Annotated in this window: 71 protein-coding genes and 1 other annotated feature (1 of these 72 cut by a window edge); of the genes, 2 read left to right on the plus strand and 69 right to left on the minus strand. The window is 45.2% G+C overall.

Annotation, left to right across the window (positions count from 1 at the left end; genetic code table 11):
- Window positions 1-324 precede the first annotated feature (324 nt).
- Both NLX82_RS26765 and NLX82_RS26770 read right to left on the minus strand, forming a co-directional pair.
- A complete protein-coding gene (locus NLX82_RS26765; RefSeq protein WP_013312131.1) occupies window positions 325-555 on the minus strand; it encodes a hypothetical protein in 231 nt (76 codons plus the stop codon).
- A 192-nt stretch (window positions 556-747) separates the two neighbouring features.
- Entirely contained in the window at window positions 748-1362 is a 615-nt protein-coding gene (locus NLX82_RS26770; protein WP_053326181.1) for a stage II sporulation protein M, read from the minus strand.
- Between the two features lie 98 nt (window positions 1363-1460).
- Here NLX82_RS26770 and pdaB point away from each other — a divergent pair, with 98 nt between their 5' ends.
- Window positions 1461-2240, plus strand: a complete 780-nt coding sequence (gene pdaB / locus NLX82_RS26775; protein ID WP_023990485.1) for a polysaccharide deacetylase family sporulation protein PdaB — start codon at window positions 1461-1463, stop codon at window positions 2238-2240.
- A 106-nt stretch (window positions 2241-2346) separates the two neighbouring features.
- Complete coding sequence (gene gerD, locus NLX82_RS26780; protein ID WP_254349280.1) at window positions 2347-3078, plus strand: spore germination lipoprotein GerD; 732 nt, start codon at window positions 2347-2349, stop codon at window positions 3076-3078.
- Between the two features lie 34 nt (window positions 3079-3112).
- Here the strand turns inward: gerD and NLX82_RS26785 are convergent, their stop codons facing one another.
- The 67 genes from NLX82_RS26785 to clpC form a co-directional block, all read right to left on the minus strand.
- Window positions 3113-4219 (minus strand): Mrp/NBP35 family ATP-binding protein, encoded by a 1107-nt coding sequence (locus NLX82_RS26785; protein WP_023990487.1) that lies wholly within the window; start codon window positions 4217-4219, stop codon window positions 3113-3115.
- A gap of 59 nt (window positions 4220-4278) precedes the next feature.
- Window positions 4279-5055, minus strand: a complete 777-nt coding sequence (cwlD, locus tag NLX82_RS26790; RefSeq protein WP_254349281.1) for an N-acetylmuramoyl-L-alanine amidase CwlD — start codon at window positions 5053-5055, stop codon at window positions 4279-4281.
- A 68-nt stretch (window positions 5056-5123) separates the two neighbouring features.
- A complete protein-coding gene (gene sat / locus NLX82_RS26795) occupies window positions 5124-6293 on the minus strand; it encodes a sulfate adenylyltransferase (protein ID WP_068939392.1) in 1170 nt (389 codons plus the stop codon).
- Between the two features lie 53 nt (window positions 6294-6346).
- On the minus strand, window positions 6347-7039 hold the full coding sequence (locus NLX82_RS26800) for a phosphoadenylyl-sulfate reductase (RefSeq protein ID WP_068939394.1): 693 nt from the start codon (window positions 7037-7039) through the stop codon (window positions 6347-6349).
- A 1706-nt stretch (window positions 7040-8745) separates the two neighbouring features.
- Window positions 8746-9138, minus strand: a complete 393-nt coding sequence (gene rpsI, locus NLX82_RS26805) for a 30S ribosomal protein S9 (RefSeq protein WP_013312140.1) — start codon at window positions 9136-9138, stop codon at window positions 8746-8748.
- Window positions 9139-9158: 20 nt separating this feature from the next.
- Entirely contained in the window at window positions 9159-9596 is a 438-nt protein-coding gene (gene rplM, locus NLX82_RS26810) for a 50S ribosomal protein L13 (protein WP_013312141.1), read from the minus strand.
- Between the two features lie 183 nt (window positions 9597-9779).
- Window positions 9780-10565 (minus strand): tRNA pseudouridine(38-40) synthase TruA, encoded by a 786-nt coding sequence (truA, locus tag NLX82_RS26815; protein WP_023990555.1) that lies wholly within the window; start codon window positions 10563-10565, stop codon window positions 9780-9782.
- Between the two features lie 151 nt (window positions 10566-10716).
- On the minus strand, window positions 10717-11082 hold the full coding sequence (rplQ, locus tag NLX82_RS26820) for a 50S ribosomal protein L17 (RefSeq protein WP_013312143.1): 366 nt from the start codon (window positions 11080-11082) through the stop codon (window positions 10717-10719).
- A 34-nt stretch (window positions 11083-11116) separates the two neighbouring features.
- Window positions 11117-12061, minus strand: coding sequence for a DNA-directed RNA polymerase subunit alpha (locus NLX82_RS26825; protein WP_007432558.1), 945 nt, complete (start codon window positions 12059-12061; stop codon window positions 11117-11119).
- A 135-nt stretch (window positions 12062-12196) separates the two neighbouring features.
- A complete protein-coding gene (gene rpsK / locus NLX82_RS26830; RefSeq protein ID WP_013312144.1) occupies window positions 12197-12592 on the minus strand; it encodes a 30S ribosomal protein S11 in 396 nt (131 codons plus the stop codon).
- A 19-nt stretch (window positions 12593-12611) separates the two neighbouring features.
- The gene (gene rpsM, locus NLX82_RS26835; protein ID WP_007432560.1) at window positions 12612-12980 is read right to left on the minus strand and encodes a 30S ribosomal protein S13; all 369 of its coding nucleotides are present in this window, start codon (window positions 12978-12980) and stop codon (window positions 12612-12614) included.
- Between the two features lie 21 nt (window positions 12981-13001).
- Window positions 13002-13115, minus strand: a complete 114-nt coding sequence (gene rpmJ, locus NLX82_RS26840; RefSeq protein WP_003333770.1) for a 50S ribosomal protein L36 — start codon at window positions 13113-13115, stop codon at window positions 13002-13004.
- 117 nt (window positions 13116-13232) lie between these two features.
- Window positions 13233-13448, minus strand: a complete 216-nt coding sequence (infA, locus tag NLX82_RS26845) for a translation initiation factor IF-1 (protein ID WP_006212898.1) — start codon at window positions 13446-13448, stop codon at window positions 13233-13235.
- 2 nt (window positions 13449-13450) lie between these two features.
- A complete protein-coding gene (locus NLX82_RS26850) occupies window positions 13451-13759 on the minus strand; it encodes a KOW domain-containing RNA-binding protein (RefSeq protein WP_254349282.1) in 309 nt (102 codons plus the stop codon).
- Window positions 13760-13768: 9 nt separating this feature from the next.
- The gene (locus tag NLX82_RS26855) at window positions 13769-14308 is read right to left on the minus strand and encodes a M24 family metallopeptidase (RefSeq protein WP_023990556.1); all 540 of its coding nucleotides are present in this window, start codon (window positions 14306-14308) and stop codon (window positions 13769-13771) included.
- 5 nt (window positions 14309-14313) lie between these two features.
- A complete protein-coding gene (locus tag NLX82_RS26860; RefSeq protein WP_013312147.1) occupies window positions 14314-14958 on the minus strand; it encodes an adenylate kinase in 645 nt (214 codons plus the stop codon).
- A gap of 90 nt (window positions 14959-15048) precedes the next feature.
- Window positions 15049-16347, minus strand: coding sequence for a preprotein translocase subunit SecY (gene secY / locus NLX82_RS26865; RefSeq protein ID WP_013312148.1), 1299 nt, complete (start codon window positions 16345-16347; stop codon window positions 15049-15051).
- Window positions 16347-16787 carry a 50S ribosomal protein L15 gene (gene rplO, locus NLX82_RS26870; RefSeq protein WP_013312149.1) on the minus strand — a complete coding sequence of 147 codons (441 nt, stop codon included), beginning with the start codon at window positions 16785-16787 and terminating at the stop codon, window positions 16347-16349. Before rplO ends, secY begins: the two co-directional genes overlap by 1 nt.
- Before the next feature lie 43 nt (window positions 16788-16830).
- Complete coding sequence (rpmD, locus tag NLX82_RS26875; protein ID WP_013312150.1) at window positions 16831-17016, minus strand: 50S ribosomal protein L30; 186 nt, start codon at window positions 17014-17016, stop codon at window positions 16831-16833.
- A gap of 12 nt (window positions 17017-17028) precedes the next feature.
- Window positions 17029-17526, minus strand: coding sequence for a 30S ribosomal protein S5 (rpsE, locus tag NLX82_RS26880; protein WP_013312151.1), 498 nt, complete (start codon window positions 17524-17526; stop codon window positions 17029-17031).
- Between the two features lie 27 nt (window positions 17527-17553).
- Window positions 17554-17922 carry a 50S ribosomal protein L18 gene (rplR, locus tag NLX82_RS26885; protein ID WP_007432568.1) on the minus strand — a complete coding sequence of 123 codons (369 nt, stop codon included), beginning with the start codon at window positions 17920-17922 and terminating at the stop codon, window positions 17554-17556.
- A 115-nt stretch (window positions 17923-18037) separates the two neighbouring features.
- Window positions 18038-18580, minus strand: coding sequence for a 50S ribosomal protein L6 (gene rplF / locus NLX82_RS26890; protein ID WP_013312152.1), 543 nt, complete (start codon window positions 18578-18580; stop codon window positions 18038-18040).
- 33 nt (window positions 18581-18613) lie between these two features.
- Window positions 18614-19012, minus strand: a complete 399-nt coding sequence (gene rpsH / locus NLX82_RS26895) for a 30S ribosomal protein S8 (RefSeq protein WP_007432570.1) — start codon at window positions 19010-19012, stop codon at window positions 18614-18616.
- A 32-nt stretch (window positions 19013-19044) separates the two neighbouring features.
- Window positions 19045-19230 carry a type Z 30S ribosomal protein S14 gene (locus tag NLX82_RS26900; RefSeq protein ID WP_013312154.1) on the minus strand — a complete coding sequence of 62 codons (186 nt, stop codon included), beginning with the start codon at window positions 19228-19230 and terminating at the stop codon, window positions 19045-19047.
- A 76-nt stretch (window positions 19231-19306) separates the two neighbouring features.
- Window positions 19307-19852 carry a 50S ribosomal protein L5 gene (rplE, locus tag NLX82_RS26905; protein WP_007432571.1) on the minus strand — a complete coding sequence of 182 codons (546 nt, stop codon included), beginning with the start codon at window positions 19850-19852 and terminating at the stop codon, window positions 19307-19309.
- Window positions 19853-19883: 31 nt separating this feature from the next.
- A complete protein-coding gene (rplX, locus tag NLX82_RS26910; RefSeq protein ID WP_013312155.1) occupies window positions 19884-20237 on the minus strand; it encodes a 50S ribosomal protein L24 in 354 nt (117 codons plus the stop codon).
- 36 nt (window positions 20238-20273) lie between these two features.
- Complete coding sequence (rplN, locus tag NLX82_RS26915) at window positions 20274-20642, minus strand: 50S ribosomal protein L14 (protein ID WP_007432573.1); 369 nt, start codon at window positions 20640-20642, stop codon at window positions 20274-20276.
- A 34-nt stretch (window positions 20643-20676) separates the two neighbouring features.
- The gene (rpsQ, locus tag NLX82_RS26920; RefSeq protein WP_007432574.1) at window positions 20677-20940 is read right to left on the minus strand and encodes a 30S ribosomal protein S17; all 264 of its coding nucleotides are present in this window, start codon (window positions 20938-20940) and stop codon (window positions 20677-20679) included.
- A 50-nt stretch (window positions 20941-20990) separates the two neighbouring features.
- Window positions 20991-21188, minus strand: a complete 198-nt coding sequence (gene rpmC, locus NLX82_RS26925) for a 50S ribosomal protein L29 (protein ID WP_007432575.1) — start codon at window positions 21186-21188, stop codon at window positions 20991-20993.
- Window positions 21178-21612: a 50S ribosomal protein L16 gene (rplP, locus tag NLX82_RS26930; protein WP_007432576.1), complete on the minus strand. Its 435-nt coding sequence runs from the start codon at window positions 21610-21612 to the stop codon at window positions 21178-21180. Before rplP ends, rpmC begins: the two co-directional genes overlap by 11 nt.
- Before the next feature lie 2 nt (window positions 21613-21614).
- On the minus strand, window positions 21615-22280 hold the full coding sequence (gene rpsC, locus NLX82_RS26935; RefSeq protein WP_013312156.1) for a 30S ribosomal protein S3: 666 nt from the start codon (window positions 22278-22280) through the stop codon (window positions 21615-21617).
- A gap of 13 nt (window positions 22281-22293) precedes the next feature.
- On the minus strand, window positions 22294-22626 hold the full coding sequence (gene rplV, locus NLX82_RS26940) for a 50S ribosomal protein L22 (RefSeq protein ID WP_013312157.1): 333 nt from the start codon (window positions 22624-22626) through the stop codon (window positions 22294-22296).
- 36 nt (window positions 22627-22662) lie between these two features.
- Window positions 22663-22941: a 30S ribosomal protein S19 gene (rpsS, locus tag NLX82_RS26945; protein ID WP_007432579.1), complete on the minus strand. Its 279-nt coding sequence runs from the start codon at window positions 22939-22941 to the stop codon at window positions 22663-22665.
- A 72-nt stretch (window positions 22942-23013) separates the two neighbouring features.
- On the minus strand, window positions 23014-23844 hold the full coding sequence (rplB, locus tag NLX82_RS26950; protein WP_023990557.1) for a 50S ribosomal protein L2: 831 nt from the start codon (window positions 23842-23844) through the stop codon (window positions 23014-23016).
- Window positions 23845-23874: 30 nt separating this feature from the next.
- Window positions 23875-24165: a 50S ribosomal protein L23 gene (gene rplW / locus NLX82_RS26955; RefSeq protein ID WP_013312159.1), complete on the minus strand. Its 291-nt coding sequence runs from the start codon at window positions 24163-24165 to the stop codon at window positions 23875-23877.
- The gene (gene rplD / locus NLX82_RS26960; protein ID WP_013312160.1) at window positions 24165-24788 is read right to left on the minus strand and encodes a 50S ribosomal protein L4; all 624 of its coding nucleotides are present in this window, start codon (window positions 24786-24788) and stop codon (window positions 24165-24167) included. The genes rplW and rplD overlap by 1 nt, the downstream gene beginning before the upstream one ends.
- 26 nt (window positions 24789-24814) lie before the next feature.
- On the minus strand, window positions 24815-25438 hold the full coding sequence (gene rplC, locus NLX82_RS26965; protein WP_013312161.1) for a 50S ribosomal protein L3: 624 nt from the start codon (window positions 25436-25438) through the stop codon (window positions 24815-24817).
- 32 nt (window positions 25439-25470) lie between these two features.
- A complete protein-coding gene (rpsJ, locus tag NLX82_RS26970; protein ID WP_005544556.1) occupies window positions 25471-25779 on the minus strand; it encodes a 30S ribosomal protein S10 in 309 nt (102 codons plus the stop codon).
- Window positions 25780-26117: 338 nt separating this feature from the next.
- Complete coding sequence (gene tuf / locus NLX82_RS26975) at window positions 26118-27308, minus strand: elongation factor Tu (RefSeq protein WP_023990558.1); 1191 nt, start codon at window positions 27306-27308, stop codon at window positions 26118-26120.
- A 94-nt stretch (window positions 27309-27402) separates the two neighbouring features.
- On the minus strand, window positions 27403-29481 hold the full coding sequence (gene fusA, locus NLX82_RS26980; protein WP_023990559.1) for an elongation factor G: 2079 nt from the start codon (window positions 29479-29481) through the stop codon (window positions 27403-27405).
- Between the two features lie 46 nt (window positions 29482-29527).
- Entirely contained in the window at window positions 29528-29998 is a 471-nt protein-coding gene (rpsG, locus tag NLX82_RS26985) for a 30S ribosomal protein S7 (protein WP_007432586.1), read from the minus strand.
- A 51-nt stretch (window positions 29999-30049) separates the two neighbouring features.
- Window positions 30050-30472: a 30S ribosomal protein S12 gene (gene rpsL / locus NLX82_RS26990; protein ID WP_007432587.1), complete on the minus strand. Its 423-nt coding sequence runs from the start codon at window positions 30470-30472 to the stop codon at window positions 30050-30052.
- Window positions 30473-30616: 144 nt separating this feature from the next.
- Window positions 30617-30868 carry a ribosomal L7Ae/L30e/S12e/Gadd45 family protein gene (locus tag NLX82_RS26995; RefSeq protein ID WP_007432588.1) on the minus strand — a complete coding sequence of 84 codons (252 nt, stop codon included), beginning with the start codon at window positions 30866-30868 and terminating at the stop codon, window positions 30617-30619.
- A gap of 216 nt (window positions 30869-31084) precedes the next feature.
- Window positions 31085-34699, minus strand: coding sequence for a DNA-directed RNA polymerase subunit beta' (gene rpoC, locus NLX82_RS27000; RefSeq protein ID WP_013312165.1), 3615 nt, complete (start codon window positions 34697-34699; stop codon window positions 31085-31087).
- Window positions 34700-34839: 140 nt separating this feature from the next.
- The gene (rpoB, locus tag NLX82_RS27005; protein ID WP_028542620.1) at window positions 34840-38385 is read right to left on the minus strand and encodes a DNA-directed RNA polymerase subunit beta; all 3546 of its coding nucleotides are present in this window, start codon (window positions 38383-38385) and stop codon (window positions 34840-34842) included.
- A gap of 355 nt (window positions 38386-38740) precedes the next feature.
- Complete coding sequence (locus tag NLX82_RS27010; RefSeq protein ID WP_076294719.1) at window positions 38741-39343, minus strand: class I SAM-dependent methyltransferase; 603 nt, start codon at window positions 39341-39343, stop codon at window positions 38741-38743.
- A gap of 148 nt (window positions 39344-39491) precedes the next feature.
- Complete coding sequence (gene rplL, locus NLX82_RS27015) at window positions 39492-39857, minus strand: 50S ribosomal protein L7/L12 (protein WP_010348819.1); 366 nt, start codon at window positions 39855-39857, stop codon at window positions 39492-39494.
- A gap of 68 nt (window positions 39858-39925) precedes the next feature.
- On the minus strand, window positions 39926-40429 hold the full coding sequence (gene rplJ, locus NLX82_RS27020; RefSeq protein WP_013312168.1) for a 50S ribosomal protein L10: 504 nt from the start codon (window positions 40427-40429) through the stop codon (window positions 39926-39928).
- 74 nt (window positions 40430-40503) lie between these two features.
- Window positions 40504-40655: a sequence feature (ribosomal protein L10 leader region), on the minus strand.
- A gap of 68 nt (window positions 40656-40723) precedes the next feature.
- Window positions 40724-41416: a 50S ribosomal protein L1 gene (rplA, locus tag NLX82_RS27025; protein WP_013312169.1), complete on the minus strand. Its 693-nt coding sequence runs from the start codon at window positions 41414-41416 to the stop codon at window positions 40724-40726.
- Window positions 41417-41503: 87 nt separating this feature from the next.
- Entirely contained in the window at window positions 41504-41929 is a 426-nt protein-coding gene (rplK, locus tag NLX82_RS27030; RefSeq protein ID WP_007432595.1) for a 50S ribosomal protein L11, read from the minus strand.
- A 73-nt stretch (window positions 41930-42002) separates the two neighbouring features.
- Window positions 42003-42536 (minus strand): transcription termination/antitermination protein NusG, encoded by a 534-nt coding sequence (gene nusG / locus NLX82_RS27035; protein ID WP_007432596.1) that lies wholly within the window; start codon window positions 42534-42536, stop codon window positions 42003-42005.
- A gap of 22 nt (window positions 42537-42558) precedes the next feature.
- Window positions 42559-42750, minus strand: a complete 192-nt coding sequence (secE, locus tag NLX82_RS27040; RefSeq protein ID WP_013312170.1) for a preprotein translocase subunit SecE — start codon at window positions 42748-42750, stop codon at window positions 42559-42561.
- 20 nt (window positions 42751-42770) lie between these two features.
- Window positions 42771-42920: a 50S ribosomal protein L33 gene (gene rpmG / locus NLX82_RS27045; RefSeq protein ID WP_023990562.1), complete on the minus strand. Its 150-nt coding sequence runs from the start codon at window positions 42918-42920 to the stop codon at window positions 42771-42773.
- Between the two features lie 334 nt (window positions 42921-43254).
- Window positions 43255-43899 carry an RNA polymerase sporulation sigma factor SigH gene (sigH, locus tag NLX82_RS27050; RefSeq protein WP_016324748.1) on the minus strand — a complete coding sequence of 215 codons (645 nt, stop codon included), beginning with the start codon at window positions 43897-43899 and terminating at the stop codon, window positions 43255-43257.
- A 162-nt stretch (window positions 43900-44061) separates the two neighbouring features.
- Entirely contained in the window at window positions 44062-44583 is a 522-nt protein-coding gene (locus NLX82_RS27055; protein ID WP_023990563.1) for an NYN domain-containing protein, read from the minus strand.
- Window positions 44584-44587: 4 nt separating this feature from the next.
- A complete protein-coding gene (rlmB, locus tag NLX82_RS27060) occupies window positions 44588-45334 on the minus strand; it encodes a 23S rRNA (guanosine(2251)-2'-O)-methyltransferase RlmB (RefSeq protein WP_254349283.1) in 747 nt (248 codons plus the stop codon).
- A gap of 55 nt (window positions 45335-45389) precedes the next feature.
- On the minus strand, window positions 45390-45848 hold the full coding sequence (locus NLX82_RS27065; protein WP_028542623.1) for a Mini-ribonuclease 3: 459 nt from the start codon (window positions 45846-45848) through the stop codon (window positions 45390-45392).
- Complete coding sequence (cysS, locus tag NLX82_RS27070) at window positions 45845-47248, minus strand: cysteine--tRNA ligase (RefSeq protein ID WP_025723808.1); 1404 nt, start codon at window positions 47246-47248, stop codon at window positions 45845-45847. The genes NLX82_RS27065 and cysS overlap by 4 nt, the downstream gene beginning before the upstream one ends.
- A 24-nt stretch (window positions 47249-47272) precedes the next feature.
- Complete coding sequence (gene cysE / locus NLX82_RS27075; RefSeq protein ID WP_254349284.1) at window positions 47273-47953, minus strand: serine O-acetyltransferase; 681 nt, start codon at window positions 47951-47953, stop codon at window positions 47273-47275.
- Between the two features lie 487 nt (window positions 47954-48440).
- Window positions 48441-49901 carry a glutamate--tRNA ligase gene (gene gltX / locus NLX82_RS27080; protein WP_013312178.1) on the minus strand — a complete coding sequence of 487 codons (1461 nt, stop codon included), beginning with the start codon at window positions 49899-49901 and terminating at the stop codon, window positions 48441-48443.
- Window positions 49902-49940: 39 nt separating this feature from the next.
- Window positions 49941-50417, minus strand: coding sequence for a 2-C-methyl-D-erythritol 2,4-cyclodiphosphate synthase (ispF, locus tag NLX82_RS27085; protein WP_023990567.1), 477 nt, complete (start codon window positions 50415-50417; stop codon window positions 49941-49943).
- A complete protein-coding gene (gene ispD, locus NLX82_RS27090; RefSeq protein ID WP_254349285.1) occupies window positions 50414-51112 on the minus strand; it encodes a 2-C-methyl-D-erythritol 4-phosphate cytidylyltransferase in 699 nt (232 codons plus the stop codon). The genes ispF and ispD overlap by 4 nt, the downstream gene beginning before the upstream one ends.
- Window positions 51113-51182: 70 nt before the next feature.
- The gene (locus NLX82_RS27095) at window positions 51183-52268 is read right to left on the minus strand and encodes a PIN/TRAM domain-containing protein (protein WP_023990569.1); all 1086 of its coding nucleotides are present in this window, start codon (window positions 52266-52268) and stop codon (window positions 51183-51185) included.
- 193 nt (window positions 52269-52461) lie between these two features.
- Window positions 52462-53208 (minus strand): CDP-diacylglycerol--serine O-phosphatidyltransferase, encoded by a 747-nt coding sequence (gene pssA / locus NLX82_RS27100; protein WP_023990570.1) that lies wholly within the window; start codon window positions 53206-53208, stop codon window positions 52462-52464.
- A 54-nt stretch (window positions 53209-53262) separates the two neighbouring features.
- Window positions 53263-54339, minus strand: coding sequence for a DNA integrity scanning diadenylate cyclase DisA (disA, locus tag NLX82_RS27105; RefSeq protein ID WP_013373290.1), 1077 nt, complete (start codon window positions 54337-54339; stop codon window positions 53263-53265).
- A gap of 12 nt (window positions 54340-54351) precedes the next feature.
- On the minus strand, window positions 54352-55725 hold the full coding sequence (gene radA, locus NLX82_RS27110) for a DNA repair protein RadA (RefSeq protein WP_254349286.1): 1374 nt from the start codon (window positions 55723-55725) through the stop codon (window positions 54352-54354).
- A 239-nt stretch (window positions 55726-55964) separates the two neighbouring features.
- Window positions 55965-56326 carry the end of an ATP-dependent protease ATP-binding subunit ClpC gene (gene clpC, locus NLX82_RS27115; protein ID WP_023990572.1) on the minus strand. It continues 2083 nt past the right edge of the window, so the window shows 362 of its 2445 coding nt (coding positions 2084-2445); its start codon lies beyond the right edge, outside the window — the gene reads right to left on this strand; the stop codon is at window positions 55965-55967.

Genomic DNA, 56326 nt, shown 5'->3' on the forward strand with positions numbered 1-56326 from the left:
GCATGTACCAAAATTTCAGCGTTGGATTTTGTAAACAAAATCCGTACTCACTCGTTGTTCAGTTTTCAAAGATCAAACTTGCATAATGTCTTACTTTGTTTCGTCACCGCGTCTCAGTGGCGACCTTTATAATATATCATCTCTTTTTAGAATTTGCAAGAGTTTTTTTAATTTCTTTTTTTCGAGCAAATCCTTCAAAAAGGAACGAAAATTAATTTACCATGAATATTGAATAGAGTCAATACTTTTTTTGATATCAGAAAGTATAATCTTTTTAAAATAGTTTACTTCCTGATATCTCTGATATAGTTTCATCTTATCTTTTCATTGTTTGGTTTGTGGGACTCGCCCTCTGCGAGCATATTTTGATAGTTCCTTGGCGGGTGCAAAACGGGCATACATGCGAAAGACTGTTTTATATCGTAGTGCGATTGCGTAGCGAATATCTTGATCCAATCGAGTATCGCTCATATCAAGCAGCATTTCATCTAGCTCCTTACGAAGAACGTAGTCAAGTTCCTTGCATTCTTTTTCGTTAAACAGCATTCCCAACATATGACCATACTCCCTTATCAGCAGATTATATAGTACTTATATTTGCTCAACTATTGTTCCAATCTTTACCTGTTTTTAAACTCAACTGCTAAGGTTTCAAACTTACCCCGATTAATCTTCAGCTTCTCTTTAGGCTCTCCCCTTTGTTATGTTCAATTTTCAGGAAATATATAAATAATTGGCCATAATATTTTATTGTGACAATAAACGATAAGTTATGCCACTCTCAATTGCAGCTGCTATAAGCAGTAAGATGACAGACCATATGGACACCCTCAACGTTTGTTTCATAAATACATCCCACACTGGGCCAGTTCCTTTGCGCTTTAGCCCTATGCTTGTACCTATAGTAGACATTATGTTGATTCCAAACTTCAATCCGAAGGCACAGGCGATAATCAAAACAGGCAATTCAATCACACCGTGAGGCAGTAACCCTTTGACAACAACTTCATACATACTTCTTCCCATATCTGTCTGCAAGTGTACTACAAACCCTAAAACCATACCGTTCACAATTAAAAATATAAACGGTACGATTCCAAATACAGCCCCCATAAATATAACCAGCACACATTTAATTGCATTATTGAAAAAGATGAATACAAAAAAACTCCATTGTGGATGCTCAGAATTCTGCAAGCGCTGCGCTACTTCTCCCAGCCCCTCCATTTGTTGCGCCAGCATGGATTGAATAGTGCCTGTACTTAACCATCCCACCATAATACTTGTGCAGAAAAGAAATGCAGAGATTAAAATTAACCGTCTTGTCGTGTGTAAATCGTGAAAAAATGCTTTTAGTCCCATTTGATAATTCCTCCTATTGGTTCAATGGAATAATTGACAACCCCCGGCATAGCTTTAAGTAAACAAGCACTTCTAGGATGAAAGGGGCGTTATTAACCATGAATTCTTTTTTCTATGTATTGAACGGTAAAAAAATCAAACGATTCTTAATCGTAATGGCTGCAGCCGTCTTTACTGTTGGAGTCATTTATGTAGAAACCGATAATGTTACGGTTTTTTCCGAGGAAGCACCAACCGCTATTTATAGTGTACCCACAGACAAAAAGCTGATCGCTCTCACCTTTGATATTAGTTGGGGTGATAAACGTACTGCCCCCATCTTAAAAGTCCTTGAGGATAAAAAAGTGACCAAGTCCACCTTTTTTCTTTCTGCCCCTTGGAGTAAAACACATCCAGAGCTTGTGAATCAGATTAAAGAAAGCGGATTTGAGATCGGCAGTCATGGCCATAAACACGAAAATTACAGTAGCTTAAGCGATGAAGATATTCGTAAGCAGATTTCCATTGCTCATACCACATTAACCGAACTGACGGGACAGTCCCCGAAGTTGATCCGTATGCCTAATGGCGACTTTGATAAAAGGGTCCTTCAGGTTGCCGGCACTTTAGGCTACAAAACCATTCAGTGGGATACAGATTCCCTGGACTGGAAAAACCCTGGTACTCAGGTCATAATCGACCGTGTTGTAAATAAAGCGCATCCTGGCGATATCGTCCTTCTGCATGCCAGTGATTCCTGTAAACAAACACATGAAGCCTTGCCCGTCATTATCGACAAGTTGCGCGCACAAGGCTATGAATTCGTGACTGTATCTGAACTGCTTCAACAGGGTACAGTAAAAGGCAAAGAGGTACGCGATCAGGCACTGGGTCTTTAAGGAGTTATTTTACATCGTTCTCAGCTAAAAACCAAAAGCAAATCGACATATTTCTCCGCATTCATCCGCATACTATCCACATTCATGATGAAGGAGGAATACGGCCATGAATTGGACTCGTTTGCGATTTGTTAGCACGGTATGCGTACTGGGCGTTGCACTGAGTGGCTGCGGCTCGGATCAGGGTTCTGCGCCCCCCCAGAACAGTTATAAAGAGATGAAAACGATGGTTGTCGATATCTTGAAAAGCGATGACGGAAAAAAAGCCGTAGAAGAGGCTTTAACCGGGGAAAGCACTTCAAAAGAAGGACAATCCGGTCAAAGCAGTGAAGAGGGGGGGGCTGGTGGTGGATCTGGTGGCAGCATGGGAATGAAAATGCTTATGCCCATGCAATCGGCTGAACAGATGAAGATCGCAGTCAAAGATACTTTGGTATCACCTGAATATAAAAAAGAAATCGAAAAAATTATGACTGATCCGCGTTTTGCCGGAGAATTTGCCAAAGCCATCAACAGCCAAAGCAAACAGCTTCATATGCAACTTATAAAAGACCCTTCTTATCAAAAATCAATTGAAGCGATGCTTAAGTCGCCAGAACTGACCAAGATGTATATGGACTTAACTAAAACTCCTGAATATCGCAAACAATCTATGACAGTCATGCATGATGCCATGCAGAATCCGATTTTTCGGCTTGAAGTCATGAATTTACTTAAAACTGTCGTACAAGAGGAACTCCAACCTAAGGTTGAGAAAAAAAGCGGTGAGCAAGGTGGCTCTGCTGATCAGAAGCAAGGTGGTGGTGGAGGCGAAGGAGAACAAGGTGGAGGCCAATAATAAAAAGGCTGGTTCAACAACCAGCCTTTTTTTCTTATTCAAATTCCGCGTGCAACGTCGTAATTTGAGCAGCAATATCATTGTAAATTGCCCCTGTCGCCGACTCGGATTTATATACGGATGGAGAAAAGTCGGCTTCTGAAGGGTGATTGTCTGGGATACCCAGCGGAATTTGCGCCAGCAGCTTCGTATGAAGGGTATCTGCCAGCATAGCCCCGCCACCGCGTCCAAAAACATAGTCCTTTTCTCCGGTAGAGGATACATAATAGGACATGTTCTCCACAACACCAATGACCTTATGATCTGTTTGGAGCGCCATAGCCCCTGCACGTGCAGCTACAAAAGCTGCAGTTGCATGTGGGGTAGTGACAATGATTTCTTCACTCTGCGGAATCATTTGATGTACGTCAAGCGCTACATCGCCAGTCCCTGGTGGTAAATCGAGTATCATATAATCCAGTTGTCCCCATTCAACATCACTAAAAAACTGTCTGAGCATTCTCCCCAGCATGGGACCTCTCCAAATCACCGGATTGTTCTCTCTGACAAAGAAGCCCATAGACATGATTTTGATACCGAATCGCTCCACCGGCTGAATGATACCATCTTCGACAGAAGGAACCTCCTCCACCCCGATCATATCCGGCACGCTAAATCCATAGATATCCGCATCAATTAAACCCACACGCTTCCCCTGTCTAGCTAAAGCAGCAGCCAAATTTACAGCTACTGTCGATTTTCCGACACCACCTTTTCCGCTTGCAATGGCAATAAACCGGACGCCAGATGCTGGGCTAAGCAGCTCATGTTCTTCCATACCGACAGCATGTCCTTTGGTCAAAACCGGGTCAGCGGCTTCCTCGGTATTCTCCACAGCTTGAATTGCGGACTTTTCATGCTCAGATGCCTCACGAATACGAATATGGACGTGGCTTAATCCCGCCTCTTCTAATGTCTGCCGGATTTCCCGCTCCAGTTCTGCACACGTCTCTTCCTGGCTATTCAAACTAATAGCGGTCAGGGATACCCGATCCTCTTTAACAACCACATCCCGAATAAAATGGAGATCGACTAGACGGCGTCCTGTTTGAGGCTCCCGCACTTGTTGAAGTAGCTCTATAACTTGCTCTCTTGATTGCATGAATTATCAGCACCTCTGCTTTAATGAATTACGGAGTGGTAAACACTTACAGTATACCACTATCTGGCCTCAGGTGCTGGTGAGATCCCCTTTTCCCCGGCACTGTAACGCAAAATCCCCTTATATATGGACGCCGCCACCTGCCTTTGATAGGTCACGTCACTTAGTCGTCTAGCTTCCTCTGGATGGGACAAAAATCCGACTTCTACAAGGGCTGATGGCATTTTGAGAGCTTTCAATAAATAAACTGTGTTCACGGTCTTAGCCACTCTGTCCGTATTTTCCAAGTTGCGTTTGATTTCTTCCTGAATTAAAGACGCCAAATTCTCGTTATCTGCATGGTTAGGAACGTAAAAGGTCTGGGCTCCACTCCAACGGCTCGACGGAATACTGTTCATATGAATACTTAGAAAGAGGTCCGCTTTCTGCTCCTCAATTATACGCACACGCTGCTTCAAATCCTCCGTTTTTCTTCTGGAATAACCTTTCGTTTCTTGCTGCGCCAGGTCGCGGTCATCCTCACGTGTCATGACAACAACAGCACCTGCTTGCTGCAAATAATCCCGCAAATAAAAAGCGATTGCCAGATTAATATCCTTTTCAATAATTCCTTCTTTGCTAACCGCCCCTCCATCAGGCCCTCCGTGTCCAGCATCTATAGCAATTACTTTACCAGTAAGGGGTAAACTCCAATGGGTCCAAGCTCTCGAAGCAGGTATCTCATACAATGCCAGTGTAATAAACAGAACGGCGAGACAACAGCCCAACAGCATTTTTTGCAACGTCCGATAGCGAATCCACAGTGTAACCTCGTTTTTACGATTATTTTTTTGCATAACAAAACGCCTCCGTCCTATACAGATACTAATAATCTATATGGGACGAGGCGTGTAGATAGTACAACTCAGGCATGAACAAATTCTTTCATACCTTCAATCAGCACTTGAGCAACTTCCGGTCGTGTAAATTCAGGTGGCGGGCAAACCCCAGAGCGCAACAATTCCCGTACCTTGGTGCCCGAGAGCGTCAAATGATGCTCCTTGGGATGTGGGCATGTTTTACTTGAGGCCATATTTCCACATCGAGTGCAATAAAAGCTGTGTTCAAAGAACAATGGAGTAATCCCCAGCTCTTCAGGTGTAAAGTGCCTGAAAATTTCCTGTGCTTCGTAGGTACCATAATAGTCTCCTACCCCGGCATGATCCCTTCCAACAATAAAATGGGTGCAGCCATAGTTTTTTCGCACAATAGCATGGAAAATGGCCTCTCTAGGACCCGCGTATCGCATGGCAGCAGGAAATACCCCCAGAAAAGTCCGATCAGCCGGATAATAATTGTCCAGCAGCACCAGATAGCTCTTCATACGCACATCTGCCGGAACGTCATCTGACTTGGTTTCACCAACGAGTGGGTTTAGAAACAAAGCATCCACAATCTCCATCGCGCTTTTTTGGATATACTCATGTGCCCGGTGTACCGGATTTCGTGTTTGAAAACCGACCACTGTTTTCCAGCCTTTTTCTACAAAATAGTCGCGTGTCTGTGATGGTGTATAGTAAAACTCACTAAATTGTGTGGGCTCCGGCCGATTCAGCACTTGCACAGATCCACCAACATACGTAGCAGGTCGATCTAACAGTTTGTTTACGCCAGGATGAGCCGGGTCATCGGTCTTGAATACTCGTCTGGCTTCCTCAGCCTGATCTACCTGATAAATACTTTCAATATCAAGTACAGCATAGATAGTACCGTCTGTTTCACCCACCAAAGCCACCTGCTGACCTAATTTCAGTTCACGGGCTACACTTTCTACAACTGCAAGAGTAATGGGAATACTCCAGACTGTACCATCGGCAAGACGCATATCTGTTACCACCGACCGATAATCAGATTCATTCATAAACCCCGTCAAAGGAGAGAAAGCTCCCACTCCAATCAAATCCAGATCAGAAATGGTCCATGAGTTTACACGGATAGGAAACAATTCTCCTGCAGCCTGCAAAAGTGCTTTTTGCTCCGGTCCTGTAATGATTTTATCAACAAGTGTTCCGCCATGCGGAAGAATTGCAGTCATAATGCACTTCCCTTCTCTTCATAAATACGACTCATAGTTACCTGAATACCATTTTATTGATGGAGCCCACACTCTGTTTTCTCATTGCCTGACCAGCGACCTGCACGAGGGTCTTCACCTGGTAGAACTTCACGGGTACATTGCTCACAACCGATACTGGGATAATTGCGGTCATGCAATGGATTATACAGTACTTCATGAGTACGGATATAGTTCCATACATCCTCGGATGTCCAGCTTGCCAAGGGATTAAATTTAACGAGTCCAAACTTTTCATCATACTCTACCTTTTTTGAATTCGCACGGGTAGGGGCCTGATCCCGGCGAATACCAGTAATCCATGCATCGTATTGTGACAAAATGCGTGTCAGGGGCTCAACTTTGCGTATACCACAACATGTGTTAGGATCTGTTTTCCACAGTTCCTCTCCATGCTCAGCCGCTTGCTCTTCAGGAGTAATTAAGGGAGAGACCCTGACAAAATCCAAATTATATCTGGCTTTCATCTGATCTCGCGTATCGTAAGTTTCTTGAAAATGAAAGTCGGTGTCCAAGTAAAAAATGTCGGTGGAAGGGCTAATTTTTTGAAGCATATCTACTAGTACTACATCTTCTGCTCCGAAGCTACAAGCAAAGGTAAGATTGGGAAATGTAAGAACAGCATACTGGATAACTTCCTCTGGCGTAGCCTCTTCCAGTTCAATTGCCTTGACTCTAATCAACGCTTCTTTCTCCAATAAATTCATTATCAATGCGCCTCCATATGAAGATTCATAAATAAGTGGCATTTCAATACCGACTAAACTAATAAGATTAAATACAGTATAAAACTTTCACAATCATTGTCAATCCAAGGCAAAATGTCCTGATGTAAGCATTTATCTACCCAAATTTGCAGGAATGTTGTTCTGTCAGCATTCTTTAATGCTTTCTTGCGTATCCAACCAAGTTCATTGGCTTTATATAAAATATTCTTATACCAAACACTTGAAAATGGTCCATAGGCTCTTTGGTTACTAAAAATAACTAGTGTAGCTGAAGGTATGCTTGAATGGAGGCTTTTTACGTCAACAAAGACGGCTTGTTCTCTACTCTGCCGAAGACAAAGGCGTACCACCAGTACGCTTTTAAACAAAGGGCTTTCTCATATAACAATATATGGGAATACTTTGGTCCTTGAAGGAATATGCCCTATGGTTTTGACTTTGGAAGAGCAAGCCGAACGTGCGGATAAGCATTTTTTTGACAACCTACCTTGCTACGCAAAATTACTTAGTTGAATGATTTCTATAGCCAAAATGTATTATTGTACTATACATATGCTTGTGGATCTTCTGAGTGAAATGCTTTAGAGGCATCTAGGAGCAGCGTATCCTAATCTTGGCCTAGTGCGCGGCAGCAATGCTGAACAGCTTTGGGTTGCTTGATCAAGCAAGAATCATCTGTAGAAGAAAGCAACATCGTTTCTGAGATTATCGAAGGGTGCTAGCCGAGGGAATTGAAAATAACTTTAGGTTTCAAAGCTCTTATTTTGCATTCCAAAGATGAAGTCCGTATGTGGACGAGTTCAGATGAAGGCAAACTAGCCTTTACTCGAATTTTTAGCCAGATGAAATCGACTACACTATTCTGGAGCTCTGGCGTCAGCGATGCTTTCATTGTGGAAATTATAAAAGAAATGACTGCGCGCTGAACTCTTATTATGCCTCTATCCAATCCTAAAGCGCTTATAGAGGCAATTCCCGAGGGATTGATCCCTGGACACAAGCAAGACTCTTATCGCTACTGGAAGCCTATTTAAAGCCTGACATCAAGATGGGTCAATTTTATGAGGGTAGACACAGTCGGACAATACATGGTGCTCCCAGTTATAGTTTGGAGCGATTGCTGTGTAGACTATTTCCATTACCAGTAACATGTACATCGCCATTGCCATAGCAGTAGCCTAGAAAGCGGACAGTGCCAGGCTAAAGAGCGTCCTTCTCTCAGTGCACACAAATAAAAAGAGGTATTCCTTGCCGTATCCCTAGCTGCGCCCAAAACAGCTGTACAAGAGGCATAGACAATACCAGCCAGAACATATCAAGGGACTTTACATAAACAAGTGAAAGCAAAGTATCTAGTGAAACAGCACTTAGCAGAGAATATTAAGATGAGGCTATATTGAATAGTCGAACATTATATTTTAGTCACAGGTTATAAACATTACAGAATAAACTCCGTGGAAATAGCAAACTGTATTTGTGTATAACAATATCGTCTTCAATTACATCGTGGATAACTTTTCGTGTTCCATGCATTTGCATGCGGTTATTTATGTATTCGCAGAAACATGCTGAAGCCTATGAATTTTAGAGTAGGTCTACTTATCCACATGTGGATAATAATCAGGAAATGACTAAATAAAAAAGAACCCTTTCCATAAGGAAAAGGTTCTTCTGTATTCGAAATATTAACGTTTCGAGAACTGTGGTGCACGACGAGCGGCTTTGAGACCGTACTTTTTACGTTCTTTCATACGTGGGTCACGAGTCAAGAAGCCTGCTTTTTTCAAAGCTGGACGGAATTCCGGATCTGCTTTCAACAGAGCACGGGAAATACCATGGCGAATTGCGCCGGCTTGACCAGAGATACCACCACCATGAGCGATAACGAGTACGTCATAGCTGCCAACTGTTTCTGTCAGGTTCAGTGGTTGTTTTACGATCAGTTTGAGAGTTTCCAAACCGAAATATTCATTAATATCACGCTTATTGATGACAATGCGTCCTTCACCCGGTACGAGACGAACACGAGCTACCGAATGTTTACGACGACCTGTCCCATAGTATTGTACTTGTGCCATGAAACTGTCCTCCCTTTTAATTATCCGCGAAGTTCGTAAACTTCAGGTTTTTGTGCTGCATGTGGATGCTCAGTGCCTCTGTAAGCTTTAAGTCTCAGCTTCATTTTCTCGCCTTGACGAGTTTTAGGAAGCATACCGTGAACAGCCAATTCCAACATACGCTCAGGCTTGTTCTTAACCATTTCTTGTGCAACCGTTACTTTCAGACCACCCGGATGCAGGGAGTGACGGTAGTATTTCTTGTTCTCCATTTTTTTACCGGTTAATACGATTTTTTCCGCATTGATTACAACAACAAAATCACCTGTGTCCACATGTGGTGTAAATTGTGGCTTGTGTTTGCCGCGAATCAACGCAGCCGCTTCGCTTGCCAGACGGCCGAGCGTTTTGCCTTCGGCATCAATGATGTGCCAGTTGCGCTCAACTTCATTTGGCTTCGCCATATACGTAGTACGCATGAAAAGTATCCTCCTTAAGTTCGTTAACAGAAATCATCATTTATCTTCGTTCGTTAAGTTGCTGCATTATTGATGGATTAGATGTTAATTTAAAGTGATTATCTTAATTGGGGCTGTGGGAAAGCCATTAAGAAAACACAACTTTTATATTACAGGATAACCATCAATTCCGCAAGGGTAAAATCAATGTTTTTTGATGTTTTCGTCGTACTCTACATTCCAGAGCGTTAAAGCGTGTCCAACGGCCGTAGGTCCGGCCTTTGAACGATTTTTCGCCTCTAAAATGGAAGGAATATCATCCGACGATTTTTTGCCTTCTCCCACTTCCAGCAAAGTACCCATAATAATCCGAACCATGTGCTGCAAAAATCCGCTACCTGTAATATAAGTATGGATAATTCCCTGATCATCCGAGTCCGGACGTGAAAAGGAATGGTCTACTGTCATATAGGCTTCGTAAATAGTGCGAACATGATTCGTCTTTTGGGAACGTCGAGATGCGAACGAAGTATAGTCAAAGGTGCCAACTAAATGAGCTAACCCTTCCTCCATCGCTCTTACATCCAGACTCGTTGGATGATGGGCCTGTGTACGACGGTGAAAGATGTCCGGAAACCGGTTCGCATTAATACTGTACCGATATGTCTTCCGCTTCGCCATGCGGCGTGCATGAAAGGACAGTGGCACCTCTCTCGCATCCGTAACGATGATATCACGAGGCAACCAGGCATTAAGTGCCAGACACCAGCGCTGCAACGGAATCGGCGATTCAGTGTGAAAATTGAATACCTGCCCGTATGCATGTACACCTGCATCTGTACGGCCTGAGCCTGTAATTTTAAGACGCTCGCCCGTCAATGAGTAAATAGCATGTTCAAGGCAGTCCTGAATGGTGTTACCGTTAGGCTGCGTCTGAAAGCCATCATAGTGGGTTCCGTCATAGTTCACCTTCATGCACAAGTTCCGCATGCTTCTCACACCTTTGTAGGGGTAGTCTCTGGCCTTGCAAGGAATAACCGAACATAACAAAGGAGAAGCCCCTCAAGGACTCCTCCAAGAGAAAAAAAGGGTTGTTCAGAATCAAGCCGATTCTGTCCACCCTTCCCTCATCTTCGCCTGTTTACGCGCGGTCAACCAATTCCAGATATACCATTGGAGCGGCGTCGCCACGACGAGGTCCCAATTTCAGGATACGAGTGTATCCACCTGGACGCTCAGTGTAACGTGTAGCCAATTCGCTAAACAGCTTTTGGATTGCATCCTGCTCACCATCCAAAGTTTCACGGCGAACGAACGCAGCCACTTGACGACGTGCGTGCAGATCTCCTTTTTTCGCTTTGGTGATCAGTTTTTCAGCAATAGAACGAACTTCTTTCGCTTTAGCCTCAGTAGTTTGGATACGCTCATACAAGAACAGATCGGTTACCAAATCACGAAACAAAGCTTTACGGGCACTGGAGTTACGGCCCAATTTTTGGTATGCCATGTAATTTCCCCTCCTTCACAAAAACGTTGCTGTACTATTCTTCCGTACGAAGTCCTAAACCAAGTTCCTCGAGCTTCTCTTGTACTTCTTCCAAAGATTTGCGACCCAAGTTACGGACCTTCATCATATCTTCTTCAGATTTAGTCGTGAGTTCTTGTACCGTATTGATACCAGCGCGCTTAAGGCAGTTATAGGAACGGACGGAGAGATCCAGCTCTTCGATCGTCATTTCAAGAACTTTTTCTTTCTTGTCTTCTTCTTTTTCAACCATAATTTCAGCATCTTTTGCCTCGTCCGTGAGACCCACGAACAACATCACATGCTCGGTCAAAATTTTGGCTCCAAGGCTCACTGCTTCCTCGGGACGAATACTTCCGTCAGTCCAAACCTCAAGTGTCAGCTTGTCATAATTCGTAACCTGGCCGACACGCGTATTTTCTACGCCGTAGTTCACGCGTGCAATCGGAGTGTAGATGGAGTCGACGGGAATGACGCCGATCGGCTGGTCATCACGTTTGTTCCGATCCTGCTTAACGTAACCGCGACCGCGATTGGCAAAAATACGCATGTGAAGTCTCGAACCCGGTCCGAGCGTAGCAATGTGAAGATCCGGATTAAGAATTTCCACATCACTATCCGCACGGATATCTCCTGCCGTTACAACTCCTTCGCCTTCCGCATCGATTTCGAGTACTTTCTCTTCATCCGAGTGGATTTTAAGCGATAAAGCTTTCAAGTTCAGAATGATCTCCGTTACGTCTTCCTTCACACCGGGAACCGTTGCAAACTCGTGCAGAACCCCATCGATCTGAACCGATGTGACTGCTGCCCCCGGTAACGAGGATAACAGAATACGGCGAAGCGAGTTTCCCAACGTCGTACCGTATCCGCGTTCCAGCGGTTCTACTACGAATTTTCCATAGGTGCCATCATCATTGACGTCAACCGTCTCAATTTTCGGCTTTTCGATTTCTATCACTGCAATATCCCTCCTTCAAAACGTCGCTCCTATATGAAACATTCACCTTATCCATAGTCTATCATGCAGTATACCTAAACATCCATTCTTGGCAGTTTGTGCCGGATCTATACTACACGCAGAGGAGAAATCTCATTAGACGCGACGACGTTTTGGAGGACGGCATCCGTTATGAGGTACCGGAGTTACGTCTTTGATCAGGTTAACTTCCAAACCAGCAGCTTGCAAAGAGCGGATTGCTGCTTCGCGACCTGCACCAGGTCCTTTAACCATGACTTCGACAGTTTTCATGCCGTGTTCCATAGCAGCTTTAGCAGCAGTTTCTGCGGCCATTTGCGCTGCGAATGGAGTAGATTTACGGGAACCACGGAATCCCATGCCGCCTGAGCTGGCCCAAGAGATTGCGTTACCGTGTGGATCTGTGATCGTAACGATCGTGTTGTTGAACGTGGAACGGATGTGTGCCACGCCAGTCTCAATATTTTTACGGTCACGGCGTTTTGTACGTACAACTTTTTTCGGTTTAGCCATTGAATGTTATCCTCCCTTCTTATTTCTTTTTGTTCGCTACAGTCCGACGAGGACCTTTACGGGTACGAGCATTAGTTTTAGTACGTTGTCCGCGAACAGGCAACCCACGACGGTGACGAACACCACGGTAGCAGCCAATCTCAGTCAGACGTTTAATATTCAAGGAAATTTCACGACGCAGATCGCCTTCTACTTTAACTTCTTTGTCGATCGTTTCACGTAATTTGCTCACTTCATCTTCAGTCAAATCACGAACACGCGTGTTTGCACTGATGCCTGTTTCCTTCAAGATTTTCTGAGAAGTCGTTTTACCGATTCCGAAAATGTAAGTCAAGGCGATCTCAACGCGTTTGTCACGTGGCAAATCCACACCAGCTATACGAGCCATTTTACGCTACACCCCCTTCTATTAACCTTGTTTTTGTTTGTGTTTCGGATTTTCGCAAATAACCATTACGTTCCCTTTGCGGCGAATGACTTTGCATTTTTCGCAAATAGGTTTTACAGAAGGTCTTACCTTCATGTTGATTACCTCCTCCAAGCTTTACCCTGGTAAAACTCGCTTCGTGAACATTCACATCGTTTTGCCGAGCAAAACAAGTTTTTTAAATGACATACGTTTAATAAAAACCTGCATGAATTACTTGCGGTACGTTATACGGCCTTTGGTTAAATCGTAAGGCGATAACTGTACAACCACCTTGTCGCCTGTCAAAATACGGATAAAGTGCATCCGCAGCTTTCCGGAAACATGAGCAAGAATTTGATGACCGTTCTCCAGCTCTACCTTGAACGTAGCGTTCGGCAGTGGCTCGATTACCGTACCTTCAACCTCAATGACATCTTCTTTGGCCAAAGTCAGTCTCCTTTCTCTTCAGCTTGGTATTCGGACGAGTCCAGGAAAGTTTTCACTGCATGGCGCAGCTTTCCATTCGTCACCCGACCGCTTTCGTTTAAACTGTTTACAATCTCGCTACTAATCTTTGGCTGAGGCACCAAATGAAGAACATTTTTCTTCTTCGCTTGATCAAACTTTCGTTTATCCCCATCCGCAATATATACAAACCTGCTATCTGCTACTGAAACGACAACCGCAATCTGTCCGGCACCTCTGCCTTTCAGAATCTTCACCAGCTGACCGATTTGCAGGTTTCCTTGCTGAACCATTACAATCACCTACGCACTCAGTTTCGTGAAAATGTCCATGCCGCCCGTTTCGCACGTCACCGCTTGCTCGTTATGAGCACATGAGGTTACGTTCATCGTAACGACCGTCCAGTTGTCTTCCAGCGTCCCTACATGGTGAGAACCTATCTGAATCATTGATTCAATAGCCAGCCCAATGCCGGTTTTCAGCCTCGGCCCCTGCTCAGGAATACCACGGTTTGGATTCTCAATATATTGCTGAATGGCATGCGACATTGTAAACTGGCGAGTTTTCGCGATGATATCGCCTTTGTTTAACTTGCGTTTGCCGGGAAATCCGTGCACCAGTTGTTCGTTGACTGAAGCGCAAATGCTAGCAGGAAAACCGTTATAACCTTTAAAAGACGGCACAGCTCCCTGACTGCGAATATACCGATCAGCTAAATGATCAAGTTCACCGGTCGTAATACCGGGCTCGATGTGTCCTGCCAAGAGATGATCCGTTTCCGTATCTATTCTCTTAGCTTTCCTCATAAAGCTTGATTCCGTCCCCGACTTGCAAATGATCATTACAGCTAACCCCGCAACAAGGACACGATATTTTGGGAAACCACATCAATATCCTGTTCTCCGTCAATATGACGCAGAAGATTCTGGTTCTCATAAAACGTGAGGAGTGGTGCTGTTTTATTACTATATTCGTCAAGTCGTGTTCTTACGCTATCTTCATTATCGTCAGGACGCTGATAGAGTTCCCCACCGTCTTTATCGCAAATGCCTTCAACCTTAGGAGGATTAAAGACAATATGATAGCTAGTTCCGCAGCTTTTACAAACCCGCCGTCCTGTGATTCGTGCCAACAAGTTGTCACTATCCACTTTCAGGTTGATGACGTCATCTAGCTTCGTATTCAAACGACCCAAAATTTGATCCAAGGCTTCAGCTTGAGCCAAAGTTCTTGGAAAACCGTCCAGCAAGAACCCTTTCTTGCAATCTGGCTGTTGTAGCCGTTCTTCAACGATACCGATTGTTACGTCATCCGGAACAAGTTCACCCTTGTCGATATATTCTTTAGCTTTAATGCCAATAGGTGTTCCCTGTTTCATCGCTAGGCGAAAAGCATCACCTGTCGAGATATGAGGAATGCCGAATTCCTTCACAATGACATCTGCTTGTGTACCTTTACCAGCCCCCGGAGGGCCCATGATCAAAATATTCACAATCTGTCACTCCTCAAGACGACCCCTACACAAGAAACAGCACAAAAGGTGCCGGTAAGCATGCGAACATCCTAAGCCGGTACCTATTGCCTATTTGTTGATGAAGCCTTTGTAATGGCGTTTGATCAGTTGGCTTTCGATTTGCTTCATTGTATCCAATGCTACACCAATGATGATGAGCAATGAAGTACCGCCAATTTGCACGGAACGAGGCAAGCCCGAAAGCGAACCGAAGAATACCGGCAAAACGGATATGACTGCCAGAAACAAGGCTCCTGTCATTGTCAAACGTGACATTACTCGTGTCAAGTATTTCTCCGTGGCTTTACCCGGGCGAATTCCCGGAATATAACCGCCGTTTTTCTTCATATTGTCGGCCATTTGCTGCGGATTCATCTGTACAAAGGTATAGAAGAATGTGAAACCGATAATCATTACGACATACAAAACCATGCCCAGCGGCTTGTCATAATACAAGTAAGTGGTAACCCACTTAGCCCAAACATGATCTGCCCAGAAACTCGCAATAATTGTCGGGAATTGCAGCAATGATACCGCAAAGATTACCGGAATAACGCCTGCCGCATTAATTTTCATCGGAATATGCGTATTCTGGCCACCGTACATTTTGTTGCCAACTACACGTTTCGCGTATTGTACCGGGATTTTCCGAATACCTTGCTGGATGTAGATAACACCAACAATAATCAGAACAATCACCAGGGCAATTATAATTGCCTTCAGAATATTCATAAACAGCTGATCTGCCTGAATAAACTGAGATTCTACAACCGTCCGAATATGTCTTGGAATACCCGCTGCAATCCCTGCGAAGATAACAATAGAGATACCATTGCCGATTCCCTTTTCGGTAATTTGCTCACCGAGCCACATAAGGAACGTAGTTCCTGCTGTAAGCACAATGGCAATGACCAGATAATCTGCAAAAGTGGCTCCTGGAATCATCGCTGCACCGTACAGTCGATTAAAGCCAATCGACGTTCCGAATGCTTGAATCAGGCCAAGTATTACCGTACCATAACGCGTAATTTGAGCCAACTTCTTTTTACCATGCTCTCCTTGTTTAGCCCATTCCGCAAGTTTCGGAATCACGTCCATTGACAGCAACTGTACAATGATGGACGCTGTAATATATGGCATAATCCCGAGGGCGAAGATCGAAAACTGATACAATGCGCCCCCTGAGAAGGTGTTAAGGAGTCCAAACAACTCGCTTCCTGCCTGATCCTGAGAAGTAAAGACTTGCTTGTTCACGCCGGGAACCGGCACAAAGGAGCCAATACGATATACAAAGAGTATAAACAGGGTGAACAGGATTCGGGTTCTAAGATCCTCAACCCGCCATATATTTTTCAGGGTCTTGAACATTAGATCACCTCGGTTTTACCGCCGGCAGCTTCAATTTTCTCTACCGCAGATTGAGAGAACTTGTTCGCTTTAACTGTCAATTTCACAGTGATTTCACCGTTACCCAGAATTTTGATTCCGGATTTAGCGTTTTTCACAATGCCATTGTTCAGCAAAAACTCAGGGCTTACTTCTGTACCCGCTGCAAAACTGTTCAAATCTTCGATATTCAAAACCGCATACTCTTTACGAGTAGGATTTACGAAACCGCGTTTAGGCAAGCGACGATACAGTGGGTTTTGACCACCCTCGAAGCCCGGACGTACACCACCGCCGGAACGAGCGTTTTGACCTTTATGACCACGACCAGAAGTTTTACCCGTACCGCTACTAGGACCACGACCCAAACGTTTACGTTCTTTGCGGGAGCCTGGAGCTGGGGAAAGCTCATGTAACTTCATCGTTCGTTGCACCTCCTTGATTATTGTTAAAATACTTTATTTCTTAAGCCTCAATTTCTTTAACAGAAACCAAATGGCTAACTTGATTAATCATCCCGCGAATAGCTGCATTGTCGGGTTGAACTACTTTATGGTTGATTTTACGCAAGCCGAGCGTTTTAACAGTCGTTCTCTGATTACCAGGACGGCCGATCAACGAACGAACGAGGGTAATTTCTAATTTCGCCATGATATTCCCTCCTTAGCCCAGCAGCTCTTCGATGGATTTGCCGCGCAATTTTGCAACTTCTTCAGCGCGTTTCAAGCGGGACAAACCTTCCAAAGTCGCATTGACCATATTCATGGAATTCGAAGAACCCAAAGATTTTGTCAAGATATCACCTACACCAGCAAGTTCCAGTACAGCACGAACCGGACCACCAGCGATAACTCCAGTACCTTCCGATGCCGGTTTCAACAGAACCCGGCCAGCACCGAACTTACCTGTAACAAGGTGAGGAATTGTTGTTCCTACGAGTGGAACGTGAACCAGGTTTTTCTTAGCATCTTCAATACCTTTGCGAATTGCATCAGGTACTTCGCCAGCTTTACCGATTCCAGCGCCTACCCAGCCGTTGCCGTCGCCCACTACTACAAGAGCGCTGAAGCTGAAACGGCGTCCGCCTTTGACAACTTTAGCTACACGATTAATATTTACTACTCTTTCAGTCAGTTCCAAAGTATTCGGATCTACACGCAAGTCGTTAACCTCCTTTTGAGAAATGTCTTAGAATTCAAGGCCTGCTTCGCGAGCTGCATCAGCCAAAGCTTGAATCCGTCCATGATACAAGTATCCACCACGGTCAAATACGATGTTAGCATGGCCTTTTTCTTTCGCACGTTTAGCAACGAGTTCGCCAACTTTACGAGCTGCTTCTACACTACCGCCGTTTTTGATTTCGCTGCTCAGTTCTTTATCCATAGTGGATGCAGATACCAATGTTACACCAGCTACATCATCAATCAGTTGTGCGTAGATATGCTTGGAAGAGCGGAATACGTTCAAACGAGGACGTACAGCCGTACCTTCGATTTTCTTACGTACACGCAGATGTCTTCTGACACGTGCTTTATTTTTATCTTGTTTTGTAATCATCTCAAGTTTTCACTCCCTTCAGTTTGCCTTTTAAAACTTCATACTAAGACGCACTGGGTAAAAAAGAAGTACGAAGTCTTTCCTGCAGAAAGACCGCACAAAGTCGGTAAGAAACTTATTTCTTCTTACCGGCTTTACCTTCTTTACGAATGATGCGCTCGCCTTCGTATTTAATCCCTTTACCTTTGTACGGTTCAGGTTCACGAACGGAACGAATTTTAGCAGCGTAGGCACCTACACGCTCTTTATCAATTCCGCGAACGATGATTTTAGTGTTCGAAGGAACTTCGAATTCGATGCCCGCTTCCGGTGTGATTTCAACCGGGTGAGAGTATCCAACGTTCAGAACGATTTTATCTCCGGATTTGCTTGCACGATATCCGACCCCAACCAGCTCCAGAGATTTTGAAAACCCTTCAGTTACACCACTTACCATGTTGTTGACAACGCTGCGGGTTGTTCCATGCAAAGAGCGGTGAAGTTTGTTGTCCGAAGGACGAACTACATTAATTTCATTGTTTTCCACAGTAACGGACATGTCTTTATGAAGCTCACGAGTCAATGTTCCTTTAGGACCTTTAACTGTGATCGCTGTGTTGTTCAAAGTCACGTCAACACCACTTGGTACTGTGATTGGTTTACGACCAATACGGGACATATCTGTTGCACCTCCTATCTTTTAAACGTTATCTTACCAAACGTAGCAAACAACTTCTCCGCCGGCTTTGGACTGACGTGCTTCTTTGTCGGTCATGATACCTTTGGATGTTGAAATGATTGCGATCCCGAGTCCACCCAATACGCGTGGAATCTCATTGCTCTTCGTGTAAACGCGAAGACCTGGTTTACTGATTCTTTTCAAACCTGTAATAACACGCTCGTTGTTCGCACCGTATTTCAAGAAAATACGGATAATCCCTTGTTTGCTATCTTCAACAAATTCCGCATCACGAATGAATCCTTCACGTTTCAGGATGTCGGCGATTTGTTTTTTCATTGTAGATGCAGGCATTTCTACTGTTTCGTGACGAACTGTGTTCGCGTTACGAATACGAGTAAGCATATCTGCAATTGGATCAGACATAGTCATTGTGTATAAACCTCCTTCCCAAACAGGACTTTTTACCAGCTTGCTTTTTTCACGCCAGGAATCTGGCCTTTATAAGCTAATTCACGGAAGCAAATTCTGCAGATCTTAAACTTTTGCAGTACCGAATGTGGACGACCACAACGCTCGCAACGAGTGTAAGCACGAACTTTAAACTTTGGTGTGCGTTGTTGTTTGACTTTCATTGAAGTTTTTGCCACTTAGCCTGACACCTCCTAAATAGTTTCGGAGAACAGGGTGTCTTTAAAATCAGACGCCCGAAACGTTATGCCAACATTATTTTGCGAAAGGCATGCCCAGCTGAGTCAGAAGCTCACGGGACTCTTCGTCAGTTTTGGCAGTCGTTACGATAACGATGTCCATACCACGAACTTTATCAACTTGATCATACTCGATTTCCGGGAAGATCAACTGTTCTTTCAGACCAAGCGTGTAGTTACCACGTCCGTCGAAAGCTTTTGTCGATACACCATGGAAGTCACGTACGCGAGGAAGAGTAATGTTGAACAATTTGTCCAAGAAATAATACATACGCTCGCCACGAAGTGTTACCTTTACACCGATCGGCATGTTTTCACGCAATTTAAAACCTGCAATAGATTTTTTTGCGCGAGTGATTACTGGTTTTTGACCAGCAATCAGCTGCATGTCGTTGAGAGCTGAATCAAGTACTTTGGAGTTTTGGACTGCGTCGCCAACACCCATGTTGATTACAACTTTCTCGATTTTAGGCACTTGCATCACTGTTGTATAGTTGAACTTCTGCATCAAAGCAGGAGTGATTTCTTTCAAGAAACGTTCTTTCATTCTTGTTGTAGCCATGAATCATATACCTCCTTTCTTCAAAAAATAATTAGTCGATCACTTCGCCAGAACGTTTTGCAATGCGCACTTTTTTTCCGTTGTCCAAAACTTTGTAACCAACACGGGTTACTTTTCCGCTCTTCGGATCAATGTGCATAACGTTGGAAACGTGAATCGGAGCTTCTTTCTCGATGATGCCGCCTTGTGGATTCAGCTGATTAGGCTTTTGGTGTTTTTTAATCATGTTAACACCTTCCACAAGCACACGGTTTTGACGAGGGTAAGCAGCGATAACGCGACCTTTTTTACCTTTATCTTTACCTGTAATCACCAGAACAGTGTCGTCTTTTTTGACGTGAAGCTTGTTGTTATGGGATTCCAGAACTTTTTTCACTTTTGGCATTTCGTACACCTCCTACGGGCACATTTTAAGGTGAGTTTAGATCACTTCCGGAGCCAAGGAAACGATTTTCATGAAGTCCTTGTCACGAAGTTCGCGTGCAACTGGTCCGAAAATACGAGTACCACGTGGGCTCTTGTCTTCTTTAACGACCACTGCTGCGTTCTCGTCAAATCCGATGTAGGAACCGTCTTTACGGCGGATAGAACGTTTAGTACGAACAACAACCGCTCTTACTACATCACCCTTTTTGACAACGCCGCCTGGTGTTGCTTGTTTTACGGAACAAACGATCAGGTCACCAATTTGAGCTGTACGACGTCCCGTACCACCGAGCACACGGATACACATCAGTTCCTTCGCGCCGGAATTGTCAGCTACAGTCAAACGTGTAAATGGTTGAATCATTTATTTATCCTCCTTTCGGAAAAACTACACTACATTAGATTATAACAGCTTTTTCAACGATTTCGACCAGTCTCCAGTTTTTGTCTTTGGACAAAGGGCGAGTTTCCATGATTTTAACAGTATCACCAATTTGTGCAGTGTTGTTTTCATCATGAGCTTTGAATTTCTTAGTTACTTTAATACGTTTATGGTAGAGATCATGTTTTTTGTAAGTTTCTACAGCAATCACAATCGTTTTATCCATTTTGTCGCTGACTACTTTACCGACTAATACTTTACGGGCATTACGTTCGCTCATTGTTGGCCTCCTTCCTAATTACAGGCGGATTTTCCACCCGGTCTGATATCTTAGCTAATCCCAAGTTCTCTTTCACGGATCACAGTTTTAGCACGAGCAATTTCCTTACGCACAGCGCCGATCCGAGTCGGGTTATCAAGCTGACCGGTAGCGAGTTGAAAACGAAGGTTGAAAAGTTCTTCTTTAAAACCGGAGATCTTTTGTTCGATTTCAGCAGTGGTTAGGTTGCGGAATTCACTAGCCTTCATTTGCTTCACCACCCAATTCTTCACGTTTCACAAACTTAGTTTTGATTGGCAGTTTGTGAGCGGCAAGACGCATTGCTTCACGAGCAATCTCTTCCGGAACACCAGCAAGTTCGAACATAATCTTGCCTGGTTTCACTACTGCAACCCATTTTTCTACGTTACCTTTACCACTACCCATACGAACCTCAAGAGGCTTCTGAGTAATTGGTTTGTCAGGGAAAATTTTAATCCAAACCTTACCACCACGTTTGATGTAACGAGTCATCGCAATACGAGCAGCTTCGATTTGACGGTTAGTAATCCATGCAGGTTCAGTAGCTTGCAAACCGTACTCACCAAAGTTCAGTGTAGTACCGCCTTTTGCACGACCCTTCATATGACCACGTTGTTGTTTACGATGTTTTACGCGCTTTGGTACCAACATGATTAGTTGCCTCCTTCCTGAGGAGCTTGTTTCTTAGCTGGAGGAAGAACCTCTCCACGATAGATCCATACTTTTACGCCAAGACGACCGTAAGTAGTATGAGCTTCCGCTGTACCATAGTCAATGTCGGCACGAAGCGTATGCAGTGGAACAGTTCCTTCGCTGTACCCTTCGGAACGAGCGATTTCGGCACCGCCAAGACGTCCGCCTACTTGAGTTTTAATTCCTTTTGCTCCGGAGCGCATAGTTCTTTGAATCGCTTGTTTCAAAGCACGACGGAAAGAAACACGACGTTCCAATTGTTGTGCAATGCTTTCAGCAACCAGAATTGCGTCCAGTTCAGGATTTTTAATTTCAGAAATATTGATGTGTACCTTTTTACCGCCTGCGATTTTAGTAATTTCATTACGCAGATTTTCAACTTCGGAACCACCCTTACCGATAACCATACCTGGTTTCGCAGTGTGAATCGTTACGTTGACACGGTTAGCTGCTCTCTCGATTTCAACACGGGATACAGCGGAGTCTTTCAATCTTTTTTTCAGATGTTCACGAATTCTAACGTCTTCCAGCAAAAGATCACCGAAATCTTTGCCTGCATACCATTTGGATTCCCAATCACGGATAATACCGATTCGGAGTCCGACGGGATTTACCTTTTGGCCCACACGTTTTCCCTCCTTATTTTTCAGATACCACCAGAGTAATATGACTGGTGCGCTTGTTGATGCGACTTGCACGACCCATTGCACGCGGGCGGAATCGTTTCATTGTAGGACCTTGGTTTACAAAAACCTGAGATACTACCAATTTATTTACGTCCAAAGAATAGTTGTGATCTGCATTTGCAATCGCAGAATTCAACAATTTCTCAACGACTGGAGAAGCGGACTTTGGAGTGTGACGAAGAATTGCGATCGCCTCACCAACCTGCTTACCGCGAATCAAATCGATAACAAGTTTCACTTTGCGAGCAGAAATCCGTACGGACTTAGCATGTGCTTTTGCTTCCATTGAGTTTACCTCCTCTCAAACACTACGCTGTGTTGATTATCTTCTTGTTTTCTTATCGTCATCCGTATGGCCTTTGTACGTACGTGTTGGAGCAAATTCGCCCAATTTGTGTCCGACCATATCTTCCGTTACGTATACTGGCACGTGTTTACGACCATCGTATACACCAAACGTATGTCCGATAAATTGCGGGAAAATCGTAGAGCGACGGGACCAAGTTTTGATTACCACTTTTTTGTCCGACTCGTTCAAAACCTCTACTTTTTTCAACAGGTAACCATCAATGAATGGTCCTTTTTTGAGACTGCGACCCATTTATGAATCCTCCCTTCGTTAAAACGTAGTCGTTCCTTAATATGTTAACGTGCGACTTAAGCGCACGTTTTATTACTTAGTACGACGACGAACGATGTACTTATCAGATGCTTTACCTTTTTTACGTGTCTTGTAACCAAGGGTTGGTTTACCCCATGGAGACATTGGAGATTTACGTCCGATTGGAGCGCGACCTTCACCACCACCGTGTGGGTGATCGTTAGGGTTCATTACAACACCGCGAACTTCAGGACGTTGTCCCAACCAGCGACTACGACCGGCTTTACCGATTTTCACCAGTTCGTGGTCTTCGTTACCTACAGAACCGATTGTAGCGCGGCAAACTTTCAGAATGCGGCGAACTTCACCAGAAGACAAACGAATTGTAACATACTTTTCTTCTTTACCAAGAAGTTGGGCTTCCGTACCAGCAGCGCGAACGAGTTGGCCACCTTTACCCGGTTTCAATTCGATGTTGTGGATAACCGTACCTACTGGAATGTTTTCCAATGGCAAGGAGTTACCGATTTTGATATCCGAACCTGCACCGGATACCACTTCGTCTCCTACTTTCAGACCTTTAGGAGCGATGATGTAACGTTTTTCACCATCCACATAGTGGATAAGTGCGATGTTGGACGTACGGTTTGGATCATATTCGATCGTAGCAACGCGGCCCGGTATTCCATCTTTGTTACGTTTGAAGTCAATAATACGGTATTTACGTTTGTGTCCGCCGCCTTGATGACGAACTGTAATTTTACCTTGGTTATTGCGTCCAGCTTGCTTGCTCAGAGGTGCCAGCAACGATTTCTCGGGCTGATTAGTTGTAATCTCCTCGAAAGTAGATACAGACATAGCACGTCTGGCCGGGGACGTTGGTTTATACTTTTTAATTGGCACTGAGTTTCCCTCCTTACTTTACAGTTTCAATTATACCGTTTCAAAAAACTCAAGCGGCTTACTGTCTTTGCTCAGCGTTACGAACGCTTTCTTCCACTCGCTCGTATAGCCGGAATGACGTCCGTAGCGTTTTGGTTTTGCAGGAACACGAAGCGTATTTACGTTACTTACTTTCACGTTAAAAATGGCTTCGATTGCTTTTTTAACTTCGACTTTGTTAGAACGAATGTCAACCTCGAAAACGTATTTCAAGTCATTCATCATACCAGCCGTACGTTCGGTGATAACCGGACGTTTGATAATATCACGAGGATCCTTCATTACGCGAGCACCTCCTCTACCTTCTGAACTGCTTCCTTCGTAATGATCAGTTTGTCGTGTCCAAGCACATCAAGAACATTAATGCCGTCTGCGGCTACAAACTTCACACCAGGAATATTACGAGCGGACAGTGCTACATTATCATCATAGCTAGGAGCTACGATCAATGCTTTACGATCAGCTTTAAGGTTATTCAAAATGGCTGCGAATTCTTTCGTTTTAGGTCCGTTCAGTGTAAGAGCGTCCAATACGATAATTTCATTCTCAATCACTTTAGATGACAACGCCGATTTGATCGCCAGACGACGAACCTTTTTAGGCAATTTGTAAGCATAGCTGCGTGGAGTGGGACCGAATACAGTACCGCCACCAACCCATTGCGGTGCACGGATCGAACCTTGACGAGCGCGGCCAGTACCTTTTTGTTTCCAAGGTTTACGTCCGCCACCACGTACTTCAGAACGTCCTTTTACTTTGTGAGTACCTTGACGCAGGGAAGCCAATTGCATAACAACAGCGTCATGAAGAACGTGCTTATTCGGCTCGATACCGAACACTGCGTCGTTCAATTCAATTTCACCAACTTGGCTGCCGCTAATATTAAATAGTGCTACTTTTGGCATTTCGTGTTCCTCCTTTCTTCAGTTGTTTATTTTTTCACCGTTTCTAATACTTTAACGAAGCTATTTTTAGGTCCTGGAATGGAACCTTTCACGAGCAATACATTACGTTCTGTATCGATCTTAACAACTTCAAGACGTTGGATCGTTACCGTTTCATGCCCCATGTGTCCTGGAAGGTGTTTACCTTTAGGAACGCGGTTAGCTTGAATGGAACCCATAGAACCTGGACCTCTGTGGTAACGCGAGCCGTGTGCCATTGGTCCGCGGCTTTGTCCCCAACGTTTGATAACGCCGGCAAAACCTTTACCTTTAGAAATACCTGTCACGTCAACGAACTCGCCTTCTGTGAAGACATCAGCCTTCAGTTCTTGGCCAACCTCGTACGCAGCAAGGTCGATGCCACGAAGTTCACGAACGTAGCGCTTAGGTGCAGTATTTGCCTTTTTCGCATGTCCTGCTTCAGGTTTGTTGGATCTTTTTTCTTTCTTATCAGAGAAACCGAGTTGGATAGCTTCGTATCCATCGTTTTCCAGATCTTTCTTTTGCAGAACAACACAAGGACCTGCTTCGATAACCGTAACAGCAAGTACGTTACCTTCAGGGGTAAACACTTGAGTCATTCCGAGTTTTTTTCCTAAGATACCTTTCATGTTGACACCTCATTTCTTTTCCTAATTACATATTACAATTTAATTTCGATATCTACACCGGACGGCAGGTCCAAGCGCATCAAGGCATCCACAGTTTGTGGAGTCGGGTTAACAATGTCGATCAAACGCTTGTGTGTGCGCATTTCGAACTGCTCCCGGGAATCCTTGTACTTGTGTACCGCACGGAGAATAGTAATGATTTGTTTTTCAGTTGGCAGCGGAATTGGCCCGGATACACCTGCGCCCGAACGTTTAGCTGTTTCAACAATTTTCTCAGCGGATTGATCAAGAATTCTATGATCGTAAGCTTTCAAACGAATACGAATTTTTTGCTTTGCCATTTTAGTCCCTCCTTCTATCGCCCAATTTGGTATCGGACATACTCCGTGAAAATTTTCCGACAGCCCTCCCATGGCAAAGGGGCCGGGTGTGTCAGTAACCTCTCACATCATCGCACAGTCACAAACAACATTAGTTATTATATCGAATAGTTCTGCCTATTGCAAGCAAAAACGAAAAAACAATGCATCTTATTTTCAAAAGATACAATTGTGTTCGCAGCTTGCGATTTTTCCAAGAGAAAAGCCCCCGCACCAGGGCAGGGGCTCGTTTAGCTTCGTTCCAATACAATGTTACTCGTTCCAGTACACTGTTGCTCTATTTAAAGGCTAAAGCCTTCTTATTTGGAGATTGTTGCTACGGCACCAGCGCCAACTGTACGTCCACCTTCACGAATAGAGAACTTAGTTCCTTCTTCGATAGCGATCGGGTTGATCAGTTGAACAGTAACCGTAATGTTATCACCAGGCATTACCATTTCGGAACCTTCTGGCAAAGTAATGATACCAGTTACGTCAGTTGTACGGAAGTAGAACTGTGGACGGTAACCAGTGAAGAAAGGTTTGTGACGTCCACCTTCTTCTTTAGTCAAAACGTAGATTTGAGCAGAAAATTCTGTATGTGGGTTAACAGAACCTGGTTTAGCCAATACTTGACCACGCTCGATTTGTGCACGATCTACACCGCGAAGCAGTGCGCCGATGTTGTCACCAGCTTGAGCGGAATCAAGCAATTTACGGAACATTTCTACGCCTGTTACTACGGATTTACGGGATTCTTCTTGAATACCGATGATTTCGATTTCGTCGCCCACTTTAACTGTACCACGCTCTACACGGCCTGTAGCAACTGTACCACGACCAGTGATGGAGAATACGTCCTCGACAGGCATAAGGAAAGGCTTGTCAGTGTCACGTTCTGGAGTTGGGATGTAAGTGTCGATTGTTTCGAACATTTCAACGATTTTCTTAGCCCAGTCGCCATCTGGGTTTTGCAGTGCTTCACGAGCGGAACCGCGAGTGATTGGAGTGTCGTCGCCTGGGAAGTCATACTCGCTCAGCAAGTCGCGAACTTCCATTTCAACCAATTCCAGCAACTCTTCGTCTTCAACCATGTCGCATTTGTTCAGGAATACAACGATGTAAGGAACACCAACTTGGCGGGACAACAGGATGTGCTCGCGAGTTTGCGGCATTGGGCCGTCAGCTGCGGATACAACCAGAATCGCTCCGTCCATTTGTGCAGCGCCAGTAATCATGTTTTTAACATAGTCGGCGTGACCTGGGCAGTCAACGTGTGCATAGTGACGGTTAGGTGTTTCATATTCCACGTGTGCAGTGGAGATTGTGATACCGCGTTCGCGCTCTTCTGGAGCTTTATCGATTTGATCGAATGCTACAGCAGCACCACCGTAAGTTTTGGACAATACAGTTGTGATTGCAGCAGTCAAAGTAGTTTTACCATGATCGACGTGACCAATAGTACCGATATTAACGTGCGGTTTGTTACGTTCAAACTTAGCCTTTGCCATTTGAACAATTCCTCCTCAATAACTTGTTTTATTTTAGGCTGCCGGATGCCCTTTTGGTAAAACCTTAAGTATACCGGTCAGCTGATACATTGTATTACTCGCCGCCTTTGGTTTTGGCAACGATCTCTTCAGCAATGCTCTTCGGCACTTCTTCATAATGAGAAAGTTCCATAGAGAACACGCCGCGTCCTTGTGTACCGGAGCGAAGTGTAGTCGAGTATCCGAACATTTCGGACAAAGGCACCTTCGCACGAATGATTTGAGCTCCACTACGGGAATCCATACCTTCAATCCGACCACGACGGGAGTTCAACATACCCATTACGTCACCCATGTATTCCTCAGGAACCGTTACTTCAACTTTCATAATCGGCTCAAGCAATACTGGTTTACATTTGTCTTTCGCTGCTTTCAGCGCCATTGATCCGGCAATTTTAAATGCCATTTCATTGGAATCGACATCATGGTATGATCCGTCCACGATTGTAGCTTTAACGTCCACAAGCGGGAAGCCTGCGATAACGCCGTTTTTCATTTGTTCCTCAATACCAGCAAGAGCAGGTGCGATGTACTCTCTAGGAACAGAGCCGCCGACTACCTTACTTTCGAATTGACTACCAGTACCTGGTTCGAGTGGTTCGAACTCAACCCATACGTGACCATATTGACCACGACCACCGGACTGACGAACGAATTTACCTTCGACACGTGCTGGAGCACGGAACGTTTCACGGTAAGCAACCTGTGGTTTACCCACATTCGTTTCTACCTTGAACTCACGACGCATACGGTCAATGATGATGTCCAAGTGAAGCTCACCCATACCTGCCAAGATGGTTTGACCTGTTTCTTCGTTAGTATGAGCGCGAAGAGTTGGATCCTCTTCAGTCAACTTACCGAGAGCTACAGACATTTTATCTTGGTCAGCTTTGGTTTTAGGCTCAACCGCGATTTCGATAACCGGATCAGGGAAATTCATGGACTCGAGAATAACAGGACTCTTCTCATCACACAGTGTATCACCTGTACCTGTATCTTTCAAACCTACGGCAGCCGCAATATCACCAGAGTAAACTACAGTGATTTCTTGACGACTGTTCGCATGCATTTGAAGAATACGTCCGATACGTTCGCGTTTACCTTTTGTTGCATTCAATACGTAAGAACCGGATTGAAGAACACCGGAGTATACGCGGAAGAATGTCAACTTACCAACGTAAGGATCCGTCATGATTTTGAAGGCCAATGCGGAGAATGGCTCTTCATCGGAAGAGTGACGTTCAACTTCCGTACCGTCTTCCAAATGCCCTTGAATACTTGGCACGTCAGTAGGAGCCGGCAAATAGTCGAGAACAGCATCCAACATCAGCTGAACACCTTTATTGCGGTAAGAAGATCCACAGATAACTGGGAAGATTTTAACTTCTACAACACCTTTACGGAGAGCGGCTTTAATTTCGGCAACCGAAATTTCTTCGCCTTCCAGGTATTTCATTGTCAATTCTTCGTCCAGTTCAGCAACCTTCTCGATCAATTCATTACGGAGTTCCTCAACCTGATCTTTGAATTCCGCAGGAATTTCTACTTCTTCGATATCTTGACCAAGATCATCTTTGTACATATGAGCTTTTTGTTCAACGATATCGATAATACCAGTAAAATCATTTTCTGCGCCGATTGGCAATTGAATCGCAACTGCGTTCGCTTGAAGGCGATCACGCATGTCGGAGACAACATTCAAGAAGTCGGCACCAATGATATCCATTTTGTTTACATATGCGATCCGTGGAACGCCGTAGCGATCAGCCTGTCTCCATACGGTTTCGGACTGAGGCTCAACGCCTTCTTTCGCACTGAAAACACCAACTGCTCCGTCCAATACACGAAGGGAACGTTCAACTTCAACAGTGAAGTCAACGTGCCCCGGGGTGTCGATGATATTGACGCGGTGACCTTTCCAGGCAGCGGTCGTCGCAGCGGAAGTAATCGTGATTCCGCGCTCTTGTTCTTGTTCCATCCAGTCCATTGTCGCAGCGCCTTCGTGAACTTCACCGATTTTGTGCGTACGGCCTGTGTAGAACAAGATCCGCTCTGTTGTTGTGGTTTTACCCGCGTCAATATGAGCCATGATCCCGATATTACGTGTATTTTTCAAGGAGAACTCTCTTGCCATGAAATGGGTCTCCCTTCAAAATTGAAGTTATTTTTTGAGCTGAATCCTACCAACGATAGTGAGCAAACGCTTTGTTTGCTTCAGCCATTTTGTGCGTGTCTTCACGTTTTTTCACGGAAGCGCCTGTGTTGTTGGAAGCATCGATAATTTCAGCCGCCAAACGCTCTTCCATGGTTTTCTCACCGCGGTTGCGGGAGTAGTTTACGAGCCAACGTAATCCCAGGGACGTACGTCTTTCTGGTTTTACCTCGATTGGTACTTGGTAGTTGGCACCGCCGACACGGCGTGCTTTAACTTCCAGGACTGGCATGATATTCTTGATAGCTGCTTCAAAAACTTCCATCGGGTCATTCCCCGTACGTTCTTGGATAAGCTTGAACGCATTGTACAGAATGCTTTGAGCAACGCCTCGTTTTCCGTCGAGCATGATGCGGTTGATCAAGCGGGTAACCAACTTGCTGTTGTATACCGGATCTGGCAACACGTCTCTTTTGGTAACTGGACCTTTGCGTGGCATGGATATCCCCCTTTCTTACATGTTAAACCGACATATGCGGTTTATATCTCATTAGGATTTTTTAGCTTTAGGGCGTTTTGCGCCGTATTTGGAACGAGCTTGCATGCGGTTGTTTACGCCTGCAGTATCCAAAGCACCGCGAACGATATGGTAACGCACACCCGGAAGGTCTTTTACACGACCGCCGCGAATCAGCACTACGCTGTGTTCTTGAAGGTTATGTCCAATACCTGGAATGTAAGCAGTCACCTCTACACGGTTCGTCAAGCGAACACGAGCATATTTACGAAGTGCGGAGTTTGGTTTTTTCGGAGTCATAGTACCTACACGAGTGCACACTCCGCGTTTTTGCGGGGCACTGATGTCGGTAGCTTCACGTTTCAAGGCATTAAAACCTTTTTGCAAAGCCGGTGATTTCGATTTCTCGATTTTGGCTTGACGTCCTTTACGAACCAGTTGGTTAATAGTTGGCATGTTGGTTGCCACCCCCTTCCTCAATTTTTGCTGTTACTTTACAAACCTTATCTAAGCCCACAGACCCAGGCGGTTCATAAAAGAACAAATGAAAAGTCTTTGCCGCCAAGAATAACAATTCCTTAGACAAAAACGTTCCTTACCCTATTGTTTTACGATAGCAGCCATTGCGGCTCCCACTTCAATCCCACATGCAGCTCCGAGATTTTTCATTGTGTCTACGAGAGTCACTTTGACTCCTTGCTTGTTGCACAAAGCAATGATGTTGGAAGTGAGACGCTGATCTGCGTCTTCTGCCACATATACTTCTGAGGCAAAGCCCAATTCTACCATACGAATGGTTTGTTTGGTACCGATTTTGACATGAGCATCTTGCAGTCCCTGTTCTTTAGACATATCTCATTCCTCCGAAAAGACCCAATAGCATATAGGCTGCTCACGCACCTTTGCTATATTAGCATTGACTATAAGTAATGTCAAGACAATTATAAACTATAATTCATTTAAACAGAATAGTACGATTCATTTTTGAAAAACACCGGAGCACCGTCTGCTAAAGCTTTTATGCAAAGCTTATGTCTACGGTGTTCCGGCAATCATACTATTTTTATATTACTCGGCCGAAATTGGTTCGAGCTCCTCAGATGGAGACTGCCCCTCTTCCGGTTGGGCAAATTTCACGCTACGGTAACGGTTCATACCTGTTCCCGCAGGAATCAATTTACCAATAATTACGTTCTCTTTCAGCCCAAGCAACTGATCGACCTTGCCTTTAATAGCTGCATCAGTCAAGACACGAGTAGTTTCCTGGAAGGATGCTGCTGACAAGAAGGAGTCAGTTTCCAGAGAGGCCTTGGTAATACCGAGCAGTACCGGCTTAGCTACCGCTGGTTCTTGGCCGCTGAGAATCGCTATCTTGTTTGCATTTTCATACTCATGGACATCAACAAAGGAACCTGGAAGTAAGATCGTGTCGCCCGCATCAATGATACGGATTTTACGCAACATTTGACGAATCATAACTTCTACGTGCTTGTCGTTGATTTCTACGCCCTGGTTCCGGTATACGCGTTGAACTTCCTGAAGGATATAGTTCTGCACCCCGCGAATACCTTTAATACGCAGCATTTCTTTAGGATCAATCGAACCATCCGTCAGTTCGTCCCCAGCTTCAACAGTCATACCTTCGCTTACGCGCAGGCGGGAACCATATGTTACTGAATATGTTTTCGTTTCAGCTTCACCCTGAATGTCGATCTCACGGCGGTCTTTACCTTCACGAACTTCTTTAACTGTACCGTCAATTTCACTAATAGTTGCCTGACCTTTAGGATTACGTGCTTCAAAAAGCTCCTGGATACGAGGCAAACCTTGTGTAATATCGTCACCCGCTACGCCGCCTGTGTGGAACGTACGCATAGTAAGCTGTGTTCCTGGCTCACCAATGGATTGTGCAGCGATAATACCAACTGCTTCACCAATCTCAACGTGTTTACCAGTAGCCAGATTGCGACCGTAGCATTTCTTGCAGACGCCATGTTTAGCACGGCAACTTAGTACAGAACGAATCTGAACTTTGTGTACACCGGCTTTAACAATCGCTTCAGCTTTGTCGGAGTCAATCAGTTCGTTACGTCTAGCCAAAATCTCGCCAGTCTCAGGATGACGTACCGTTTCAAAGCAATAGCGACCTTCCAGACGGTCATAGAGATCCTCAATCACTTCTTTACCGTCCTGAATACGACTTACTGTGAAGCCTTTATCCGTTCCGCAGTCTTCTTCGCGCACGATAACATCCTGTGCCACATCTACGAGACGACGAGTCAGGTAACCGGAGTCAGCCGTACGGAGGGCTGTATCCGCCAAACCTTTACGCGCTCCGTGAGTGGAGATGAAGTACTCGAGTACTGTCAGACCTTCACGGAAATTTGATTTGATTGGGAGTTCGATAATACGTCCGGATGGATTGGCCATCAGACCACGCATACCGCCGAGCTGAGTAATCTGTGACTTGTTACCCCGCGCTTTGGAGTCCACCATCATCATGATAGAGTTGTAGCGATCCATGGACTTCATCAATACTTCGGTAATATCATCTTTCGCTTTAGACCAAATGTCGATAATCCGGTCATAGCGTTCTTCATTCGTAATCAGACCACGACGATACTGATTCGTCACAACTTGCGCTTTATCTTCGGACCCCTTAAGAATCTCTTGTTTTTCCACCGGCACGATTACGTCCGATACTGCAACGGTTACCCCTGCACGAGTGGAATACGTAAAGCCAAGCTGCTTAATTTTATCCAGAATTACAGCTGTTTCTGTTGTATGGTAAGTCTCAAAACAACGGGCAATGATATTACCAAGGTAATCCTTGCCTACCCCGTTAGCTTGCGGAGCGTTTTGAATGGCTTCTGTAAGATTTACACCCTTCTCGTAAACAAAGAACTCCTCCGCAGTACCATAAAGCAGGTTCGCACGGGTAGCATCATTGATGTACGGGAAGCTTGCCGGGAAAATTTCATTAAAGATAATTTTACCAACCGTTGTGATCAACATCGCTTCCTGTTGTTTTTCCGTAAAGCTCGTTTTATTCAAAGCTTTAACCGGAATAGCTACACGAGCATGAAGACCAGCTGTACCACGTTGGTAAGCCGATATAGCTTCATTCATGTTGCGAAGGATCATATTGCTTCCTTCTTCTTCTTTGTTATCCATAGTCAGATAAAAAGAACCAAGAACCATATCCTGGGAAGGTGTAACAACTGGCTTGCCGTCTTTCGGATTCAAAATGTTGCCGGATGCTAGCATAAGCAAACGAGCTTCAGCTTGAGCTTCCGCAGACAACGGAACGTGAACAGCCATTTGGTCACCGTCAAAGTCGGCATTATATGCAGTACATACGAGCGGATGCAGACGAATCGCACGACCCTCAACCAAAATCGGTTCGAACGCCTGGATACCGAGTCTATGCAACGTAGGGGCACGGTTCAGAAGAACTGGATGCTCCTTGATTACTTCTTCCAGCACATCCCATACTTCTGCACTCACACGTTCTACTTTACGCTTGGCGCTCTTGATATTGTGCGCCAAACCTTTGTTCACTAGTTCTTTCATAACAAAAGGTTTGAACAGTTCAAGTGCCATTTCTTTCGGCAAACCGCATTGATACATTTTCAAGTACGGACCTACAACGATAACGGAACGACCAGAGTAGTCAACACGTTTTCCGAGCAAGTTCTGACGGAAACGTCCTTGTTTACCTTTCAGCATGTGGCTGAGGGATTTCAAAGGACGGTTACCTGGACCTGTAACAGGACGACCACGACGACCATTATCAATCAAGGCGTCAACAGCTTCCTGCAACATCCGTTTTTCATTTTGTACGATAATATCTGGCGCACCTAGATCTAACAGACGTTTCAGACGGTTATTACGGTTAATAACACGACGATACAAGTCGTTAAGGTCAGAAGTAGCGAAACGACCACCATCCAACTGTACCATTGGACGAAGTTCAGGAGGAATAACAGGAAGTACGTCCATGATCATCCAATCCGGTTGGTTGCCGGAGTTACGGAATGCCTCAATAACTTCAAGGCGTTTGATTGCACGGTTACGACGTTGTCCTTGAGCTGTACGCAGCTCTTCTTTCAAGAATTCCAACTCTTTGTCTATATCCAAATCTTGAAGAAGCTTTTTAACCGCTTCAGCACCCATACCTGCCTGGAATCCATAGCCATATTTCTCACGATAACTACGGTATTCTTTCTCGGACAGGAGTTGCTTTTTCTCCAAAGGCGTATCTCCTGGATCGGTTACAACATAAGATGCGAAGTAAATGATCTCTTCCAGAGATCTTGGAGACATATCAAGAGCAAGACCCATACGACTTGGAATGCCTTTAAAGTACCAAATGTGCGATACAGGAGCAGCCAACTCAATATGGCCCATACGCTCACGGCGAACCTTAGCGCGAGTAACTTCTACTCCACAACGGTCACAGACAACACCTTTATAGCGTACACGTTTGTACTTACCGCAATGACATTCCCAGTCTTTCGTAGGTCCGAAAATTTTCTCGCAAAATAGTCCTTCTTTTTCCGGTTTAAGCGTACGATAGTTAATCGTCTCCGGTTTTTTGACTTCTCCGCGGGACCAAGAACGAATCTTTTCGGGGGAAGCAAGCCCGATTTTCATATATTCGAAATTGTTAACGTCCAACAAGGAGCAACCCTCCTTAACCAAATCCTGAGTTTTTAGGTTTGATACCGCCCAGCAACACCGGGCGGTATCAAGAAACCTGATCCATTCTAGAATGGATCAAGGTATATAACAAAACTGATATGAGTTAGTCAGCAGTCAAACTACTCTACGCCAACCTCAGAGCCTTCCAGATTCAAACTCAGCTTATCGCCGGTTGTGTCATCCTCATCATCAAGCTCTCTCATTTCGATCTCTTGTTCGTCTTCAGACAGAATCTTCACGTCCATACCCAAGCTTTGCAGCTCTTTGATTAGGACCTTAAATGATTCTGGAACACCCGGTTCAGGTACATTTTCACCTTTGACAATGGATTCGTAAGTTTTAACACGTCCAACCACATCATCGGATTTCACAGTCAAAATTTCCTGAAGCGTGTACGCCGCGCCGTAGGCTTCCAATGCCCATACTTCCATCTCCCCGAAGCGCTGTCCACCGAATTGAGCTTTACCACCCAATGGTTGTTGCGTAACGAGAGAGTAAGGACCTGTAGAACGAGCATGGATTTTATCATCGACCATGTGCGCCAGTTTGATCATGTGCATGACACCGACAGTAACTTCACGTTCAAAACGATCACCCGTACGTCCGTCATACAACACAGTCTTACCATTACGCTGCATGCCTGCCTCTTCCATTGTATCGAATACGTCATACTCCTTGGCACCATCGAATACTGGAGTTGCCACATGAATACCAAGACGCATTGCAGCCATACCCAAATGGACTTCAAGCACCTGTCCGATGTTCATCCGTGAAGGTACGCCCAGCGGGTTCAGAACGACCTGTACTGGTGTGCCATCCGGCAGGAACGGCATATCTTCTTCAGGCAAAATACGGGCAACGACACCCTTGTTACCGTGACGTCCAGCCATTTTATCGCCTTCGGAGATTTTACGTTTTTGAGCAATATATACACGAACCAACTGATTTACACCTGGTGGCAGTTCATCACCATTTTCACGTGTAAACACCTTTACATCTACAACAATCCCGTCTGTTCCGTGAGGAACTCTCAAAGAAGTATCGCGAACCTCGCGTGCCTTCTCACCAAAGATTGCGTGTAAGAGACGTTCTTCAGCTGTCAATTCAGTCACACCTTTAGGTGTAACTTTACCAACGAGAATGTCACCTGCGCCGATTTCGGCACCAATACGAATGATTCCACGCTCATCCAAGTTGCGAAGCGCTTCTTCACCGACATTTGGAATGTCGCGAGTGATTTCTTCAGGTCCAAGCTTCGTGTCACGAGCCTCGGATTCGTATTCCTCAATATGGATCGAGGTGTATACATCTTCCTTAACCAGTTTCTCACTCAGCAGGATCGCATCCTCGTAGTTGTAACCTTCCCAAGTCATGAAGGCAACGACAACGTTACGTCCCAACGCCAACTCACCCATCTCTGTAGATGGACCATCCGCAAGAATATCGCCAACTTTGACAATATCTCCTCTGTTCACAATCGGACGTTGGTTGATGCAAGTTCCTTGGTTAGATCGCATAAATTTGTGTAATTTATACTTAACAATGTCGCCCTTCACTTCAGCGCCATCTACAGTTTCGATACGACGCAACCAAATTTCGTTGGCCGAAGAACGTTCGATAACTCCGTTGTATTTGGATACAACGCAAACACCAGAATCTTTCGCAGACTTGTGCTCCATTCCTGTTCCGACCAATGGAGACTTCGGAATCAGAAGTGGGACAGCCTGACGCTGCATGTTGGAACCCATCAATGCGCGGTTAGAGTCATCATTCTCCAGAAACGGAATCAATGCAGTCGCGACCGATACGACCTGTTTAGGCGATACGTCCATGTAATCGACACGGCTACTAGCCATCGGAATAATGTTATCAGACTGTTTGTTATAACGGACAATGACGACCTCATCCTTAAAGGTGTTTTCCTCCGTCAATTCCGCATTCGCCTGAGCTACGATGTAGTTATCTTCTTCATCAGCAGTCAGGTAATCAATCTGCTCTGTAACTTTTCCGGTTTTTGGATCTACCCAACGATAAGGCGCTTCGATAAATCCGTACTCGTTGATGCGTGCAAAAGTGGACAAAGAGTTGATCAAACCAATGTTTGGTCCCTCTGGTGTCTCGATAGGACACATGCGGCCATAGTGACTCGGATGGACGTCACGCACTTCCATGCCCGCGCGTTCGCGCGTCAAACCGCCGGGTCCGAGTGCGGACAGACGACGTTTGTGCGTTAATTCAGCAAGCGGGTTCGTCTGATCCATAAACTGAGACAGCTGCGAGCTACCAAAGAACTCTTTAATCGAAGCAATTACCGGACGTATGTTAATCAGCGCTTGTGGCGTAATTACATTAGCATCCTGAATCGACATTCTTTCACGCACCACGCGTTCCATACGGGACAAACCGATACGGAACTGGTTTTGGAGCAACTCACCTACAGAACGCAAACGACGGTTACCCAAATGGTCAATATCGTCCGTACTTCCGATTCCGTGAAGCAAGTTAATAAAATAACTGATGGAGGAAATAATATCGGCAGGCGTAATATTCTTAACCGATTTATCAATATTTCCGTTAGCAATCAGTTTTACTACTTTACCATCCTCAATTGGTGAGAATACATCGATCGTTTGAAGTGGAATATCATTGCTTTCTAGCACACCACTCGCAACATGATACGTACGATGTCCTACTGATTCCTCCAGTTGGGCCAAAATCTCGTCCAACAGGCGGCGATCTACCATTTGTCCGGCTTCAGCGATGATTTCACCAGTTGTTGTATCAATCAAAGTCTCAGCAAGTCGTTGATTGAACAGACGATTTTTGATGTGAAGCTTTTTATTGATTTTGTAACGGCCTACGTTGGCCAGATCATAACGTTTTGGATCAAAGAAGCGCGCAACCAGCAAGCTCTTTGCGTTATCCAGTGTAGGCGGCTCACCCGGACGAAGACGCTCATAAATTTCAATCAGCGCTTTCTCGGTGGAATCCGTGTTGTCTTTATCAAGTGTGTTGCGGATATATTCGTCATTGCCGAGCAAATCCAGAATCTCAGCATCAGTGCCAAAGCCCAGCGCACGCAGCAACACCGTAACCGGAATTTTACGGGTACGGTCAATCCGGACATAGATAATATCCTTCGCATCCATCTCCAGTTCGAGCCAAGCCCCCCGGTTAGGAATTACCGTTGCGGTGTATGTTGTTTTCGCATTCTTGTCGACTTTTGTGCTGAAATAGACGCTGGGAGAGCGAACCAACTGGCTGACAATAACCCGTTCCGCACCGTTAATAATAAACGTACCCGTTTCAGTCATCAGCGGGAAGTCTCCCATGAATACTTCCTGCTCTTTCACTTCCCCGGTTTCTTTATTAATAAGCCGGACTTTTACCCGAAGCGGTGCTGCATACGTAACGTCGCGTTCCTTTGCGTCGTCAACGGTATATTTGGGTTCTCCGAGAGAATAGTCGATAAACTCCAGAATCAGATTTCCAGTGAAATCCTGAATTGGCGAAATATCCCGAAACATTTCCCGTAATCCTTCCTCCAAAAACCAATCATAGGATTTTTGTTGGATCTCAATCAGGTTCGGAACCTCGAGTACCTCATTAATACGTGCATAACTGCGCCGAGTGCGTCGACCATATTGAACAAGATGTCCTGCCAACTTAAACTCACCCCTCATGTCTACTCACTTTAAAAATACATTGCGAACCTCTGTTTGTGACCTTATAATAAGACACATACAGAAGATTCAATCTTACAAATACAGAAAAGCCCTTACTCGAATGCATTCGAAAAAAGAGCAACGTATCTGCAGAATCCTCTTACCGGAAGATCTTCATTACTTGTAGATTTGCCCAAAATGGTTGTATTATACGTAATAGAGATAAATACTATACCTACTACGCATAAATCTATTGACATTTCAACAAACTAAAGCCATGGAGGGCATCCTAATACTGACATTTTATAATAATATCACAGACCAGGATTCAAGTCAATGGTCCTATTGCATTTTCTTAAAAACTTTTTTCAGCCTTCAAAATTCGATAACCTTTATCCTTTGTAACTTCCTCTACATAACCGAAAAGGCTCTCTATCTTAGCACTCGCCGAAGGGGCCCCCTGCTTTTTCTGAATGACTACCCACAAAGCTCCACCCTCTTTTAAATGTTCATAAGCAAGCTCAAAAATGGTATGCACTGTTTCTTTTCCTGCACGTATAGGAGGATTCGTCAAGATCACGTCAAAACGTTCATTCTTCACTTCCGCAAACAAATCGCTTTGCTTAATGGTGACATTCTTAACCCCATTACGTTCCGCATTCTCTATCGCTAGTTGAACGGCTCGCTCATTAATATCAACCATTGTGACGTGTCCCTCGGGGACAAGCGCGGCTGCCGCCAAACCGATCGGCCCATAACCGCATCCTACATCCAATACCGAAGCTTGTGCAGGAAGCTGCATCGCTTCAATCAGCACACGACTCCCGTAATCAATTCCCTGCTTCGAAAAAACGCCTGAATCGCTGGCAAAACGGTATGACCGCCCCCGAAGCACTGTTTCCAGGCTCCGTCGTTCATGCGCCGTCTCTGGCCGCTTGGAGTAATAATGATCAGCCATTCATGCCCACCTCTTTCGGTTGTACTACCATCATAGCCTTTACAATAACCTTTCAGACATGCTGGTACTACCGTTTTACAGCAACAAACCCCTTGAAGATCACCTCAAGGGGTTTGTTTTAGTTCATTGTCTGCTAGAAAGCAGTCAATTATTTTACTTCTACAGAAGCGCCTGCTTCTTCCAATTTTGCTTTAATGGATTCAGCTTCTTCTTTAGCGATTTTTTCTTTCAGTGGTTTTGGAGCGTTGTCAACCAGTTCTTTTGCTTCTTTCAGGCCAAGACCTGTGATTTCGCGAACTGCTTTGATAACGTTGATTTTGGAAGCGCCAGCGCTTGTCAAGATTACGTCGAACTCGGATTGCTCAGCTTCTGCTGCGCCACCTGCTGCGCCACCTGCTACAGCTACTGGAGCTGCTGCAGTTACGCCGAATTCTTCTTCGATTGCTTTCACGAGATCGTTCAGTTCCAATACGGACATACCTTTAATTGCTTCCAAGATTTGCTCTTTACTCATGGTTGAACCTCCATTTAAATTCGTATTTTTTTGTTTTCAACTGCTATACAGCAGGTTTAATCCCTAACTTATGCGCTTTGCTCTTCTTTTTCTGCAACAGCTTTAACTGCAAGCGCGAAGTTGCGCACAGGAGCTTGAAGCACGCTGAGGAGCATGGAAAGGAGACCTTCGCGGGATGGCAGTTCTGCCAGTGCTTTGATTTCCTCAACACCGATAACGCGACCTTCTACAACTGCACCTTTCAGTTCCAGTGCATTGTTCTTCTTAGCGAAATCGTTCAAGATTTTAGCTGCAGACACTGCATCATCTTTGCCGAACGCGATTGCAGTAGGACCTGTCAATACTGCGTCCAGTTCAGTCAATTCTGCTGCCGCAGTTGCACGGCGGAGCAGTGTGTTTTTCAGCACTTGAAATTCGATTCCGGCTTCGCGAAGCTGCTTACGCAGCTCAGTTACTTGGGCAACATTCAGACCGCGATAGTCTGCAACCACAGTTGTTACGCTCTCGCGCAATTTTGCAGCTACAACTTCAACAGCTTCTTGTTTTGCTTGAATCACCTTTGCATTTGCCAAACTGTACACCTCCTGATCAATTTATCCGCTTTGTTCGAAGCACCCGATCTGGTGATCTTACAAAGCTTGCTTTCATAAGCATGAAAAAAGCCTCCGTAGAGTACGAAGGCTTGATAAATCTACATGGACGGGACAAGCCCGTCACATGAAATGTTCTATCATAACACCTCGGTAGGAAATTAAGCCCGAAGGCACCTACTGTCTACGGTAAGCATATTCAACTTTAATGGTCAGTCACAAGGACTCACAACTTTTATAGAATAACAAATTTGATTGAGTGTGTCAATCAAAATATTATCTGTAAACAGATGCGTTCACACGTGCACTTGGTCCCATAGTCGAAGAAATAGCGATGTTTTTCAGGTATACACCCTTAGCAGCCGCTGGCTTCGCACGGTTCAAGGCTTCAACCAAGGCTTTAAGGTTCTCGTTCAGCTGTTCAGCACTGAAGGAAGCTTTGCCGATTGGCGCATGAATTTGACCGGCTTTGTCGAGACGGTATTCGATTTTACCGGCTTTAATTTCTTGAACAGCCTTGGCAACGTCGAAAGTAACTGTGCCTGCTTTAGGGTTAGGCATCAAACCTTTACCACCGAGCAAACGACCCAGTTTACCAACCTCACTCATCATATCAGGTGTCGCAACGCAGACGTCGAATTCGAACCAGCCTTGTTGGATTTTGTTGATCATATCTTGATCACCAACAAAATCAGCGCCAGCCGCTTCCGCTTCTTTCACTTTGTCACCTTTTGCAAATACCAGAACGCGTTGTGTTTTACCCGTACCATGCGGCAGAACAACAACACCACGAACAGCCTGGTCTTGTTTACGGGAATCTACGCCCAGACGAACTGCTGCTTCAACGGTTTCGTCGAATTTAGCAGTCGCAGCCTTTTTCACCAGTTCAACGGCTTCTAAAGGCTCGTAAGTTGCTTCGCTGTCAATCAGCTTAGCAGCTTCCAGGTACTTCTTACCATGTTTAGCCATAATGTTTTCCTCCTTATGTGGTATTAGCGGATATTCCTCCCACACTTGCCGGACAGTCAAACTGCCGGCACACGTAGATTAATAAAATTAATCTACGATGGTGATACCCATGCTGCGAGCAGTACCTTCAACCATACGCATTGCCGATTCTACGGAAGCTGCGTTAAGGTCAGGCATTTTTTGCTCTGCAATTTGACGAACAGCAGCGCGATTTACAGTTGCAACTTTCGTTTTATTCGGTTCACCGGAACCTTTTTCGATTTTAGCAGCAACTTTCAACAGAACAGCAGCCGGTGGAGTTTTGGTGATGAACGTAAAAGAACGATCCTCAAATACCGAAATTTCAACCGGAATAATCAGGCCTGCTTGATCAGCAGTACGAGCATTGAACTCTTTACAGAATGCCATGATGTTGACACCTGCTTGACCCAAAGCTGGACCTACTGGAGGCGCTGGATTAGCTTTCCCTGCAGGAATCTGCAGTTTTACCATTTTAATTACCTTTTTTGCCATGGATGACACCTCCTTGACTCAATAGTGGTAGACGGACCTATCGATCCTCCCACAAGAAACCTGTAAGAAAAATCTATATTTTCTCCACTTGAGTATAATCCAACTCAAGCGGGGTTTCCCGTCCAAACATGTTGACGTGAACCTTAAGCTTGCTCTTCTCAACCAAAATTTCTTCCACGGAGCCCACAAAATTCGCAAAAGGACCAACTTTAATTCGCACGGATTCCTTAACATCGAATTCAATCTTCGGTTTCGGCTCTACCATGCCCATATGCTTCAGAATCTGTTCAACTTCTTCTGGAAGCAATGGCGTCGGTTTGGAACCCGAGCCTGTCGACCCTACAAATCCCGTAACACCTGGTGTGTTGCGTACAACATACCAAGAGTCGTCGGTTTGGACCATTTCGACTAAGACATAACCAGGGTAGACTTTACGCATAACGGTTTTTTTCTTACCGTCCTTGGTTACCAGTTCTTCTTCCATAGGAACAAGAACACGGAATATCTTGTCTTCCATGCCCATGGACTCAACGCGTTTTTCCAAATTGGCTTTGACTTTGTTCTCATACCCTGAATAGGTATGAACGACGTACCATCTTTTTTCCATATCAAGCCACCTGGAACCCTTCCTAGATAATCGCTTCGATCACAGCGGAAATGCCGATATCGAGAACCCAAAAATAAATCGTGACGAACGCAATTGTCCCTATGACAATCAGCGTATAGTTGGTCAGTTCTTTACGATTGGGCCAGCGAACCTTCTTGAGTTCAGCCCAGCTTTCAGAGAAAAAGGAAAACAGAGACTTGAAACTGCGTTTCACGCCGACTACACCTCCAAAAACTATCTGGTTTCCCGATGAGAAGTCTGTTCGTTACAGGACTTACAGAATTTCTTCATCTCCATGCGGTCGGGGTGATTACGCTTGTTTTTCGTCGTTGTGTAATTTCTTTGTTTGCATGTTGTACAAGCCAAAGTAATAATTACCCGCATGATGTGCACCTCCCGAAGACATCCAACACCGGAAGTCTCATAATTGATCCTAAAAAAAACCGCGAATTTAGGCCTACCTAAAACACTTTATCACACGGGGTTTTCCATGTCAACGAATGTTTGCATACAATTCGCAGTCCCGGCTGTGGTGCATTTTAACATCTGTGCATCCTTTAAAACTGTTCTCTGAAAAGCTGCTTCAAAAATCAAGGCGATATCTATTATTCATCTTTTTTAGTATAAATCATTTGTAACACTTATAAACCTGCATAGCCTACCTATAACGAATAAAAAAAGACTCAGACTCGAGCCTTTTCCTTGTCAGCCTCTACTTTCAACTATCTCTTACTTCCAGATACTTTTCAAGTTTACGCTTGACCCGTTGCAGCGCGTTATCAATGGATTTCACATGGCGGTCAAGATCCTCTGCAATCTCCTGATACGAACGTCCGTCTAGATACAACATAAGTACCTTGCGTTCCAGCTCGCTCAGAATCTCGGACATCTTGTCCTCAAGGCCCACAAACTCTTCCTGATTGATTATCAGCTCTTCAGGGTCACTTACTTGTGTTCCGCAAATCACATCGAGCAACGTCCGGTCTGACTCTTCATCATAGATGGGCTTATCCAGAGATACGTAAGAGTTCAGAGGAATGTGCTTTTGTCGTGTAGCCGTCTTAATTGCCGTAATAATCTGTCGTGTAATGCACAACTCGGCGAAAGCCTTGAACGAAGCAAGCTTGTCTCCCTTAAAATCACGAATGGATTTGTAGAGACCAATCATGCCCTCCTGAATAATATCCTCGCGATCAGCACCAATCAGGAAGTAGGATCTGGCCTTGGCCCGCACAAAGTTCCGGTATTTGTTGATCAGAAACTCCAGCGCTTCCCCATCACCTTCATGGACTGCTCCGACAATGTCTTCATCATTTTTGTAATCAAACTTTGACAACATGATATCCTTGAGGTCCACACTCACTAACAATCCCTCCGGCTGCAACGCAAGGTACCCGTTACTCTCTCAAATATACGACAAGTATACGCGATGTAACCTGATACCGTCAACCACAACAACCTAAAAAAGAAGAGCGCTAACAAAATTGTCAATGGTTTCAAAATGGAGGAGGGTCCAATTATTGGTTTATTCTCTTCTCCATCGTTCAAACAACTTTCGAAGCTCCGGACTCAGTTTGGCATCTAGCGAGTTACGGGACAATTTGGCACTATCCTGCTGAATTCGCTTCTGCACTTCCCTTTCGGATTCCTCAATCTCGATCAGTAATTCCCGCGCCGACACCCTGAGTGCACCTTGTCCAAATGCGACATGTTGTTCTACCTGATCGCTTGTGGCTACGTAAATACTTCTTCTTTTACTGCTCAGCTCCCGAACCAATCGCTCGATGCACTCATCAGCAGTTTCTTTTTCTCTGGTAAAATAAATCTGGACTTTGCTCTGGGCAAAAGTTTTACCTAATCCTGGCACCCTGTAAGCATCAAATACGACGATGACTCTTCTGCCGGAATACGCCTGATGATCCGCCAGCCGTTCAAGAAGTCTGTCCCTCGCTTCCTGCATACCAGATTGTACCAGTGCGGAAAGTTCGGGCCAGGCTCCAATCATGTTGTAACCGTCCACAAGCAGAACATCCCGCATGTCAGCCATATCGTTAGCCCCGTGCCTGTCGTCCGCGCAATACTTCGTACATGACAACACCTGCAGCTACAGAAGCATTAAGGGAATTAATTCGCCCCGCCATTGGCAGCTTGACGAGTACATCGCATTTCTCACGGATCAAACGGCCCATCCCTTTATTTTCGTTACCAATGACAATGGCTACCGGTCCCGTGAATACTCCATTCCCAAAGACAGGGTCTTTCGCTGTAACATCCGTACCAACTACCCATACACCCTCTTCTTTAAGACGGTCAATGGTTTGTCCCAGATTGTTTACACGCGCCACCGGGACGTACTCCACAGCACCTGCCGATGTTTTGGACACCGTTACAGTTACAGCTGCAGAACGCCTTTTCGGCACAATAACACCATGCGCTCCAGTACAGTCCGCTGTACGAAGGATGGAGCCCAAATTATGAGGGTCTTCAATCTCATCCAGCAAAATTAAAAACGGCTCTTCTCCCTTATCACGAGCAGTGGCGAGCAATTCTTCCACTTCAACATAGGCAAAAGGCGCAGCTTGCGCGACCACTCCCTGATGCTGAATGCCCGGAACCATTTGATCCAGCTTACGCTTGTCCACCTGCAAAACAATGATTCCTGCTTTTTTCGCCTCAGCTGTAATCGGCAGCGTCAAATGTTTTTGTGCATTATCCGCAATCCATATTTTATTTATCGTTCTGCCTGAACGCAATGCCTCCGTTACCGAATGCTTACCGGCAATCCATTCTTCTTCCATCTCTAGCTTCCTCCCGGGAAACGGACGATGCTTGTTCCATCCAGTCCGTTCCCATTTATGATTTTTCTGTATTTTCCATTTGTGCAATTCCGAACGTAATCAACTCTCTTAATCTGTCCAAATGTCCATCACAATAAAGAGATCCAACCAACCCTTCCAGTGCAGTGGCATGCCGATACTCAAGCACATCAGCATTTTTGGGCAAACTTCCTGATTTAGCATTTCTTCCTTGTCGGACAATATCGCGTTCTTCTTCCGTCAGTACCTTTTCCAATAGCCCCAACATGCGACTCTGCGCCTTGGCGGAGACTAGCCCTGTGGCTCGCCGATGCAGATGGTTTGGACGCAGGTTAGGCTGAGCCAACAAATATTGCCGGACAGCTACCTCGTACACTGCATCACCAATGTAAGCTAGTGCAATGGGGGGCATCAAACGGGCTGGCTTGGATGCAGGGTACGGGAACCAGTTCCCCGTACCTTCCGATGCTTCTGAGTTCATTGGCTTATCACTCATTTTCGCCGCCACCGCATACCCTGCGCCGTATCTTCAAGCACAATGCCTTTTGCAGCCAACAGATCGCGAATTTCGTCAGCTCTACCCCAGTTTTTGGTCTTACGAGCTTCGACACGTTCTGCAATTAACTGCTCGATTTCGTCATCCAGCAACTCTTCACTCGGTTCCGAATAAATGCGAAGTACGCTATTCATCGAATGAAAGGTATGCAATACAGCTTGTAGTTCCGCCTGATGTACGACATCTCGCTGCAACAAATGGTTTGCTTCGCTAACCCAATCAAATACAGCAGTAATCGCATCAGGTGTATTGAAATCATCATTCATTTTTTCGCCAAACTGCTGCAAAATTCCGTCGAGCTTCGTTTGCAGTTCCGTCGATACTCCCCCATTACCTTCCAGCGCATTAGCTAAACGATGCTTCACATTGGCAACTGCATTGGCGATCCGCTCGACACTGTTCTCCGCCTGACTCATAGTCTCTTGGTTATAGTTCAACGGATTCCGGTAATGTGTCGACAACATAAAATAACGTAAAGCCTCCGGCTTGTGGTGAGCGCGCAAATCTTTAACCAAAATACCATTACCGAGTGATTTCGACATTTTTTCATTATCAATGCGAATATATCCGTTATGCATCCAGTAGCGAGATAAAGGCTTACCTGTAATCACTTCAGATTGTGCGCATTCACATTCATGATGCGGAAATTGTAGATCCTGTCCGCCCCCATGAATATCCAGTGTATCTCCCAAATAATGGCGAGCCATAGCAGAGCATTCGATATGCCAGCCTGGTCGTCCATCTCCCCAAGGGCTCGACCAATGAATTTCACCCGGCTTCGCTGCCTTCCAGAGTACAAAATCCTCGGCATTTTCCTTGCGTTCATCCACATTGATGCGAATTCCGAACTGAAGCTCTTCCAGATTTTGTCCTGATAGTTGTCCGTAATCTTTGAACTTTTTGGTCCGATAGAACACATCGCCATCATTTTCATAAGCATAGCCTTTATCTACCAATTCCTTAATAAAATCAATAATCAGGTCCATACTCTCTGTTACACGAGGGTTCATGCTGGCAGCAGGAACATTCAATCCTGCCAGATCCTCATGGTAGGCAGCAATAAATTTCTCAGCAACTGCCGAAACATCCATATCAAGTTCCCGAGCTTTGCGGATTAGTTTATCATCGACATCCGTAAAATTCACCACATAGTTTACATCATAGCCCAAGTACTCCAGGTAGCTCCGCACCACGTCAAATACAATTACAGGTCGTGCATTGCCAATATGAATGTAATCATACACGGTAGGTCCGCATACATACATTTTAACCTTTCCAGGCTCCAGTGGCACAAAAGGCTCCCGACTCCTCGTCATTGTATTATAAATTTGAAGCGGCATTGTTATGTTCCTCCCTCATGAAAATCATTTTTCTAATTTATTCTCTTGGGTCACCTGATGTTTCTGAGCGGATGGCCCATCCTTCAAATCAGACATTTCTGCACGCAAACGTTCTATTTCCCGTTGAAGTTCTCGCATAGAGTCCACAACCGGATCAGGCAATTGATGACTAAGTCGGTCTGGACGCCTACCATCCTGTCTGACAACTCGCCCCGGGATGCCCACCACCGTACTGTTTGGTGGGACTTCTTTGAGCACAACCGAGTTGGAGCCAATGTTGGACTGTGCCCCAATCGTAAAAGAGCCCAATATCTTCGCACCAGAGCCGATAACAACATTATTCCCAATGGTCGGATGGCGCTTCCCTTTCTCTTTCCCAGTCCCGCCGAGTGTGACCCCCTGATACAATACGACATCGTCGCCAATCTCACAGGTTTCACCGATGACAACTCCCATGCCATGGTCAATGAACAGCCGATCTCCGATACGAGCGCCAGGATGAATTTCAATGCCTGTCATAAACCTCGATACCTGGGATATAACACGAGCTAGAGTACACCAGTTTCGCAAATAAAACCAATGTGCGATTCGGTGTGCCCAAAGGGCATGAACGCCGGAATACGTAAAAATGACCTCGAGCTTACTCCGGGCGGCCGGATCATTATCCAAAACAGTCTGAATGTCGGATTTGAAATGTCTGAACATGTCGCCCTCCTATTCCCTTCATATCCTTGCCGCATCATCACAACACTTCACGTTCCGCCAATTTTCGCATCCACCAGCACTCTTCGACATTTTTCTATCTATAATGAGTCTGAGTCTGATAAAAAAGAAAAAGCGCCTCCGCAGCCTAAGCTGCAGAGACGCATGAACGTGGTCCCACTCTGCTTCGAACATATCTGCTGCATAAAAAGCAAAGCAGTTCGTCTTTAGCGTCCTGTAACGGGAACGACTCGGCACGCCCTTGTCACATCAGCATTTGACGCTAATGAGAGTTCGGGCGCACGGCTCCCAGGCGCATTTCCTCCGCAGGTCATCTGGACGGCTCTCAGCCTGGGGTTTCCCCTCGACCGTCCTCTCTGGCAGATGCCCTTATGCAGTGTACTTCTCCTGTTCGCAGCCTTTACACGTAAATATCAATCCGTATCAATGGAGTCATTATAGCGAAAAGACAACAAATTGACAAGAAATATCAGCCTTTAATTTGTGCCTTAAGACGATCCAGTACCTTGTCACGTCCGAGCAAAAAGATGGTTTCATTCAGATCCCGTCCATGAGTTTGGCCTGTAAGAGCCACACGAATCGGCATGAATAGTTGTTTTCCCTTAAAACCAGTTTCCTTTTGAACTTCCTTGATCAGCTTAGCCATTTGTGGAGCTGTAAATTCCTCGCTCGTTTCAACTTTACCTGCAAAAGCTCTAAGTACCTCAGGAACCTGCTCTTCGGCCAATACAGCTGCTGCTTCAGCATCCAGTTCCAGATGTGAACGGAAAAACAACTCAGACAACGCTACAATATCGGATGCAGAAGTCATCTGTTCCTGGTATAAGCGAACCAGAGCCTTAGCCCAATCCAGTTGTTCCGCAGACAGTTCAGTAGGCAACAGCCCCGCTGCCTGGAGATGTGGAATCGCCATGCTGGCAATTCGCTCAGGATCAGCCTTTTTAATATAGTGATTGTTCAGGTAAGCAAGCTTATTTGTATCAAACACAGCTGGACTTTTGGACAAACGATTAGGATCGAAAATCGAAATCAGTTGTTCCCGATCATAGATTTCTTCTTCGCCTTCCGGGGACCAGCCCAGCAGTGCAATGAAGTTGAATATAGCTTCTGGCAAATAGCCCAACTTGTCATACTGCTCCATGAACTGAATAATGGATTCGTTACGCTTACTGAGCTTTTTGTGATCCTCGCCTACAATCAGCGTCATATGACCGAAGCGTGGCGGCTCCCAGCCAAGAGCTTCAAAGATCATCAACTGCCGCGGTGTATTGGAAACATGGTCTTCGCCCCGTAGTACATGCGATATTTTCATCAAATAATCGTCAACTGCTACTGCGAAGTTATATGTCGGAATACCATCCTTTTTGACGATAACAAAATCGCCGCTTTCCTTGGAATTGAATGTAATTTGACCTTTTACGATATCGTCAAACGTATATTCACGATCTTCCGGTACGCGAAAACGAATACTTGGTACACGGCCCTCTGCTTCAAATGCCTGGCACTGTTCTTCTGTTAGATCACGATGTTTTCCAGAATATCGTGGTGTCTCCCCACGTGCCGTCTGCTCTTCACGCTCGCGCTCCAGCTCTTCTTCAGTGCAGTAACAACGGTAAGCCAAACCACGGTCCAGCAAATCCTGCCAGTACGTTTTATATATGTCCAAGCGTTCAGTCTGACGATAAGGTCCAAACTCGCCTCCCACGTCTACGCTCTCATCCCAGTCCATACCCAACCATTTCAAATATTTAAGTTGGCTTTCTTCTCCGCCCTCAATATTGCGCTTCACATCTGTGTCTTCGATACGAATAATAAATTTCCCACCTTGATTGCGGGCAAACAAATAATTAAATAATGCCGTTCTGGCATTTCCAATGTGCAGATGCCCTGTAGGGCTTGGTGCATAACGTACACGAACTTCCGTGCTCATATAATCTCCTCCAAATTGAATTACTCAAGATGATAGCATTTACTTGATAAGACAGACAACCGATTGAGCCGCGATTCCTTCACCCCGTCCGGGAAACCCGAGTTGCTCTGTCGTGGTCGCCTTGACGTTCACCTGGGATAGCTCCTCTGCTTCCAGCGCCCGAGCGATGACTTCATTCATCTGCGGAATATACGATGCCATTTTGGGCTTTTGTGCGATAATCGTAGAATCAATATTCCCCAAGCGATATCCTCTCTCTTTAGCTAGTCCCCACACATGCTCCAGTAGCTTAAGACTGTCAGCATCCTTAAATTCTGGGTCGTTATCCGGAAAATGCTTCCCGATGTCTCCCAAGCCAAGCGCGCCCAAGATGGCATCGCTAATGGCATGTAGCAGCACGTCTGCATCGGAATGGCCCAACAAACCTTTTTCATACGGAATGTTTATACCTCCGATGATGCATGGCCTTCCTTCCACCAGCTGGTGGACGTCAAATCCTTGTCCCACTCTGATCACTTGATATCCTCTCCCTCTGTTTTTACCCATAACGCCGCCATATCCAAATCCTCAGGCGTAGTAATTTTGATGTTCTTGTAGCTGCCTTGAACGACAGTAACCGGAATTCCAAGCCGCTCTATCAGCATAGAATCATCTGTTCCCAAGAATCCCGAATGCTCCGCTTCCTCATAGGCTCGCAGCAGATCGGAAAGACGAAAAGTCTGTGGCGTTTGAATACTCCACAGACTTCGGCGATCCGGCGTTGCTGTAATGATACCATCCCCGTTCACTTGCTTGACTGTATCCTTTACAGGTACTGCTGCTACAGAAGCACCAGTACGCTGGGCTGCCTCAAGGCATGAACGTACAAGCTCAGGTTGAATTAGTGGACGCACACCATCATGCACCATCACCCAATCCGCTTGTAAGTGGCGCAGACCGCGATAAACCGAATGCTGGCGTTCACTGCCACCAGCCACCACCCGTACATTTTTACCGATTTTGTATTGATGAATCCAATCTCGGCAGCGTTCCACATCTCCTGTCCCAGTCACCATCACCATTTCATCCACTTCGGGCATAGCTGCGAATATTTCAAGTGTATGTATGAAGATGGGCTTGTCCCGCAAAAGCAGAAATTGCTTGCTCTCCTGCGTCCCCATACGGGAGCCGCGCCCTGCTGCCACAATGACAACTCCTACCCGATTGTTCATTCAAATAACTCCTGCCCTGATCGCACTTGGACGATCCGTATGATAACACATCTACTTCATCATACCGCGTTTATTGAGCTTTTTCCAATAATTTCGGTTTGGCAAAGATCATACGGCCGGCTGAGGTCTGAAGTACACTCGTGACCAGCACCTCCATCAGAGAGCCAATATAGTCACGTCCGCCTTCTACAACAATCATCGTGCCATCATCCAGATAGGCTACACCCTGCCCATGCTCCTTGCCGTCTTTAATAATCTGCACCATAATTTCCTCACCGGGCAATACGACAGGCTTCACTGCATTCGCCAAATCGTTAATATTCAGCACTGATACACCTTGAAGTTCGCATACTTTATTCAGGTTAAAATCATTAGTTACAACTTTACCCTGTAACACCTTTGCCAGCTTAACCAACTTACTGTCGACCTCTGAAATTTCCTCAAAATCACCTTCGTAAATGAGCACATTTACATCCAGTTCTTTTTGGATTTTATTCAAAATATCCAGACCTCGCCGTCCACGATTACGCTTAAGTAAATCTGATGAATCTGCAATATGCTGAAGCTCCTCCAGCACAAATTCAGGAATTACAATTGTTCCTTCAATAAAACCTGTTTTGCAAATATCCGCAATACGCCCATCTATAATGACGCTGGTGTCCAATATTTTATGTTCCTCCAGCTTGCGTTCTTCTACACCCGTTCCCCGACCAAAAAAACCAGAACTCCAAAAGGATGACAGCTCGTCCCGCTTTTCTAGCCCAACCATCAATCCTACATATCCGCATATCACGGTAACAGCCGTCTGGATAAGTTGACCCGGGGCCCCCAACCATGAAAAAAGCGGGTAAACTGCTAAGGAAAGTATCAATCCCACCGCTAAACCAATCACACCTGCCATCATCTCGTTCATCGGAATTCGTACCAAGCCTTCAATGCCCTGCTGCAACCGATTCGCCACGGATGCCCCTGCGAATGAACACCCAGCCATAAATAGCACTGCTCCCGCCATCATCCAAACAATCATTCCTGGTAAAGACCCATCACTCAACCATTGCGGCATCCACGTTACAATGCCTCCTACCCGCTGGTATAACGTATAGCCAAACCATGCTCCGCACAATCCTGTAAAAGTTAAAATAGCCTTTCTCCACATTGAGTCTCTATACCTCCTTTATTTTCTTTTCATATAGTCTGCTATTTATTGGATACATAGCATTTCTCTTACCAGTATGATCCATTTTCATCATAACTAACCCTGTGTTTTCACTTTTTATGCATAAAAAAAAGCATTTATCTCCCTGAAATGCTTCAAGGAAATAAATGCTTATTCTTATTCTTGCTTGATACTAACGCTGTGAATGACGATATTGATCGTCCTGTTCTTCCTGACTGGAACGCTCCCGACCACGTCCACGTCTGCGTGACAGCTTACGAATGTTCAGCTTCATGCCATACAATGCATACAGCACCAGCGGTACAAAAATCAGCTTCGACAGCTGGTCAGGGAATTTAACAGCCAACACCACCGCTGCAATTACGACCCATGGAGCAACCCAGATCGCTTTTTTGGGGAGGCCGACCTTTTTAAAATTAGGATATCTCATGGAGCTGACCATCAAATAAGAAACCAGCAACATGGCAATCGACATGTATAACAATGAAATATCGTTATGGAATAAGGACAAAGTGGCTAATACGCCACCTGCTGCCGGAATTGGCAAACCCGTAAAATAACCTGGTACACCAGGACGTACGTTAAATCGAGCCAAACGCAACGCTCCGCACATCGGGAAAATGGCAGTAACCGTCCAAGCGAGAGCCGAATTCGCATCATGAAAAGCAACCATGTACATAATAACTGCGGGAGCAACACCAAAAGATATCATATCTGATAAGGAGTCCAGTTCTTTACCGAATTCGCTTTGGGCATTCAGGACCCGGGCCATCCTTCCATCCAGTCCGTCCAACAACATGGCGACAATAACCATAATAGCGGCAAGACTGTATTTTCCGTCTACAGCCAATAAAATGGCGATCATTCCGAGAAACAAGTTACCTAAGGTACACATGTTCGGAATTGATTTGGTAATCATCTCTTCACCTCAATGTATGAATTGTTCCATTATAATCCTTTCACTGTATTACATTTACATTTGCCTGTCAATGAAAACTTGTTCCTGCAAACGTTTAAGACCTTCTTTAATCGTACGCGCACGAACCTCTCCAATACCATCCACTTCATCCAGTTCTTCTATCGTTGCTGTCATGACATGTGGAAAACGTCCAAACCGCTCCACCAGATTATGAATAATCACATTCGGCAAACGCGGTATCTTGTTCAGTACCCGATAGCCGCGTGCAGCAATATACTCTTCTGATGTCGCAGCTGAAGAAGGGTAGCCTAGTAAACGTACAATATGATTCACATCCAACAATTCGTCGTCCGTAGAACGTTTGAGTCCCAATATAATTTCACGAATCTTCTCGTCGCTATCGTCTTTGGCATAATCCTTATACAGCAACCATGCTTCTTCCTCAATGTTGCTGACAAGCTCTTCCATCTGCATACTAATCAGACGGCCCTCATTTCCGAGCTCGTTAATAAATCGTTTGATCTCCATTTTGATGCGCAGTACCATTTCGATCCGCTGGATGACATTAACGACCTCCGGCATGGTAACCAGCTCTTCAAATTCAGATGCTGTCAAATTCGTAGAGGCTTGCCCCAACACGGATCTATATTTTTCTAACGTCTGAATAGCCTGATTGGCTTTCGTTAAAATAACCCCGATTTCCTTGAGCGCATACCGTAATGTCCCCTGATACAAGGTAATAATATTACGCCGCTGGGAAATAGACACCACTAGTTTGCCAGTCTGCTTTGCAACTCGTTCTGCTGTCCGGTGCCGAATTCCTGTTTCAATTGAAGAAATGGAGGAGTCCGGAATCAGTTGCGTATTGGCATATAAAATTCGTTTTAAATCCTCGCTCAATATGATTGCGCCGTCCATTTTAGCCAACTCATACAAATAGTTCGGCGAAAAATCACAATTAATGGAGAAACCGCCATCCACGACTTCCATAACTTCTGGGCTATAGCCAACGACCAGAAGAGCACCCGTTTTGGCACGCAAAACGTTTTCCAACCCGTCGCGAAAGGGAGTTCCCGGTGCCACAAGCCGCAGCAAATCGTTCATTTTATCCAGTTGGCTCGCTTCTTTCATTCTCAATGCCCCCTAATCTAATGCGGCTGCCAGTGCATCTGCCACCGTTCCTACTCCTATGATTTGAATCCCTTTCGGATGTGTCCAGCCCTTCAAGCTTTTCTCCGGCATGATCACCCGTTTGAAACCTAGTTTCTCCGCTTCCCGTACTCGCTGTTCTGCTCGGGATACCGCACGTACCTCACCTGTCAGTCCCACCTCGCCAAAAATCACATCGTACGGCTTGGTAGGAGCATCCCTAAAGCTGGAAGCAATGCTCACAGCTATAGCCAAATCCACCGCCGGTTCATCCAACTTCACGCCTCCAGCTACGTTGAGATAGGCGTCCTGGTTTTGCAAAAACATGCCCATCCGCTTTTCTAGCACGGCTATGATTAATCCCATTCGATGATGATCGACTCCTGTGCCCATTCGGCGCGGAGATGGAAAATGCGTAGCTGCAATCAATGCTTGCAGTTCAACCAATACAGGTCGGGTTCCTTCCATACTGGCTACAACAGTAGAACCCGCTACCCCCAATGGTCGTTCAGACAGGAATAGTTCAGAAGGATTTGACACCTCACGCAAACCGCTTTCACCCATTTCAAAAATACCAATTTCATTTGTAGAACCGAAACGGTTTTTAACTGCACGCAAAAGCCGATACGTATGATGACGCTCTCCTTCAAAATAAAGCACACAATCAACCATATGTTCCAACAAACGTGGACCTGCAATGGCCCCTTCCTTGGTCACATGTCCTACCAATACCGTAGCAATACCTAGCCCCTTGGCAATTCGCATAAAGCGTGAAGTACACTCCCGCACCTGAGCCACACTACCTGGTGCACTCGTCACCTCAGGCAAATATACGGTCTGTATCGAGTCGATGACCAAAAACTCCGGCTTCAAGCTGTCCACTGCTTCTTCAATCGTCTCCAAATTCGTCTCACATAATACGTATAGGCTGGGGGACAAGGCACCGAGCCGATCTGCACGTAGTTTCGTTTGACGGACAGATTCCTCACCAGACACGTACAGCACCTTTAAACCAGTTAAAGCCAGCTCATTAGATGTTTGCAGCATAAGCGTAGATTTACCGATTCCCGGATCACCGCCCACCAAAACGAGTGAACCCGGTACCACACCTCCACCGAGTACTCGATTCAATTCGCCAATTCCCGTCAAAATTCGTGTTTCTTTGCCACTCTCCACCTCTATAATAGGCAGTGGCTTGTCTTTTGTGCTATGAGTAAGAAGGGAAGACCCCATTCCTTGAGTTTTTACAACGCTTTCCGTTTCTTCGACCATGGAATTCCACGCCTGGCATCCAGGACATTTTCCGTACCATTTGGGCGATTCATAACCACATTCCGTACAGGAAAATTTAGTTTTCACTTTAGCCATACTTTATTCCTTGGCTCCTTATTGACGACGATGATGTCAAATTTATGTTCATACAGCCCAGAAAGAGCTGTAACAATAAAAGTTTACCATTGAAGCTTGGCGGACGTAAAGCAATATCACAAACTTTCCCAAAGCATTTACCCAACCTTTTCACCGTGTTTTATACACAAAAAGGGTGTCTTCGCAATAGCTTTCCAGCCTGCGAGACACCCTTTTCTACTATTTATTTAGTAAACTGCTTAGGACTTGGCAGATACATTATCCTTTTTCGTTACAGTCAATGCGCCATTCTCCTCATCAATGAAGAGAGAGTCACCTTTAGTAATGTTGCCAGTCAACAGTTCCTCGGACAGGCGATCTTCAATATGCTTCTGGATTGCACGACGCAATGGACGCGCACCATACGCTGGATCAAAGCCTTCCTTGGCAAGGAATTTTTTAGCGTTGTCTGTCAACTCGAAGTCCACCTCATACTCATTCAGGCGCTTACGCAGCTCCTCAGACATGAGTGACACAATTTCGGCAATATGTTTTTCTTCGAGAGAATGGAAAACGATAATTTCATCAATCCGGTTCAAGAACTCAGGACGGAAGCTTTTCT

Source organism: Paenibacillus sp. A3M_27_13, assembly GCF_024213315.1.
Classification (GTDB): Bacteria; Bacillota; Bacilli; order Paenibacillales; family Paenibacillaceae; genus Paenibacillus; species Paenibacillus polymyxa_B.

What these genes read in the sequence shown, in the direction of transcription:
- NLX82_RS26765 (WP_013312131.1), bottom strand. Translation starts at nt 555, where the DNA reads ATGTTGGGAATGCTGTTTAACGAAAAAGAATGCAAGGAACTTGACTAC.
- NLX82_RS26770 (WP_053326181.1), bottom strand. Translation starts at nt 1,362, where the DNA reads ATGGGACTAAAAGCATTTTTTCACGATTTACACACGACAAGACGGTTA.
- pdaB (WP_023990485.1), top strand. Translation starts at nt 1,461, where the DNA reads ATGAATTCTTTTTTCTATGTATTGAACGGTAAAAAAATCAAACGATTC.
- gerD (WP_254349280.1), top strand. Translation starts at nt 2,347, where the DNA reads ATGAATTGGACTCGTTTGCGATTTGTTAGCACGGTATGCGTACTGGGC.
- NLX82_RS26785 (WP_023990487.1), bottom strand. Translation starts at nt 4,219, where the DNA reads ATGCAATCAAGAGAGCAAGTTATAGAGCTACTTCAACAAGTGCGGGAG.
- cwlD (WP_254349281.1), bottom strand. Translation starts at nt 5,055, where the DNA reads ATGCAAAAAAATAATCGTAAAAACGAGGTTACACTGTGGATTCGCTAT.
- sat (WP_068939392.1), bottom strand. Translation starts at nt 6,293, where the DNA reads ATGACTGCAATTCTTCCGCATGGCGGAACACTTGTTGATAAAATCATT.
- NLX82_RS26800 (WP_068939394.1), bottom strand. Translation starts at nt 7,039, where the DNA reads ATGAATTTATTGGAGAAAGAAGCGTTGATTAGAGTCAAGGCAATTGAA.
- rpsI (WP_013312140.1), bottom strand. Translation starts at nt 9,138, where the DNA reads ATGGCACAAGTACAATACTATGGGACAGGTCGTCGTAAACATTCGGTA.
- rplM (WP_013312141.1), bottom strand. Translation starts at nt 9,596, where the DNA reads ATGCGTACTACGTATATGGCGAAGCCAAATGAAGTTGAGCGCAACTGG.
- truA (WP_023990555.1), bottom strand. Translation starts at nt 10,565, where the DNA reads ATGCGGAACTTGTGCATGAAGGTGAACTATGACGGAACCCACTATGAT.
- rplQ (WP_013312143.1), bottom strand. Translation starts at nt 11,082, where the DNA reads ATGGCATACCAAAAATTGGGCCGTAACTCCAGTGCCCGTAAAGCTTTG.
- rpsK (WP_013312144.1), bottom strand. Translation starts at nt 12,592, where the DNA reads ATGGCTAAACCGAAAAAAGTTGTACGTACAAAACGCCGTGACCGTAAA.
- rpsM (WP_007432560.1), bottom strand. Translation starts at nt 12,980, where the DNA reads ATGGCTCGTATAGCTGGTGTGGATTTGCCACGTGACAAACGCGTTGAG.
- rpmJ (WP_003333770.1), bottom strand. Translation starts at nt 13,115, where the DNA reads ATGAAGGTAAGACCTTCTGTAAAACCTATTTGCGAAAAATGCAAAGTC.
- NLX82_RS26850 (WP_254349282.1), bottom strand. Translation starts at nt 13,759, where the DNA reads ATGGTTCAGCAAGGAAACCTGCAAATCGGTCAGCTGGTGAAGATTCTG.
- NLX82_RS26855 (WP_023990556.1), bottom strand. Translation starts at nt 14,308, where the DNA reads ATGATCATTTGCAAGTCGGGGACGGAATCAAGCTTTATGAGGAAAGCT.
- secY (WP_013312148.1), bottom strand. Translation starts at nt 16,347, where the DNA reads ATGTTCAAGACCCTGAAAAATATATGGCGGGTTGAGGATCTTAGAACC.
- rplO (WP_013312149.1), bottom strand. Translation starts at nt 16,787, where the DNA reads ATGAAGTTACATGAGCTTTCCCCAGCTCCAGGCTCCCGCAAAGAACGT.
- rpmD (WP_013312150.1), bottom strand. Translation starts at nt 17,016, where the DNA reads ATGGCGAAATTAGAAATTACCCTCGTTCGTTCGTTGATCGGCCGTCCT.
- rplR (WP_007432568.1), bottom strand. Translation starts at nt 17,922, where the DNA reads ATGATTACAAAACAAGATAAAAATAAAGCACGTGTCAGAAGACATCTG.
- rplF (WP_013312152.1), bottom strand. Translation starts at nt 18,580, where the DNA reads ATGTCCCGTATTGGTCGTAAACCAATCACAGTACCAAGTGGTGTTGAC.
- rpsH (WP_007432570.1), bottom strand. Translation starts at nt 19,012, where the DNA reads ATGACTATGTCTGATCCAATTGCAGATATGCTTACTCGTATTCGTAAC.
- rplE (WP_007432571.1), bottom strand. Translation starts at nt 19,852, where the DNA reads ATGGCTACAACAAGAATGAAAGAACGTTTCTTGAAAGAAATCACTCCT.
- rplX (WP_013312155.1), bottom strand. Translation starts at nt 20,237, where the DNA reads ATGCCAAAAGTGAAAAAAGTTCTGGAATCCCATAACAACAAGCTTCAC.
- rplN (WP_007432573.1), bottom strand. Translation starts at nt 20,642, where the DNA reads ATGATTCAACCATTTACACGTTTGACTGTAGCTGACAATTCCGGCGCG.
- rpsQ (WP_007432574.1), bottom strand. Translation starts at nt 20,940, where the DNA reads ATGAGCGAACGTAATGCCCGTAAAGTATTAGTCGGTAAAGTAGTCAGC.
- rpmC (WP_007432575.1), bottom strand. Translation starts at nt 21,188, where the DNA reads ATGAAGGCTAGTGAATTCCGCAACCTAACCACTGCTGAAATCGAACAA.
- rplP (WP_007432576.1), bottom strand. Translation starts at nt 21,612, where the DNA reads ATGTTGGTACCAAAGCGCGTAAAACATCGTAAACAACAACGTGGTCAT.
- rplV (WP_013312157.1), bottom strand. Translation starts at nt 22,626, where the DNA reads ATGGAAGCAAAAGCACATGCTAAGTCCGTACGGATTTCTGCTCGCAAA.
- rpsS (WP_007432579.1), bottom strand. Translation starts at nt 22,941, where the DNA reads ATGGGTCGCAGTCTCAAAAAAGGACCATTCATTGATGGTTACCTGTTG.
- rplW (WP_013312159.1), bottom strand. Translation starts at nt 24,165, where the DNA reads ATGAAGGATCCTCGTGATATTATCAAACGTCCGGTTATCACCGAACGT.
- rplD (WP_013312160.1), bottom strand. Translation starts at nt 24,788, where the DNA reads ATGCCAAAAGTAGCACTATTTAATATTAGCGGCAGCCAAGTTGGTGAA.
- rplC (WP_013312161.1), bottom strand. Translation starts at nt 25,438, where the DNA reads ATGAAAGGTATCTTAGGAAAAAAACTCGGAATGACTCAAGTGTTTACC.
- rpsJ (WP_005544556.1), bottom strand. Translation starts at nt 25,779, where the DNA reads ATGGCAAAGCAAAAAATTCGTATTCGTTTGAAAGCTTACGATCATAGA.
- tuf (WP_023990558.1), bottom strand. Translation starts at nt 27,308, where the DNA reads ATGGCAAAGGCTAAGTTTGAACGTAACAAACCGCACGTTAATATCGGT.
- fusA (WP_023990559.1), bottom strand. Translation starts at nt 29,481, where the DNA reads ATGGCAAGAGAGTTCTCCTTGAAAAATACACGTAATATCGGGATCATG.
- rpsG (WP_007432586.1), bottom strand. Translation starts at nt 29,998, where the DNA reads ATGCCACGCAAAGGTCCAGTTACCAAAAGAGACGTGTTGCCAGATCCG.
- rpsL (WP_007432587.1), bottom strand. Translation starts at nt 30,472, where the DNA reads ATGCCAACTATTAACCAACTGGTTCGTAAAGGACGTCAAGCCAAAATC.
- NLX82_RS26995 (WP_007432588.1), bottom strand. Translation starts at nt 30,868, where the DNA reads ATGTCTAAAGAACAGGGACTGCAAGATGCTCATGTCAAAATCGGTACC.
- NLX82_RS27010 (WP_076294719.1), bottom strand. Translation starts at nt 39,343, where the DNA reads ATGGCTGATCATTATTACTCCAAGCGGCCAGAGACGGCGCATGAACGA.
- rplL (WP_010348819.1), bottom strand. Translation starts at nt 39,857, where the DNA reads ATGAGTAAAGAGCAAATCTTGGAAGCAATTAAAGGTATGTCCGTATTG.
- rplA (WP_013312169.1), bottom strand. Translation starts at nt 41,416, where the DNA reads ATGGCTAAACATGGTAAGAAGTACCTGGAAGCTGCTAAGCTGATTGAC.
- rplK (WP_007432595.1), bottom strand. Translation starts at nt 41,929, where the DNA reads ATGGCAAAAAAGGTAATTAAAATGGTAAAACTGCAGATTCCTGCAGGG.
- nusG (WP_007432596.1), bottom strand. Translation starts at nt 42,536, where the DNA reads ATGGAAAAAAGATGGTACGTCGTTCATACCTATTCAGGGTATGAGAAC.
- rpmG (WP_023990562.1), bottom strand. Translation starts at nt 42,920, where the DNA reads ATGCGGGTAATTATTACTTTGGCTTGTACAACATGCAAACAAAGAAAT.
- NLX82_RS27055 (WP_023990563.1), bottom strand. Translation starts at nt 44,583, where the DNA reads ATGGCTGACATGCGGGATGTTCTGCTTGTGGACGGTTACAACATGATT.
- rlmB (WP_254349283.1), bottom strand. Translation starts at nt 45,334, where the DNA reads ATGGAAGAAGAATGGATTGCCGGTAAGCATTCGGTAACGGAGGCATTG.
- NLX82_RS27065 (WP_028542623.1), bottom strand. Translation starts at nt 45,848, where the DNA reads ATGAGTGATAAGCCAATGAACTCAGAAGCATCGGAAGGTACGGGGAAC.
- cysS (WP_025723808.1), bottom strand. Translation starts at nt 47,248, where the DNA reads ATGCCGCTTCAAATTTATAATACAATGACGAGGAGTCGGGAGCCTTTT.
- cysE (WP_254349284.1), bottom strand. Translation starts at nt 47,953, where the DNA reads ATGTTCAGACATTTCAAATCCGACATTCAGACTGTTTTGGATAATGAT.
- gltX (WP_013312178.1), bottom strand. Translation starts at nt 49,901, where the DNA reads ATGAGCACGGAAGTTCGTGTACGTTATGCACCAAGCCCTACAGGGCAT.
- ispD (WP_254349285.1), bottom strand. Translation starts at nt 51,112, where the DNA reads ATGAACAATCGGGTAGGAGTTGTCATTGTGGCAGCAGGGCGCGGCTCC.
- NLX82_RS27095 (WP_023990569.1), bottom strand. Translation starts at nt 52,268, where the DNA reads ATGTGGAGAAAGGCTATTTTAACTTTTACAGGATTGTGCGGAGCATGG.
- pssA (WP_023990570.1), bottom strand. Translation starts at nt 53,208, where the DNA reads ATGATTACCAAATCAATTCCGAACATGTGTACCTTAGGTAACTTGTTT.
- disA (WP_013373290.1), bottom strand. Translation starts at nt 54,339, where the DNA reads ATGAAAGAAGCGAGCCAACTGGATAAAATGAACGATTTGCTGCGGCTT.
- radA (WP_254349286.1), bottom strand. Translation starts at nt 55,725, where the DNA reads ATGGCTAAAGTGAAAACTAAATTTTCCTGTACGGAATGTGGTTATGAA.